At 27.2% G+C, this 57,671-nt stretch carries 57 protein-coding genes and 1 other annotated feature (1 of these 58 running past the window's edge); of the genes, 49 read left to right on the top strand and 8 right to left on the bottom strand.

Annotated elements, in window-relative coordinates; all coding sequences use genetic code 11:
- From ftsX to ACRCYC_RS13280, 4 genes are all read left to right on the top strand, one after another.
- Nucleotides 1–852, top strand: partial view of a permease-like cell division protein FtsX gene (ftsX, locus tag ACRCYC_RS13295; RefSeq protein WP_438619617.1) — the 3' portion only. It extends 48 nt beyond the left edge of the window; only the last 852 of its 900 coding nucleotides appear in the window; its start codon lies off the left edge, out of view; its stop codon occupies nucleotides 850–852.
- Between the two features lie 20 nt (nucleotides 853–872).
- Complete coding sequence (locus tag ACRCYC_RS13290; protein WP_438619616.1) at nucleotides 873–1,964, top strand: murein hydrolase activator EnvC family protein; 1,092 nt, start codon at nucleotides 873–875, stop codon at nucleotides 1,962–1,964.
- Nucleotides 1,965–2,063: 99 nt separating this feature from the next.
- The gene (locus tag ACRCYC_RS13285) at nucleotides 2,064–2,567 is read left to right on the top strand and encodes a 3'-5' exonuclease (protein ID WP_438619615.1); all 504 of its coding nucleotides are present in this window, start codon (nucleotides 2,064–2,066) and stop codon (nucleotides 2,565–2,567) included.
- 197 nt (nucleotides 2,568–2,764) lie between these two features.
- Nucleotides 2,765–3,826 carry a serine/threonine-protein kinase gene (locus tag ACRCYC_RS13280; protein WP_438619614.1) on the top strand — a complete coding sequence of 354 codons (1,062 nt, stop codon included), beginning with the start codon at nucleotides 2,765–2,767 and terminating at the stop codon, nucleotides 3,824–3,826.
- Between the two features lie 212 nt (nucleotides 3,827–4,038).
- Here the strand turns inward: ACRCYC_RS13280 and ACRCYC_RS13275 are convergent, their stop codons facing one another.
- Nucleotides 4,039–4,209, bottom strand: coding sequence for a 4Fe-4S binding protein (locus ACRCYC_RS13275; protein ID WP_021429849.1), 171 nt, complete (start codon nucleotides 4,207–4,209; stop codon nucleotides 4,039–4,041).
- Between the two features lie 218 nt (nucleotides 4,210–4,427).
- On the opposite strand from ACRCYC_RS13275, the gene ACRCYC_RS13270 reads away from it, so the two are divergent.
- Together ACRCYC_RS13270 and ACRCYC_RS13265 are read left to right on the top strand one after the other, a co-directional pair.
- A complete protein-coding gene (locus ACRCYC_RS13270) occupies nucleotides 4,428–5,336 on the top strand; it encodes a transglycosylase domain-containing protein (protein ID WP_438619613.1) in 909 nt (302 codons plus the stop codon).
- A 17-nt stretch (nucleotides 5,337–5,353) separates the two neighbouring features.
- Nucleotides 5,354–5,773, top strand: a complete 420-nt coding sequence (locus ACRCYC_RS13265) for a DUF3785 family protein (protein ID WP_438619612.1) — start codon at nucleotides 5,354–5,356, stop codon at nucleotides 5,771–5,773.
- A 49-nt stretch (nucleotides 5,774–5,822) separates the two neighbouring features.
- On the opposite strand, the gene ACRCYC_RS13260 is transcribed toward ACRCYC_RS13265, so the two are convergent.
- A complete protein-coding gene (locus ACRCYC_RS13260) occupies nucleotides 5,823–6,467 on the bottom strand; it encodes an SIMPL domain-containing protein (RefSeq protein WP_438619611.1) in 645 nt (214 codons plus the stop codon).
- A 112-nt stretch (nucleotides 6,468–6,579) separates the two neighbouring features.
- Here ACRCYC_RS13260 and ACRCYC_RS13255 point away from each other — a divergent pair, with 112 nt between their 5' ends.
- From ACRCYC_RS13255 to ACRCYC_RS13215, 9 genes are all read left to right on the top strand, one after another.
- Nucleotides 6,580–7,854 (top strand): replication-associated recombination protein A, encoded by a 1,275-nt coding sequence (locus tag ACRCYC_RS13255; protein ID WP_438619610.1) that lies wholly within the window; start codon nucleotides 6,580–6,582, stop codon nucleotides 7,852–7,854.
- 43 nt (nucleotides 7,855–7,897) lie between these two features.
- Nucleotides 7,898–8,593, top strand: coding sequence for a response regulator transcription factor (locus tag ACRCYC_RS13250; RefSeq protein WP_438619609.1), 696 nt, complete (start codon nucleotides 7,898–7,900; stop codon nucleotides 8,591–8,593).
- Nucleotides 8,594–8,780: 187 nt separating this feature from the next.
- The gene (locus tag ACRCYC_RS13245; protein WP_438619608.1) at nucleotides 8,781–9,647 is read left to right on the top strand and encodes a sensor histidine kinase; all 867 of its coding nucleotides are present in this window, start codon (nucleotides 8,781–8,783) and stop codon (nucleotides 9,645–9,647) included.
- Between the two features lie 187 nt (nucleotides 9,648–9,834).
- Entirely contained in the window at nucleotides 9,835–10,524 is a 690-nt protein-coding gene (locus ACRCYC_RS13240; RefSeq protein ID WP_438619607.1) for an ABC transporter ATP-binding protein, read from the top strand.
- Complete coding sequence (locus ACRCYC_RS13235; protein WP_438619606.1) at nucleotides 10,511–13,078, top strand: ABC transporter permease; 2,568 nt, start codon at nucleotides 10,511–10,513, stop codon at nucleotides 13,076–13,078. Before ACRCYC_RS13240 ends, ACRCYC_RS13235 begins: the two co-directional genes overlap by 14 nt.
- Before the next feature lie 151 nt (nucleotides 13,079–13,229).
- Nucleotides 13,230–13,922, top strand: coding sequence for a response regulator transcription factor (locus ACRCYC_RS13230; RefSeq protein ID WP_438619605.1), 693 nt, complete (start codon nucleotides 13,230–13,232; stop codon nucleotides 13,920–13,922).
- On the top strand, nucleotides 13,919–15,163 hold the full coding sequence (locus ACRCYC_RS13225) for a sensor histidine kinase (protein WP_438619604.1): 1,245 nt from the start codon (nucleotides 13,919–13,921) through the stop codon (nucleotides 15,161–15,163). Before ACRCYC_RS13230 ends, ACRCYC_RS13225 begins: the two co-directional genes overlap by 4 nt.
- Before the next feature lie 103 nt (nucleotides 15,164–15,266).
- Nucleotides 15,267–15,950, top strand: a complete 684-nt coding sequence (locus ACRCYC_RS13220; protein ID WP_438619603.1) for an ABC transporter ATP-binding protein — start codon at nucleotides 15,267–15,269, stop codon at nucleotides 15,948–15,950.
- Nucleotides 15,943–18,360, top strand: a complete 2,418-nt coding sequence (locus tag ACRCYC_RS13215) for an ABC transporter permease (RefSeq protein WP_438619602.1) — start codon at nucleotides 15,943–15,945, stop codon at nucleotides 18,358–18,360. Before ACRCYC_RS13220 ends, ACRCYC_RS13215 begins: the two co-directional genes overlap by 8 nt.
- Nucleotides 18,361–18,397: 37 nt before the next feature.
- Here the strand turns inward: ACRCYC_RS13215 and ACRCYC_RS13210 are convergent, their stop codons facing one another.
- Nucleotides 18,398–18,736, bottom strand: coding sequence for a LytTR family DNA-binding domain-containing protein (locus ACRCYC_RS13210; RefSeq protein ID WP_438619601.1), 339 nt, complete (start codon nucleotides 18,734–18,736; stop codon nucleotides 18,398–18,400).
- A gap of 23 nt (nucleotides 18,737–18,759) precedes the next feature.
- A complete protein-coding gene (locus ACRCYC_RS13205) occupies nucleotides 18,760–19,317 on the bottom strand; it encodes a hypothetical protein (RefSeq protein WP_438619600.1) in 558 nt (185 codons plus the stop codon).
- A gap of 206 nt (nucleotides 19,318–19,523) precedes the next feature.
- Here ACRCYC_RS13205 and ACRCYC_RS13200 point away from each other — a divergent pair, with 206 nt between their 5' ends.
- From ACRCYC_RS13200 to ACRCYC_RS13165, 8 genes are all read left to right on the top strand, one after another.
- Complete coding sequence (locus ACRCYC_RS13200; RefSeq protein ID WP_438619599.1) at nucleotides 19,524–20,294, top strand: GNAT family N-acetyltransferase; 771 nt, start codon at nucleotides 19,524–19,526, stop codon at nucleotides 20,292–20,294.
- Between the two features lie 165 nt (nucleotides 20,295–20,459).
- The gene (locus ACRCYC_RS13195; protein WP_438619598.1) at nucleotides 20,460–20,909 is read left to right on the top strand and encodes an RrF2 family transcriptional regulator; all 450 of its coding nucleotides are present in this window, start codon (nucleotides 20,460–20,462) and stop codon (nucleotides 20,907–20,909) included.
- 18 nt (nucleotides 20,910–20,927) lie between these two features.
- Nucleotides 20,928–22,115, top strand: a complete 1,188-nt coding sequence (gene nifS, locus ACRCYC_RS13190) for a cysteine desulfurase NifS (RefSeq protein ID WP_438619597.1) — start codon at nucleotides 20,928–20,930, stop codon at nucleotides 22,113–22,115.
- 1 nt (nucleotide 22,116) lies between these two features.
- Nucleotides 22,117–22,569: a Fe-S cluster assembly scaffold protein NifU gene (nifU, locus tag ACRCYC_RS13185; RefSeq protein ID WP_438619596.1), complete on the top strand. Its 453-nt coding sequence runs from the start codon at nucleotides 22,117–22,119 to the stop codon at nucleotides 22,567–22,569.
- Nucleotides 22,570–22,818: 249 nt separating this feature from the next.
- Complete coding sequence (locus ACRCYC_RS13180) at nucleotides 22,819–23,052, top strand: hypothetical protein (protein WP_438619595.1); 234 nt, start codon at nucleotides 22,819–22,821, stop codon at nucleotides 23,050–23,052.
- Nucleotides 23,053–23,323: 271 nt separating this feature from the next.
- Nucleotides 23,324–24,019, top strand: coding sequence for a response regulator transcription factor (locus ACRCYC_RS13175; protein ID WP_438619594.1), 696 nt, complete (start codon nucleotides 23,324–23,326; stop codon nucleotides 24,017–24,019).
- On the top strand, nucleotides 23,994–24,218 hold the full coding sequence (locus ACRCYC_RS13170) for a hypothetical protein (protein WP_438619593.1): 225 nt from the start codon (nucleotides 23,994–23,996) through the stop codon (nucleotides 24,216–24,218). Before ACRCYC_RS13175 ends, ACRCYC_RS13170 begins: the two co-directional genes overlap by 26 nt.
- Before the next feature lie 25 nt (nucleotides 24,219–24,243).
- Nucleotides 24,244–26,238, top strand: coding sequence for a sensor histidine kinase (locus ACRCYC_RS13165; protein WP_438619592.1), 1,995 nt, complete (start codon nucleotides 24,244–24,246; stop codon nucleotides 26,236–26,238).
- Between the two features lie 42 nt (nucleotides 26,239–26,280).
- Here ACRCYC_RS13165 and ACRCYC_RS13160 read toward each other — a convergent pair whose 3' ends face one another.
- Nucleotides 26,281–29,712, bottom strand: a complete 3,432-nt coding sequence (locus ACRCYC_RS13160) for a pyruvate carboxylase (protein ID WP_438619591.1) — start codon at nucleotides 29,710–29,712, stop codon at nucleotides 26,281–26,283.
- Between the two features lie 345 nt (nucleotides 29,713–30,057).
- On the opposite strand from ACRCYC_RS13160, the gene ACRCYC_RS13155 reads away from it, so the two are divergent.
- The 3 genes from ACRCYC_RS13155 to ACRCYC_RS13145 all read left to right on the top strand — a co-directional run bounded on the left by ACRCYC_RS13155 (nucleotide 30,058) and on the right by ACRCYC_RS13145 (nucleotide 33,924).
- The gene (locus ACRCYC_RS13155; RefSeq protein ID WP_438619590.1) at nucleotides 30,058–30,753 is read left to right on the top strand and encodes a hypothetical protein; all 696 of its coding nucleotides are present in this window, start codon (nucleotides 30,058–30,060) and stop codon (nucleotides 30,751–30,753) included.
- A 312-nt stretch (nucleotides 30,754–31,065) separates the two neighbouring features.
- Entirely contained in the window at nucleotides 31,066–32,730 is a 1,665-nt protein-coding gene (locus ACRCYC_RS13150) for an MFS transporter (RefSeq protein ID WP_438619589.1), read from the top strand.
- Between the two features lie 273 nt (nucleotides 32,731–33,003).
- The gene (locus ACRCYC_RS13145) at nucleotides 33,004–33,924 is read left to right on the top strand and encodes a DUF2232 domain-containing protein (RefSeq protein ID WP_438619588.1); all 921 of its coding nucleotides are present in this window, start codon (nucleotides 33,004–33,006) and stop codon (nucleotides 33,922–33,924) included.
- Nucleotides 33,925–33,959: 35 nt separating this feature from the next.
- Here the strand turns inward: ACRCYC_RS13145 and ACRCYC_RS13140 are convergent, their stop codons facing one another.
- The gene (locus tag ACRCYC_RS13140) at nucleotides 33,960–34,376 is read right to left on the bottom strand and encodes a DUF3783 domain-containing protein (RefSeq protein WP_438619587.1); all 417 of its coding nucleotides are present in this window, start codon (nucleotides 34,374–34,376) and stop codon (nucleotides 33,960–33,962) included.
- Nucleotides 34,377–34,436: 60 nt separating this feature from the next.
- Nucleotides 34,437–35,504: a M24 family metallopeptidase gene (locus ACRCYC_RS13135; protein WP_438619586.1), complete on the bottom strand. Its 1,068-nt coding sequence runs from the start codon at nucleotides 35,502–35,504 to the stop codon at nucleotides 34,437–34,439.
- A gap of 161 nt (nucleotides 35,505–35,665) precedes the next feature.
- Between ACRCYC_RS13135 and ACRCYC_RS13130 the strand changes: the two genes are divergently transcribed.
- The 10 genes from ACRCYC_RS13130 to ACRCYC_RS13085 all read left to right on the top strand — a co-directional run bounded on the left by ACRCYC_RS13130 (nucleotide 35,666) and on the right by ACRCYC_RS13085 (nucleotide 46,292).
- On the top strand, nucleotides 35,666–36,085 hold the full coding sequence (locus ACRCYC_RS13130) for a hypothetical protein (RefSeq protein WP_438619585.1): 420 nt from the start codon (nucleotides 35,666–35,668) through the stop codon (nucleotides 36,083–36,085).
- A gap of 57 nt (nucleotides 36,086–36,142) precedes the next feature.
- The gene (mnmA, locus tag ACRCYC_RS13125) at nucleotides 36,143–37,228 is read left to right on the top strand and encodes a tRNA 2-thiouridine(34) synthase MnmA (protein ID WP_438619584.1); all 1,086 of its coding nucleotides are present in this window, start codon (nucleotides 36,143–36,145) and stop codon (nucleotides 37,226–37,228) included.
- A gap of 110 nt (nucleotides 37,229–37,338) precedes the next feature.
- Nucleotides 37,339–37,560 (top strand) — a binding site (T-box leader).
- 78 nt (nucleotides 37,561–37,638) lie between these two features.
- Nucleotides 37,639–40,284 carry an alanine--tRNA ligase gene (gene alaS, locus ACRCYC_RS13120; protein ID WP_438619583.1) on the top strand — a complete coding sequence of 882 codons (2,646 nt, stop codon included), beginning with the start codon at nucleotides 37,639–37,641 and terminating at the stop codon, nucleotides 40,282–40,284.
- A 47-nt stretch (nucleotides 40,285–40,331) separates the two neighbouring features.
- On the top strand, nucleotides 40,332–40,592 hold the full coding sequence (locus tag ACRCYC_RS13115) for an IreB family regulatory phosphoprotein (RefSeq protein WP_438619582.1): 261 nt from the start codon (nucleotides 40,332–40,334) through the stop codon (nucleotides 40,590–40,592).
- Between the two features lie 9 nt (nucleotides 40,593–40,601).
- The gene (locus tag ACRCYC_RS13110) at nucleotides 40,602–42,770 is read left to right on the top strand and encodes a hypothetical protein (RefSeq protein WP_438619581.1); all 2,169 of its coding nucleotides are present in this window, start codon (nucleotides 40,602–40,604) and stop codon (nucleotides 42,768–42,770) included.
- 200 nt (nucleotides 42,771–42,970) lie between these two features.
- Entirely contained in the window at nucleotides 42,971–43,396 is a 426-nt protein-coding gene (ruvX, locus tag ACRCYC_RS13105; protein ID WP_438619646.1) for a Holliday junction resolvase RuvX, read from the top strand.
- Between the two features lie 68 nt (nucleotides 43,397–43,464).
- On the top strand, nucleotides 43,465–43,734 hold the full coding sequence (locus tag ACRCYC_RS13100; RefSeq protein ID WP_438619580.1) for a DUF1292 domain-containing protein: 270 nt from the start codon (nucleotides 43,465–43,467) through the stop codon (nucleotides 43,732–43,734).
- Nucleotides 43,735–43,877: 143 nt separating this feature from the next.
- Nucleotides 43,878–44,639 carry a YdcF family protein gene (locus ACRCYC_RS13095; RefSeq protein WP_438619579.1) on the top strand — a complete coding sequence of 254 codons (762 nt, stop codon included), beginning with the start codon at nucleotides 43,878–43,880 and terminating at the stop codon, nucleotides 44,637–44,639.
- Between the two features lie 87 nt (nucleotides 44,640–44,726).
- Entirely contained in the window at nucleotides 44,727–45,683 is a 957-nt protein-coding gene (locus tag ACRCYC_RS13090; RefSeq protein WP_438619578.1) for an LCP family protein, read from the top strand.
- A gap of 174 nt (nucleotides 45,684–45,857) precedes the next feature.
- On the top strand, nucleotides 45,858–46,292 hold the full coding sequence (locus ACRCYC_RS13085) for a Fur family transcriptional regulator (RefSeq protein WP_438619577.1): 435 nt from the start codon (nucleotides 45,858–45,860) through the stop codon (nucleotides 46,290–46,292).
- Between the two features lie 54 nt (nucleotides 46,293–46,346).
- On the opposite strand, the gene ACRCYC_RS13080 is transcribed toward ACRCYC_RS13085, so the two are convergent.
- Nucleotides 46,347–47,084, bottom strand: coding sequence for a metal-dependent hydrolase (locus ACRCYC_RS13080; RefSeq protein ID WP_332587090.1), 738 nt, complete (start codon nucleotides 47,082–47,084; stop codon nucleotides 46,347–46,349).
- A gap of 226 nt (nucleotides 47,085–47,310) precedes the next feature.
- Here ACRCYC_RS13080 and ACRCYC_RS13075 point away from each other — a divergent pair, with 226 nt between their 5' ends.
- From ACRCYC_RS13075 to ACRCYC_RS13015, 13 genes are all read left to right on the top strand, one after another.
- On the top strand, nucleotides 47,311–48,987 hold the full coding sequence (locus tag ACRCYC_RS13075) for a ribonuclease J (protein WP_438619645.1): 1,677 nt from the start codon (nucleotides 47,311–47,313) through the stop codon (nucleotides 48,985–48,987).
- A 57-nt stretch (nucleotides 48,988–49,044) separates the two neighbouring features.
- A complete protein-coding gene (locus ACRCYC_RS13070; RefSeq protein WP_438619576.1) occupies nucleotides 49,045–49,380 on the top strand; it encodes a YlbF family regulator in 336 nt (111 codons plus the stop codon).
- Nucleotides 49,381–49,489: 109 nt separating this feature from the next.
- Nucleotides 49,490–50,599 (top strand): ABC transporter ATP-binding protein, encoded by a 1,110-nt coding sequence (locus ACRCYC_RS13065; RefSeq protein WP_438619575.1) that lies wholly within the window; start codon nucleotides 49,490–49,492, stop codon nucleotides 50,597–50,599.
- A gap of 114 nt (nucleotides 50,600–50,713) precedes the next feature.
- Entirely contained in the window at nucleotides 50,714–51,484 is a 771-nt protein-coding gene (locus ACRCYC_RS13060; RefSeq protein ID WP_438619574.1) for a PucR family transcriptional regulator, read from the top strand.
- A gap of 15 nt (nucleotides 51,485–51,499) precedes the next feature.
- Nucleotides 51,500–51,787 carry a DUF503 domain-containing protein gene (locus ACRCYC_RS13055; RefSeq protein WP_438619573.1) on the top strand — a complete coding sequence of 96 codons (288 nt, stop codon included), beginning with the start codon at nucleotides 51,500–51,502 and terminating at the stop codon, nucleotides 51,785–51,787.
- 68 nt (nucleotides 51,788–51,855) lie between these two features.
- The gene (locus ACRCYC_RS13050) at nucleotides 51,856–53,016 is read left to right on the top strand and encodes a D-alanyl-D-alanine carboxypeptidase family protein (RefSeq protein WP_438619572.1); all 1,161 of its coding nucleotides are present in this window, start codon (nucleotides 51,856–51,858) and stop codon (nucleotides 53,014–53,016) included.
- 108 nt (nucleotides 53,017–53,124) lie between these two features.
- Nucleotides 53,125–53,718 (top strand): site-2 protease family protein, encoded by a 594-nt coding sequence (locus ACRCYC_RS13045; protein WP_438619571.1) that lies wholly within the window; start codon nucleotides 53,125–53,127, stop codon nucleotides 53,716–53,718.
- 31 nt (nucleotides 53,719–53,749) lie between these two features.
- The gene (locus ACRCYC_RS13040) at nucleotides 53,750–54,475 is read left to right on the top strand and encodes a segregation and condensation protein A (protein ID WP_438619570.1); all 726 of its coding nucleotides are present in this window, start codon (nucleotides 53,750–53,752) and stop codon (nucleotides 54,473–54,475) included.
- A 1-nt stretch (nucleotide 54,476) separates the two neighbouring features.
- Nucleotides 54,477–55,004, top strand: coding sequence for an SMC-Scp complex subunit ScpB (gene scpB, locus ACRCYC_RS13035; RefSeq protein ID WP_438619569.1), 528 nt, complete (start codon nucleotides 54,477–54,479; stop codon nucleotides 55,002–55,004).
- A gap of 108 nt (nucleotides 55,005–55,112) precedes the next feature.
- Nucleotides 55,113–55,817, top strand: coding sequence for a DUF2953 domain-containing protein (locus ACRCYC_RS13030; protein WP_438619568.1), 705 nt, complete (start codon nucleotides 55,113–55,115; stop codon nucleotides 55,815–55,817).
- Complete coding sequence (ytfJ, locus tag ACRCYC_RS13025) at nucleotides 55,771–56,193, top strand: GerW family sporulation protein (RefSeq protein WP_438619567.1); 423 nt, start codon at nucleotides 55,771–55,773, stop codon at nucleotides 56,191–56,193. The genes ACRCYC_RS13030 and ytfJ overlap by 47 nt, the downstream gene beginning before the upstream one ends.
- Before the next feature lie 290 nt (nucleotides 56,194–56,483).
- A complete protein-coding gene (locus ACRCYC_RS13020) occupies nucleotides 56,484–56,924 on the top strand; it encodes a MarR family winged helix-turn-helix transcriptional regulator (RefSeq protein ID WP_438619566.1) in 441 nt (146 codons plus the stop codon).
- 229 nt (nucleotides 56,925–57,153) lie between these two features.
- Nucleotides 57,154–57,671: hypothetical protein (locus ACRCYC_RS13015; RefSeq protein ID WP_438619565.1), on the top strand; the 518-nt coding region annotated here is incomplete at its 3' end.

Here is a 57,671-nt window from a genome sequence, read left to right as displayed (position 1 = left end):
GGAATTTTAAGTAATAAAACAATGAGTTTTATATCTATAGGTTCTGTTAGTGCATCTTTAATAATACTTGGGATAGTAATTTCTATAGTTTTAAATGCCAATCAATTTATAGAAAATACAAAAGATGAAGTAAACGAAATAAGAGTTACTATACCTAATAATTTAGTTTCATCTGATAAAGACTCAATACAAAATAAAATAAAATCAATTGATGGAATTAAATCAGTAAAATTTGAAACTAAAGAAGAAGCTTTTAATGAAATGAAGTCTAGTTGGGGAAAAGATGCTCATCTTTTAGATGGTATGAAAAATCCATTAGATGATTATTTTAGAGTAACGATAGATAACTCAAAAGATATTGTAAAAATATCTAATCAAATATCTAGCATAAACGGTGTGACAGAAGTTAACTATTATCAAGATATAATGAAAAACTTCTTAAGTTTATCAAGTACTATCAAAAAAGTTGGAAGTGTAGTTATAATTTGCTTATTTGTAGTTTGTTTATTTATGATATCAAATACTATAAGAGCTAGAGTGTATAGTAAAAAAGAAGAAGTTAAAATTATGAGATATGTAGGTGCGAGCAAAGGATTTATAAGAGCACCGTTTTTAATAGAAGGATTTGCAATAGGTATAATTGGAGCGTTAATATCAACTGTAGTATCAGTTTTTATGTATGGATATGTATATGATAATATGGGAGAAAATTTAACTTTTATAGCATCAGGTAATGTTTTAATACCTACTCAAAATATAGGAATAACATTAGCTATAGTATTTTTATTAGCAGGCACTTTAATAGGAATTATAGGAAGTGCAGTATCACTTAGAAAACACTTAAAAGTATAATATAACGGGGGAATTTGAGTATGAAAAAAGTAGCTTTAACCTTAGCTGCTCTTTTGTTTCTAAGCACAGGACTTAGTTACGCAGAGCCTAAAAAAGAAGAGTTAGATGAAAAACTTAAACAAAATAGACAACAGCAGACTGAATTAGGAGATAAAATCAAATATCTAGATTCGGAAGTTGAAAAGTTAAGTTTAGAGATGGATAAAATTAACTCACAAGTAGGAGAAGCTAATCAAAAGCTAGAAGCTTTAAAAAGTGATATAAGCTTAACTGAAAATGAAATTAATGAGATAACTAAAAAGATATCAAGTAATGAGGAAAAATTAGGAGAAAGATTAAAAGCAATAAATAACAATTACTCAATGAGTTACATAAAAGTCCTTTTAGATAGTGATTCTATATCTGATTTTTTAAATAATGTATATTTAGTAAAGCAAGTTGTAGAATATGATAAAGAAATTATCAAAGAGTTGGATACAGATAAAACTGAATTAGATAAGAAAAAAGAAGAACTAAATAAAAAGAAAGAAGAAAGTCAATTATTAGCAGAAACTCTTAAAAAAGATCAAGAAAGTGTTATAACAAAAACGAATGAAGTTCAAGCTAAAAAAGATGAAGTTCAAGGATTGAAAAACAAATTAGAAGAAGAAGAAAATAGTATGGAAGGGCAAATATCTCAGTTAGCTATGGATGCAGGAACTACAGCTCCAGGGGCAATAATAAGTAGTGGATCTTGGCCAGTTCCTGGACATACGAGAATAAGTTCTCCGTATGGATATAGAACACATCCTATATTAGGAACTCAAAAAATGCATACAGGAATTGATATACCTGCACCAAGTGGAACACCAATAGTTGCTATTGATAATGGGGTTGTTATATTCTCAGGGGTTCAAAATGGATATGGAAATGTTGTTATGATAAAACATCCTGATGGAAAAGTATCATTAATGGGTCATAACTCAGCAAACTTAGTTAGCGAAGGACAACAAGTTCAAAAAGGACAAGTTGTAGCAAAAATAGGATCAACTGGAATGTCAACAGGACCACATACTCATTTTGAAATAAGAATAAATGGTAACCACACAAATCCTATGGCATATTTAAACTAGTATTTTAAGGCAATGGTAAATTTCATATTACCATTGCTTTTTTATTTGCTATAATTATATATATTGTATTTATAATTGGATAAGAGAAAGGAGCAAATTATGCAGGAAGAATATATAGTAGTAGACTTAGAAACAACAGGCCTTGATCCATATAAAGGTTGTGAAATTATAGAAATAGGAGTAACTGAAATAAAAAATAATGAAATAGGAAGAAATTATTCAAGATTAATTAAACCAGAAGGAATAATTCCTAAATTTATAACGGATATAACTAATATTAGTAATGATATGGTACAAAATGAAAAAAGCTTGGATGAAGTTTTACCTAAATTTAGAGAATATGTAGGAAATAAAACAGTAATTGCTCACAATGCTAAATTTGATTTAAAGTTTTTAAATTACTACTTAGATGAAATGGGATTAGAACCTATAAATAATCATATATGTACACTAGAATTGTTAAAGCAAAATAAAGAATATAAAGGTAAAAATAAAAAATTAGAAACTGCATGTGAATATTATAATATAGAAAATAAAAATGCACATAGAGCAGATAGTGACACATTAGCTACGGCTAAACTGTTTTTAAAATTGAATAAATAACATATGATAATAATTAAAATAACCATAGCATGATAAATACTTTTATCATGCTATGGTTATTTTGAGCTATTCTTTTTTAATTTGTGTGTTTATTTATAATTAAAAATCATAGTATATATAAGTCATAAAAAAGCAGAGTTAGGAGTGACAGTTATGGGGGATATTAGAGCAGTACTTTTAGGTGGTGATACTATACTATGGATCTAAGTACTAATATAGATTTAAAAATAATAAAACCTTTAAAATCAGAAGGGGTCAACTCTAAATTATATTTAGTTGAAGATGTACAAATGGGAAGAAAATTTATATTAAAAAAGATTAAAAAAACGTCTTTTAAAAATCCTGATAAATGTTTTGAAGAACCTAAAAAAATTTGCAAATCAAATCATTCAAATATAATAAAAATAAATCATGTATCTTATGATGATGAAAATATATATATAACTATGCCTTATTACAAAAATGGATCATTATATCATTTATTAGAAACTAAAAACTTAACAATAGAAGAAATAAAAAATTATGCATTAGATTTTTTATCAGCTGTTGAACACATACACAATATCGGGATAGCACATTGTGATATTAAGCCTAATAATATTTTAATAAACAATGAAAATAAAGCTGTATTAACAGACTTTGGATCTGCTGTATATTTAAATAAAGATGGGGTTGGAAAATTAAGAAATGTATATTATAAGCATATAGCACCAGAACAATGCAAAAGCACTACAATAACCAATAAAGTTGATATATATCAAATAGGTACAACTTTATATAGAATGTGCAATGGAAACTTAGAATATAATACTCAATTAAAAAAATATAAAGATATAAACATGGTAAAAGTAGCATCTGCTTGTGGAAAGTTTCCAATAAGAAATAAATATTTGCCACATATACCAAAAGATATGGCAATGATAATAGAAAAATGTATAAGTGTTAATCCAGAAGAAAGGTATCAAAGTGTTTCTGAAATAATTGAAGATATAAAGTCGATTAATGAAAATTTAGATTGGAAATGTGAATTAGGAGATAACCTATATTATTTTATAAGGAAAAATAATGATAATACTATGACTCAAATTATAGTTAGTAAGGATGAAGAATATTGGAATATAAAAACTGCTAGAATTAATAAAGAAACTAGGAAATATAGTGTATATAAAGGATATTCTTATGATTATGTTGAGAAAAAATCAGATGCATTTAAGGAAGTGAAAAAAATAATAGCCTTACTTTCATACCGATCAAAGTAAGGCTGTTAAAGGGGTAAAATATATTATAAAAAGGGGTTTATTAGGGAATATATTTTATTTGGGGAGTAAAAATTTTAAGGTTATCAGGGGAATAACCTTCTGAAATAATAATAACAAAATTCGACAAAAGTGTCAACAATATTCGACAAAAAATAATAAAAAATTTAGAAAATAAAAAAAGAAAAGCAATTTGCTTTTCTTTTTTTTATGTACTACTCTGGTTGAGGAGCATCAACAGGACATACGCTGTTGCAAGTTCCACACTCTATACATACATCAGGATCTATAACATATTTGTCATCTCCTGCAGATATACAACTAACTGGACACTCAGGTTCACATGCTCCACAACTTATGCAAGCATCATTTATTTTGTAAGCCATAATAATTACCTCCTTAAAACTTATTTATTCAAATGTATTATACCCAAAAAAATGAAACTTAACCAATAGAATTAAAATTATTTAAAAAAATTTTAAATAATTAATATGAAAATATAAAACAATACAAATAAGTAGAAATTATTAAAGGAATTTTTAGCTTTGATTTATTTGGCATAAAAAGGTATAATTACTCATATATTCAAAAAGGAGCGTAAAAAATGAGTTATTATGATGATGAAAAAAATAAAATAAGACGAACGAAAGTTAGCTCTAATAATACGAAATCAAAGACTCAATCTATTCCTAAAAAAGTAGTAAATAATAATGAAAATAAACAAATAAATAATAATAATAAAAATAACTACAAGAGCAAAGGAAGTAGAGTTAAAAATGGTAGAGCTAAAAAGAAGAGGAAAAATAAAAAATTTATAGGATTCATAAAAAAATCTCTAATATTTTTACTTATAATATCATTTGTAGGATCTATAGCAGGAAATGCTTTTATGAACATAATATTTAAAGACAGTCCAGACCCTACGTATGCTTATTTAAAAGAAAAATCAATAAGTAGCGAGTATGTAAGTATAGGTAAAATACCTACAGATTTACAACATGCAGTAGTTTCTATTGAAGATGAAAGGTTCTTTGATCATAAAGGTGTAGATTATTTCTCGCTTACAAGATCAGTAGTTCATAATATTTTCAAAGAAAGTACACAAGGTGGAAGTACATTAGAAATGCAAGTTTCTAAAAATCTTTTAACTAGTATGGATCAAACTATAAAAAGAAAACTTAGAGATATGTATAACGCCAAGCGAATGGATAAAAATATGAATAAAAGAGAGATATTAGAACTTTATTTAAATAATATATATCTAGGTAGAGGAATATACGGAGTTGCTAAAGGAGCTAAAGTTTACTTTGATAAAGATGTTAGTGAATTAAATTTAGGTGAGTGTGCATTACTTGCTGGAATAACTAACAATCCTGGATTATATTCTAAAGATTATAATGCGGCTAAGAAAAGAAGAGATATAATTTTATATAAAATGGAAGAATTAGGATATATAACAAAGGATGAGTATGAAAAAGCTAAGCGAGAAGAAAGTCCAATGAATATACAATAAAAGATAAGAGGTGTATGATGAGTAGTTACAAATTTGAATTTAATGAAAAAGAGTATGAATTAAGTGAAGCTAATTGTAGCGCAGTGATTAATGATGAAGAAAAACCTGTAGCAGATATTGGGTTAGATGAAATTTTAAATCTTTTAAATCAATGTGAAGATGTAGATTTTGATTTAGAATATTATCAAGAAGCTTGCCCTGAATGTTTAAATGGAGTTAAGGAAAAACAAAAGTTTTTCGGATTTTTAGAATATCATTTTTATGTATTTACTAAGGATGGTAAATATGTAATAAGTGATATATGCAAAGATTATGAAGGGTTATCATTTAATAAGTTAAGTAGAGCAGGAAAAGTAGATGATAGTTATATAGTTAGTATAATTATTTGTGAACATTGCTTAGATTATATCGTTCAGATAGAAAATTGTATAGTATAAAGTAAAAGTATGGCACCAGTTAATTGGTGCCATTTTTTTAAAAATATATTTACAGGTAAGTATTGAAAATTACAGTAACTTGAGCTGAAACTTCTAAGTCTCCAGATGATAAAAATGGAGAACTTGAGTAAGCTACATTTTTTTGTGTTAAGGCATATTGAGATGTACTATTTTCATAGATGCTCTCAGGTAGTGGTTTTAGCTTTATACCAAGGTTTTTTCCTAACAAAGTAGCTTTGTTTAATGCATCTTGAGTTGCTTTAAGCAGAGCTTTTTTATAATGGGGACTTATATTAGATAATGTAAATGAAATGTTTACTTCACTATTAGCTCCATTTTCTATTGCTAGTGAATATATATCTCCTAAATTTTCAATATCAGATACTTCAATTCTTATTGTAGTAGTTATTTCATAGCCTACAATTTCATTTCCAGAACTATCATATAATCTTTTTATAAATACGTCATCTGCATTTATATTTTCTTTAGGTATTTTATAATCATTTAAGCTTGTTATTATGTTGTTTACTATATTTGTATTTTCAACTTGAGCTACTTGAATATCTTCGTTAGAAGTAGTTACCCCAACCTTTAATATTGCTAAATCAGATTTTACTTTAACAGTACCAACCCCATTTACAGATAACTGGCCTTTTTCAAGCATATTGTTCATGTTCATATTCATATACTGCATAAGTTTTTCCTCCTTGATAATTGCGTTTAGTATAAATATACTAAGATGGAAGATAATTTATGATTATAGTATAATATTATTCTAGAAAATAAATTTTAGATAGGAGGAACATATGCAACCATTAGCAGATAAATTACGACCACAACAAATAGATGATATGGTCGGGCAGTCACATATAATTGGTAAGGGTAAAATCATAAATAAGCTTATTGAAAATAAAACTATTCCAAATATGATACTATACGGTCCTCCTGGAACAGGAAAAACTACATTAGCTAATATAATTGCCAATGTTACTGGAAAAAAATATATAAAATTAAATGCTGTAAATTGTGGAGTTAAAGAAATTAAAGATGCCATAGATAGTAGTAAAAGGGATTTATTCTCGTACAATGGTGTAATTTTAATGCTTGATGAGATACAGGCTTTAAATAGAAAGCAACAACAGTCACTGCTAGAAGTTATTGAAGATGGATCTGTAACTTTAATAGCAAGTACAGCAGATAATCCTTATTTTGTAGTATACAAAGCCATTTTAAGCCGAAGTTCTATATTTGAATTTAAACCCATAGTTAAAAATGATATATTAATTGGATTAAGAAAGTCTGTAGATAAACTTAGAAATATTTATAGATATGAAAGTATTAATGTGGAAGATAAGGCATTAGAATACATAGCACAAACTTGTAATGGAGATATGAGAAGTGCTTTAAATAAGTTAGAATTAGTTTTTAATGTGGGAATAGATATAGCATCTAACTGTGTAAATATAACCTTAGACAATGTAGTAGATTGTTCTAGTGTGAAGATGTTAAATTTTGATAAAGGTGGAGATGATGGATATTCTATATTATCTGCATTTCATAAATCACTTAGAGGGTCTGACGCAGATGGAGCTATACATTATCTAGCAAGACTTGTAAAAGCTGGCGATATCCAAGGAATAACTAGAAGGTTACTTTGTGTAGCTAGTGAAGATGTGGGATTAGCAGTACCTCAGGCAGTAACTATAACGGAAGCTTGTGTTCAATCGGCACTCCAACTAGGGTTTCCGGAAGCTAGAATACCCCTTGCACAAGCTACAATTTACTTAGCACAATGTCCTAAATCAAATTCTGTTATAAATGCAATAGATTTAGCTTTAGCAGACTTAGATACAATAGAAACAGGGGATATACCACTTCATTTAAAAGATGCACATTACTCAGGGGCTGAAAAATTAGGACGAGGAGTAGATTATAAATATCCTCATGATTTTCCTAACAATTATACAGATCAACAATATTTACCTGACCCTATAAAAAATAGGAAGTATTACAATCCAGGATTAAATAAGAATGAAAAATCTTTTGAAAAGTATTGGGATAGCATAAAATCAGGGGAATAATATGCGTCAACATTTAAAGCTTTATTAGGGGGATAAAATATAGATGAATACTATAATGGTAGTAGAAGACGATATAATGCTTAATAATGGTATTTGCTTTAATTTGCAGGCCGATGGTATTAGTACTATACCTGTATATAACTTAGCAGATGCAAGAATTAATTTTGAAAAAAATAATATTGATTTAATAATATTAGATGTTAATTTGCCAGATGGAAATGGATTTGATTTTTGCAAAGAGTTAAGAAAAAGATCAAATATAGGTATATTATTTTTAACTGCTTGTGATATGGAATTAGACATAGTTAATGGATTTAAAATAGGAGCTGATGACTACATAACAAAACCTTTTAGCATAAATATATTAATGCAGAGGGTTATAGCTTTACTTAGGCGTTGTAGTAATACAGAACTTAAAAAAGATAGTTTAGTAGAAGGAGAATTTGAGTTTGACTTTGAAAAAATGTTAGTAACTAGAAATAAAATAAGTGTCGTGTTATCACCCATAGAATATAAAATACTAAAAAAATTAGTTCAATGTAAAAATGAAATAGTAACAAGACAAGCTTTAATAGATGCTATATGGGATAATGAGAGCGAATATATAGAAGAACATGCATTAACAGTAAATATAAATAGATTAAGAAGTAAAATAGATAAAAAATCAGCTAATCATAAATACATTAAAACTATTTACGGAATGGGATATATGTGGGTTGGTGAAAATGATGAAAACTAATAAGATTACTGTACATAATTATTATATTAGTTTTTCAATTGTATATTTTATTTTAGCTTGTATATCTTTAATAATTATAAAATATCAAACTGAAAATATCTTGTATATTTATCCTAACTCAATTAATATAGTCAAAAATATTAATATTACAATTACTATTTTTGTAATTTTAGTATTTATTATAGCAATGCTTTTTATATATGTAATTAGAAAAGAAATAGTTAAATTTAGTGATAATATTATATATAACATAGATGAATTTATAGCTGGAAAAAAAGCTATGGATTTTGATTTAAACAAAGACAATCTAATTTCTAAAGTACAAAATAAATTTAAATATATGATAGAGATAATGGAAAATAAAAATAGGAAGTACATAGATGAAAAAGAAAGCATAAAAACTTTAATATCAGATATTTCACATCAAATAAAAACACCTATAGCAAATATATCTATGTATAATGAAACTTTGATAAATAGAGAATTAGATAGAGAAAAACAAATACAATTTTTGCAAAATATGCAGTCTCAAGTTAACAAATTAGAATGGTTAGTAAAATCACTTATAAAAATGTCTAGGCTAGAAAATGGAATTATATCTTTAAATATTAAAAAGTCTAGGATAAGCGATACAATAGCAAATGCAATTAGTGGAGTGTATTTAAAAACTCAAAGAAAAAATATAGATATAATTATTGATTTAGATGAAAAAATTGAAATTTATCATGATAAAAGATGGACTTCGGAAGCTTTTTTCAATATTATTGAAAATGCAATTAAGTATACAAATGACTTTGGGCATATAAAAATAAAAGTAGAAAAAATGGAGATATTTACTAAAATAAGTGTAGAGGATAGTGGAATTGGAATAGAGGAACATGAAATAAACAATATATTCAAACGTTTTTATAGAAGTGCAGAAGTTGGGGAAATAGAAGGTGTTGGAGTGGGATTATACTTAGTGAGAGAAATCATAACCAAACAAAATGGATATTTAAAAGTAGAATCTCAAAAAGGAAAAGGTAGCATTTTTTCAGTATATATGAAAAATTAAATAAAAGTAAAAGTTAAGGAGCTATTCAAGGATTTTGATTAGCTTTTTTTGTGCAAATATCTCTATATTGTTATAATTGAAAAACTAAATATCACAACACTGTGAGGATTGAAGTAAGGTCTATATGATACCATTTAATTAATGAATGAGTGAAAATACTATATATAATTTAAGGGGTATAATATAAATGAAAATATTAGAAAGTAAAAATTTAAAGAAATACTATGGAAGTGGAGAAAGCTTGGTCAAAGCATTAGATGGAGTAGATATAGCAGTAGATAAAGGGGAATTTGTTGCTATAGTAGGTACATCTGGAAGTGGTAAAAGTACATTACTACATATGCTTGGCGGTCTTGATAGAGCTAGTGAAGGAAAAGTTATTATTGATAATAATGAAATATTTAATATGAGTGATGAAGAATTAACCATATTTAGAAGACGTAATGTTGGGTTTGTATTTCAAAATTATAACTTAGTACCAATATTAAATGTTTATGAAAATATAGTTTTGCCAATAGAACTTGATGGATGCAAAGTTGACACTAAATATGTTGATGAAATAATTAATACCCTAGGACTTAGTAAAAAAGTAGATGACTTGCCAAATAATTTATCTGGAGGACAACAACAAAGAGTTGCAATAGCAAGAGCACTATCAACAAAACCATCTATAATATTAGCAGATGAACCTACTGGTAACTTAGATAGCAAAACGGAACAAGATGTACTTGGACTTTTGAAGATAACTAGCAATAAATTTAGTCAAACTATAATAATCATAACTCACAATGAGCATATAGCTCAAATGGCTGATAGAATTATTAGAATTGAAGATGGCAAAGTTGTAAATAGAGGTGATAGCTATGCTTCAAAATAACAATCAAGCTATTATAAAAAAATTAAGTAATAGAAGTTTTAAGATAAATAAAATTAGAAATTTTGTTTCAATACTTGCCATAGTATTAACTACAGTACTATTCACATCATTATTTACAGTAGGGTATAGCATGATGGAGGCATTTAATAGTTATAAATTTATGGAATATGGAATGATTAATCATGTTCAAATGCAAGCTGTAAATGATAAACAAATTGAAAAAATAAAAAATGATAAATCGATAGATAAAAATAGTATAGGAATAGTAAAAAATATAGCCAGTGTAGTTAACCCTGAATTTTCAACCCAATCTATAAACCTAGCAGTTTATGATGAAAAAAGTGTAGAAAACTCAACTCATACAGATATGGTTGAGGGGGAATTACCTAAAAGTAAAGATGAAATAGTAATGCCTATAGCCTTGTTAGACATGTTAAAATTGCCTCATAAAATAGGAACAGAAATAAATTTAGTTATACCAGAAAGTAAAGATGGAAAACTCACTGGAAAACGTGAAAATTATAAATTCAAATTAAGCGGATATTTTAAATATAAAGTAACAACAAGTATGCCTCTTCATGATATTTATGCAAGTGAAGAATTTTATAATGAATTCATAAAAGCTAACACTGTTGAAGCTACATGTGTAAACTTTGACTTTATAAGTGATAAAAATCTACAAACTCAATTTGATAAAGTTTTAAAAGAAATTCAACCATATTCAGAAAAAGCAAGTATAAATCCAGTTTATTTAGATACTCAAGTAACAAATATTAGTGAAGTAATAAAAAATGTTTTACCAATAGTTCTTATAATAGGGCTGATACTTATAAGTGGATATTTACTGATTTATAATATTTTCTATATTTCAGTAGTTAAGGATATAAAGTACTATGGGCTATTAAAAACGATAGGTACATCTCCAAAACAAATAAATAAACTATTAATAAATCAAGCAAACAGATTGTGCTTGATAGGAATACCTATAGGATTAATTTTAGGATTTGGATTAGGAGTTATTTTTGTACCGCTGGTTGGAAGTACACTTGAAGGATTAAACAGAACTTCATTTGAATACTTTAATCCAATTATTTTTATAGGGGCGACTATATTTTCATATATTACAGTAAGATTATCTTGTATGAAACCTGCTAAGGTAGCAAGTAGTGTTTCACCAATAGATGCAGTTAGATATAGTGATAAAACAACTAATAATAAACGAAAATCTAAAAAAGGAAAAAGCGGTTCTAAAATTCATAAAATGGCACTTTCAAATATGTTTAGAAATAAACGTAAAGCATTTTTAGTTTTAATATCTATGTCTTTAAGTTGTATAATATTTTTAGCAGTATCAACTATTATAAGCAGTTCAAGCCCGGAACGAGCAGCAGAGGGACAGCTGTTAGATGATATTGAAATTGAACATGGGTTAGTTGATATGGCTAAATATCAAGAAGAAGTTATTACACCAATAAATGAGGAGTTTATAAGAGATATAAAAAAGTTAGATGGAGTTAATTCTATAAGTGAAATTTATCGAGATAATGGATATATAGTTTATGATGGCCTTTTAAAGGAAGAACTACTAACTCAAAGTATAAGTCAAGAATATGTAGATAGATTTAGGCAAGGTATAGATCCGAGAGAGGATGCAAAGAAGAATAAACAAGTAAGAGTAGATTTAAATGGATTGTCATCGGGGGAATTAATGAATAATATTATAAAAATTAATGAAACTAGTCAATTTGGAGAATTTAATTTGCTAGAAGGGTCTATAGATTTAAATAAATTCAACAAAGGTGGATATATAATAATTTTGGGTCACCAAGGTAGTAAAATAAAAGTAGGCGATAAGGTTAATTTGAAATATCTTAATACAACTGATATAAAAGATGGATATACAGAAAATGAATTTGAAGTTATGGCAATACTTGGAGGGGCTGAAAACTTTTATATGGACTTATTTGTGAATGAAAATGACTTTAAAAATATAGTTGAAAAGCCATATATTAAAAAACTTATTATTGATGTAGATGATAAAAACTTAGAGGAAGTAGAAAAAAATATAGATAAGTTAACTGAAGAATATAATAATCCATATGTAAAAACTTTTTCAAAACAAAAATATATAGATGAGGCTAAAAGTTTTCAAATGACTATAACTATTATAGGGATGAGTGCAGTATTTATAATTGGATTTATAGGGGTTTTAAACTTTATAAATACTATGATAACAAGTATAATATCTCGTAGACAAGAGTTTGCTATGATAGAAGCCGTTGGAATGACTAAAAAGCAACTTAAAAAAATGTTAATACTAGAAGGTTTATATTATGGGATTATAATAACTTGTATAAATCTTACACTTGGAAGCTTAGGAACCTTTATAGGATTTAACATTATGAAATTAAGATACTCTGTATATACTTATCCAGTAGGAGCATTGATTTTATGTATAGTAGCTGTATTTTTAATAAGCTTAATAGTTCCATTAATAGTATATAAACAAGTAAGCAAAGATAGTATTGTAGAAAGAATTAGAGTAACTGAGTAAATTAAAAATTCAAGTGAAAAGTAATGGTGGCATAGAAATTATGCTACCATTTTTTCATTTGAATTTTAATTAAATAAATGCTGGCATATTGATATTGTAAACGATTACATTTATTATTTAGAGAGAAATACTAAATAATAAGGGGATTGTTATGAATAAAACGATATTAATATTAGAAGATGATGAAAGCTTAAATAATGGGATTACATTTAAATTAAAAAAAGAGGGATACAATGTTTTATCTGCTATGGATATAAGTACTGCAAAAGAATTATTTAAAAATAATGAAGTAGATTTAATTGTATCTGACATAAACTTGCCTGATGGTAGTGGGCTTAAGTTTTGTGAAGAAATAAGACAAGTTAGTGATGTATTAATAGTATTTTTAACAGTGCTTGAAAGAGAAATTGATATTGTAACAGGATATGAAATAGGTGCTGATGATTATATAACTAAGCCTTTTAGTTTAATGGTTTTTATATCTAAAATAAATGCACTAATGAAAAGATTAGATAATAATAGTTCTTCGGAATTACTAATATGTCACGATATCGTGATTGATAGAAATGAAATGAAACTAATTAAAAACAATGAAGAAATAGCTGTAAGCAAAATTGAATATAAGCTACTTAAATATATGATGGAAAATAGTAAACAAATATTAACCAAAGACCAAATATTAACGCATCTATGGGATACTGATAAATATGTAGAAGAAAATGCAGTAGCTGTAAATATTAAAAGATTAAGAGCAAAGGTAGAAGATGAGCCATCAATGCCAGAATATATAAAAAATATCAGAGGGGTAGGTTATGTATGGGCTAAAGGATGTGTGAAAAAATGATAAATAATTTAATTAAAGAACCTTGTACGAAGAAATCTATAAGTATAATTCTAATAAGTGTATTTATATCATTAGGAGTACTCAATATATTTCAAATTTATCAACTAAATAATGTGTACAAACAACATTTGTATACGGAGCAAAATATTGTAGGCAGTTTAGTTTTAAAATATCCAGATGAAGAAGATAAAATACTTAGTTCTATAAAAAATAGCAATGAACATGCTCAAAATACAGGAAAAGAAATTCTTGAAAGTTATGGTTATAATGAGCATAATAACATATTAAATGATGATAAATACGATAGTATAATAAAAAATTCCATATTTATATCTATGAGTATAACTATTTTTTTAGCTATCTTAAATTTAGCAATAGTGGGTAAAGTAATGAATTATATGCTAGGCATTTTTATTAACATATCTAGCAATATAGATAAAATGACAAAAGGTGATTACTTAATAGATGCTAGTTTTGAAAAAGAAGGTATTGAACACACCATATATTCACAACTAAGTATATTAGGAAAAAATTTAGAATTAGGCTTTGAAAAATTAAATAAGGAAAAAGAAAACATAAAAGCTTTAGTAACAGATATATCACATCAATTAAAAACACCTTTATCATCTTTAAAACTTAATAATTCATTGATTATGGAAGAAAACGATGATGAAGATATGCGAATGCTATTTTTAATCAAGAATGAAGAAATAATTCAAAAGCTAAACAACTTAATTGATGCATTAGTAAATATATCAAGACTAGAAGCAAGTATGATAAGCATAAAAATAGGAAATAAAAATATTAAAGATACAATAATAAAATCAATAAGTTCATCCTATACAAAAGCTTTAGAAAAAGATATTGAACTGGAGTTAAACGAATTTGAAGATATATATGTAGAACATGATGCTAGATGGAGTGAAGAAGCTATATTTAATGTAATTGAAAATGCTATAAAATATAGTGATCCAAAAAGTAAGATATATATAGATGTTTCTAAAACTATAAACTATGTAAGGATAGATATAAAAGATAGCGGGATAGGTATAAAAAAAGAAGACTACAATGAAATATTTAAAAGATTTTATAGAGGTACTAGCAAAGAAGTTAAGTATACAGAAGGTTCAGGGGTAGGGCTTTACTTAAGTCGTAAAATACTAGAAAAGCAAGGTGGAAATATAATTGTAAAATCAGAGATAGGAAATGGTAGCAAGTTTTCTTTATTCTTTCAATTATAAAATTTTAAGTATGTCAAAACTGTCATAGTAATTAAGCTGTTTTGACATAAAAATGAAAGACTAACAAAGTATTATATAAATATAAATTGAAGGGAGGAAGCTTATGAAAGTACTAGAAACTAAAAACTTGAAAAAATATTATGGTAAAGGTGAAAATACAGTAAGAGCGATAGATAATACTAGCATATCAATAAATCAAGGGGAATTTGCTGTTATTGTAGGAAAGAGTGGTTCAGGGAAAAGTACACTTCTACACATGTTAGGAGGATTAGATAATCCAACAGAAGGAAAGGTATACATAGATAATAAAGATATATTTTCATTAAAAGAAGAAGAGTTGGCTATTTTTAGAAGAAGAAATATAGGATTTATATTCCAGTATTACAATCTAATACCGAGTTTAAATGTTTGGGAAAATATAGTTTTGCCAATAGGGCTTGATAATAAAAGTGTAGATAAAGAGTTTATTGAAGATATAATAACTTCTCTAGGATTACAAAAAAAGAAAGAAAGTCTGCCAAATACATTATCAGGAGGACAGCAACAAAGAGTTGCTATAGCAAGGGCATTAGCATCAAACCCAGCTATAATACTAGCAGATGAGCCAACAGGAAATTTAGATTCTAAAACTAGTGAAGAGGTTATGACATTACTTAAAATGATGGTTAAAAAATATAAACAAACTTTGGTTATGATAACTCATGATGAAGCCATAGCTCAAATGGCAGATAAAGTTATATTTATAGAAGATGGTAAAGTCATAAAAGGTGGTGCTATCGTTGATTAATATAAATAAGATTGCTGTAAATAACCTAAAATCATCTAGGTTAAGAAGTATATTAACAATAATAACTATAGCACTTACAACTTGCTTACTTGCATCAATTGGAATAATAACTTTAAATATGATAGATGAGTTTAAGGCAAGTGTAGTAAAGAATGTAGGAAATTCCCATGTTTTTTATAGAAAATTAGATGAAGGACAAGTAGAAAAAGTTAGAAACCACAAAGATGTAGAAATTGTTGGTGAAAATAGTGCTCAAATTGGAAAAACTCAAATTGGGAAAACGGACTTGTTAATAGCTTATACAGATGAAAATGGAGCCAAGTTATCTAATGTTAATATTTTAGAAGGTAAATTACCAAAATTATCTAATGAAATAGCCTTAGATAAAGAAATAATAAAAGAATTAGGAGCTAGACCAGTAATAGGTAGTCAAGTTAAAATAAAATTTAATGATACAAATGGAGAGCTTACTGAAAAAGAATTTATAATAAGTGGCGTAATTGAAAGAAGTGAAGGTAATATCGTAAGCAATAGTTCAGTGGGGTTAGTATCAAAAGAATTTATAAAACAAAATAGCTACAATACTGTATATAAAGCAAGTGTAAGAGTTAAAGATGAAGATAAGTTAAGTGGAGATGAAATAGAAGCTAAGGCAAATCAGATAGCTAAAGACTTAAAATTATCAAAAAATCCAGATGATATTAAAATGAATAAAGCATATTTAATGAGTATGAAACCAGACCCAGCAATAATAATGGGAGCTTTAGTTATCGCTTTGATAGTTATAGCATCTGCACTTATAGTAATATACAATATTTTCTATATATCTGTAGTAAGCAAAACTCAGGAACTAGGAAAATTGAAAGCTATAGGAGCAACTAAAAAGCAAATTAAAAAAATAATATTAAAAGAAGGGTTAATATTATCAACTATAGCAATACCTATAGGGATTTTATTGGGATATATAATTTCAACATTTATATTAAAGTCATTCTTAAATAAAAGTCAACTTAGTGGAATAAGTATAGCTATAATAATAGGTTCATCACTGATTACTATATTAACTGTATACATCGCATTACTTAAGCCAATGAAAATAGCAGCTAAAATATCTCCTGTAGAAGCTATGAAATACAATGGAAATGATAAATCTAAAAAGAAAACTAGAAAAGGCTATGACGAAATTAATATAAAGAAGCTTACTTATTCTAATCTTTTTAGAAATAAAAAACGTACTTACTTAACACTATTATCATTAAGCTTAAGTGGAATATTGATTATAAGTATATCTACAATACTTCAAAGTATTAATACTGAAAAGATGGTAGGTCAGTTTATGACTAATGATTTTGAGTTTAAAATTAAATATGCTACTTATGATTATGAAAAAGAAAGAGCTGGGGTTATTGTAGATAATCCACTTAGTGAAGAATTTATAAAAAGTATAGAAAGTATAAATGGAGTAGAAGTTGTAAATAGAGTTACAAAAATAGATGCTAAAATAAAAAATTCAGGAGATGTAAAAGTAGCAGAATTTCTTGAAGAAGACTATAAAGGTAAAGAGTTTATAGAAGAAGATTTATGTGGTTATGATGATGACATGATAAATAGATTAGATAAAAATGTTAAGGAAGGTAAAATAGACTTAGCAAAAATTAAATCTGGAAAAGAGATAATTATAGCGACTGCTGTAGCATATTGGAATGGACTAGAAGTAGGGGATACTGTAAATATAACTTATAATGATGGAAGTAAAGAAATAAATAGAGATTTTAAAGTTGGAGCTATAGTTACATCTTATATTGGTGGGCATATGTTTACAAGTAACGATTTAATAAAATCCACACCAGGTAAAAATTATAATGATGTTATACAAGTAGAAGCTAAAGATAAAAACTATGATGATGTAAATGCAATGCTAACGAGTATTTCTGAAGGATATAAAAACTTAGAATATACTGATTACAAAAGTGAACTAGAAGCTAATAATAAAGCATTCTTTGGAGTTAATTCAATGGGATATGGATTAGTAACTGTAATTGGGATGATAAGTTTGGTTAACCTTATAAATACTATGGTTACTAGCATAATATCTAGAAAAAAAGAGTTAGGAATGTTACAAGCTATTGGAATGAGTGACAAACAACTTAAAAAGATGCTACAAATAGAAGGAATGTTTTATACAAGTATAACTATAGTTTCATCTTTAGTTATAGGTAGTGTTGTAGGATATTTTGCATATCTAGCGTTTTATAACAGTGGAGCTGACTATGCTTCATATAGATACCCATTTGTACCAGCTATACTTTTAGTTTTAGTATCGATAGCTGTTCAAATAGGGATAACTCATTTTATAAATAACTACTTTAAGAAAGAATCTTTAGTAGATAGAGTTAGATATAGTGAATAAAAAGGTCTGTCTATTTTTAGACAGACTTTTTATTGTGTTAAAATCGTTTAGTACGGTAAAATCTATAAAGAAAATCTTTTTCTAAGGACTTACTAAGAGTAGCAGTTTCTTGAAAATTAATGAAACTAACTTCTAAAGAAGTTTTATTTATAGGTATAACCTTGTGTATACATTTTAAATTAACTATGTAACTTTTATGAGAAAGGAAAAAATTAGGAGGAAGTCTTTTTGCTAGGTTATCAAATGGTTCATAAAATTTTATAATATCTATAGTTGACGGTAAAATATTAAATTTACCAAAATAGTATTTAAAGCTTAAAAAGGGGGATATCTCAAAATAGAGAGCAAAGGATATATGTTTATCCAAAGTTAACACTATTTAGAGGCATCCCCTTTTATTTAAACTCTTTTATATATAATTGGATCAACAAACCCAAAAGTAATTTTATCGTTTTTATAGAAAACTTCACTTACATATAAAGTAGAATCTTCTATTCTTTCTTTAAGTTCAAACTTAGTTACAGGTGTAAAGAAACTAATACTTTCTCCAGTAAACACGCCATCACATTCATTATACACCATAGGTGTAAATTTTTCTGATATCATCAACTTATTAAAATCCATAACTAAACTATCATTATCATTTCTAAAATCTTCTTTAGATACACCCGTAGGCAGCTCATAAGATGTTAACACAACTTTATTATATTCATTTAATGTAAATAAAAATAGATGAGGTAAAATATTATTGAAATTACCTTGCTTATAATAACTTTCTTCTATTACAAAGTACCCATCGAAATCACTAGGTAAATTTTTAATCTTGTCATTACAAATCCCATTAATATGTTTTGCACAAGGATGTTTAATTTCTCCAGATTTGATTTCTGCTTCTATTTGTTCATCATTATTAAATGTTCCACATAAGTTTTTTACAAAAGTATCTAATACAGTCATAGTAACCCTTCTTTCTGAAATTTAATATTTAAAAGCCAAATGTTATTAAAATCAATATAGCACTCTGAAAAAATATTTACAAGTAAAATAATTGTGAAATTATAAGTATATTAGAAACTATGAAGGAATGAAGCTGCACAACAAAGAATAAATAGTTTATTACAAACATATTATTTAACATGAAAATTGATATAGCGGAGGGTGTAATGATTTTAAAGTTAAATGAAGAATATAACAATCAAGTTATAAACTATTTAAAACAAGAAGAAAACTTCAATCTCTTATTAATTGGAGATGTGAAACGATACGGATATAATAATTGCTTTTTTAATATATGGGGAAATTTTGATGATAAAGGAAATATAAGAGGTTTATTAATTCAAGCATTTGATTTATTAACACTATATTCTATTGATAATTACAATTTAATAAGCTTTGTTGAATATATAAATAAACTTATATATAGAAATATAAATGGAAAAATAGATACTTTGAAGTTTATAGAACCTTATATATATCATAATAGAGAAAGGATAGTAACGTTTTGTGCACTAAAAAATATAAATTATTTGAAAGAACAAAATATAGATGTGAATGTTAAAAAGATAAAGTTTGGAAAGATAAAAAAAATATTAAAACTTTATGAGGATATAGATGAATTTGAAAAACCTAATATACAAAGCATAAAAAGCAATTTGAAAAGCGGTAGAGGATATTATATAGAAGAAAACAAAACTATTGTATCTATGGCAAAATCAACTTCAGAAAATAAAACGCATGCAATGGTAATAGGAGTAGGGACTCACCCTATGTATAGAAATAAAGGATATGCGACTAAGTGTATGGTCAAGTTATGTTATAGCTTAATAAGAGAAAATAAACTTCCTTGCCTTTTTTATGATAATGAAGAAGCAGGGAAAATTTATAAAAAAATAGGGTTTAAAGAGTTAGGTCAGTGGGTAATTTATTATAAGTAAAAGTTTTAAGGAGTTGAAAATACTAAATTTCCACTCCTTTTTTAATTCCTACAAAAATACTATGAATTTAATGTTGACAAGATCACTAGGATATAATAAAATAATCTTGAAGATAAAACCTAGTAAGTTAGTCGGAAATACCTATTTGAAAAGAAGGTGTATAAAATGAAACTATCAACTAAAGGTAGATACGGACTAAAAGCAATATTTGAACTTTCACTTACACAAAAGAATGGACCAGTTCCATTGAGACAGATAGCTAAAAAACAAAATATATCAGAACAGTACTTAGAACAAATCTTTTCAGCACTTAAAAAAGCAGGAATTATAAAAAGTGTAAGAGGCGCTCAAGGAGGATACTTATTAGTAAAAGAACCAAAGGATATAACAGTAGGAGATATACTAGTAGTTCTTGAAGGTCCTGTTTCAATTTCAGATTGTGTAATGGATGAAGATATATGTGAAAACTCTGGAATATGTGTTACCAAAATTGTTTGGGAAAGACTTAAACAGGGAATAGAAGATGTTATAAATTCAATAACACTTCAAAACATGATAGATGACTATAATAAAAATAAAAATATAAATGATATAACAGATTTAATTATAAAATAGATTTAGGAGATGAATGAAATGGAAAAAAGAAAAATATATATGGATTATTCAGCTACAACTCCTGTTAAACAAGAAGTGGTAGAAGCTATGATGCCTTATTTCACAGAAACTTTCGGAAATGCATCAAGTTTCCATTCTTTCGGGAGAGATGCTAAAAATATATTAGACAAATCAAGAGAAACTGTGGCTAGTCTTGTAAATGCAAAGCCAAATGAAATATACTTTACAGCTGGGGGAACAGAAAGTGATAACTGGGCAGTAGAAGGTGTTGCTTTTGCAAACAAAGCAAAAGGAAATCATATAATAACTTCTAAGGTAGAACATCATGGTATACTTCATGTTTGTGAATACTTAGAAAAGCATCACGGATTTGAAGTAACTTACTTAGATGTAGATGCTGATGGTAGAGTAAATGCTAATGACGTTGAAAAAGCAATAACAGATAAGACTATATTAATAAGTATAATGTTTGCTAACAACGAAGTTGGAACAGTACAACCTATAAAAGAAATAGGTGAAATAGCTAAAAAGCATAAGATTATATTCCATACAGATGCTGTTCAAGCTGCAGGAAATATTCCAATAGATGTTAATGAATTAAACATAGATTTAATGAGTATGTCATCTCATAAAATATATGGACCTAAGGGTATAGGTGCGCTATATATAAGAACTGGAGTTAAATTACATACTTTCGTTCATGGTGGAGCACAAGAAAGAAGAAGAAGAGCAGGAACTGAAAATATACCAGGTGTAGTTGGATATGCTAAAGCATGTGAACTTGCAAAAGCTAATATGGGCGAGCATATAGAAAGATTAACAGCTTTAAGAACTAAACTTATAGATGGTATATTAGAAAGAATACCTTATACAAAAGTTAACGGAAGCTTAGATTATAGACTTCCTGGAAATGTAAACTTCTCATTTGAGTTTATAGAAGGAGAAGGAATATTATTAATGTTAGATATGTTAGGTATAGCTGCATCAAGTGGATCAGCTTGTACTTCAGGATCATTAGATCCATCGCATGTTCTTATGGCTATGGGATTACCTCATGAGATAGCTCATGGTTCATTAAGATTAAGTATCGGAGATTTTACAACAGAGGAAGATATCGACTTTATAATAGATAATTTACCAAAGATAATAGAAAGATTAAGAAGTATGTCACCATTATTCAATAAGTTAGATAAGGGAGGAAAGTAAAATGCAATATAGTGAAAAAGTTATGGACCATTTCATGAATCCAAGAAATGTTGGAGAGATAGAAAATCCAAGTGGAGTAGGAGAAGTTGGAAACGTTAAATGTGGAGATATAATGAGAATATATCTTGATATAGATAAAGATACTAAGGTTATAAATGATGTTAAGTTTATGACTTTTGGATGTGGATCAGCAATAGCTAGTTCTTCTATGGCTACTGAATTAATAAAAGGGAAAACAATAGAGGAAGCTTTAGAGATAACTAATAAAGCTGTTGCGGAAGCTCTAGATGGTTTACCTCCAGTTAAAATGCACTGTTCAGTTTTAGCTGAGCAAGCTATAAAAGCTGCTTTAATAGATTATTCTGAGAAGAATAATATACACATAGCTGCTTTAGATGGTGTTGTTATAGAAGATGATCATGATCATCACCATGATATACCAGAAGAAGAGTAATAGATAGCTTAAATTGAGGGGCGCTAGGGTTAGTGATATGTGTTTCCTTCACACGACGTACTGCGTACGTAAAGTGTTGCGTCAACACACATCACTAACCCTAGCTAAGCTCAGATTTAAAGCTTTGGATAGAGAAAAAATAAAGAAGAACTCATTTGCTTGCAAATGAGTTCTTTTTTATTTTAGTTAGAAATAGTAAAATATATATAATGCATTTTAGCTGAAATTATTATTAGGGAGATGAGTTATATGGAAATCATTACTTTGATTTTAATATTTATATTTATATTAAGTATTAAAAATAGTACTAAAGAACAGGGAAAAAATGGGAATATAAACAACTCAGATTATAATATAGGCACTAATGATTTTATGAATAATAATTATGAGTCTCATAGTCAAGATTGTGAATGTACTGATTTTGGCCATGATTGCTGTAGCGATAGTGGTATTGATTCTAGCTGTGATTGTGGATGTAACTGAGATTAATAAAAAAAGGAGCATATGCTCCTTTTTTTATTTGATATATTAGACAAAATAAAGTTACAAATTATGAAACTATTTATAAGGTTATTTCGTCTAATATATGTAGGGGATTTTTATATTTGTATTAAATCGTAAGAAAATCTTAAGAATTATCTTAATTATTTCTTAAGATTTATGGTTTATTATATAAATATAAGAGAAAATAAAGTTTATGAGGTCACGATATTGTATAATCGAATCTGACGATTAAGTTAAGTGAGGTAAGTATATGAGTAATATTTTAGTAGTTGATGATGATAGAGATATTGTGGATTCAATTGAGATTTATTTAAAAAATGAGGGATTTAATATATTTAAAGCTTATGATGGGGTTGAAGCTTTAGAAATACTTGTTAGTAATGATATACATTTGATTCTTATGGATATTATGATGCCTAAGTTAGATGGGATAAAGGCTACTATAAAGATTAGGGAAGAAAAGAATATTCCTATAATATTAATTTCTGCAAAGAGTGAGGATAGTGATAAGATTATTGGACTTAATATAGGGGCTGATGATTATATAACTAAACCATTTAATCCTTTAGAGCTTATAGCTAGGACTAAGTCTCAACTTAGAAGGTATATAAACTTAGGTAATTACAAAGTAGAGGAAAATAAAGATATTATTCAAAGTGGAGATTTAAAATTAAATGTTAATAGTAAAGAAGTTTTTGTGGAGGATGAGTTTGTTAGACTTACTCCTATAGAGTTTAAGATACTTAATCTTTTATTAGCTAATAAAGGAAGAGTATTTTCCATAGATGAGATTTATGAAAGAGTGTGGAATGAAGATAGTTTTAATTCAGAAAATACAGTGAGTGTTCATGTTAGGAGAATTAGAGAAAAAATTGAGATAAATCCTAAAGAACCAAAATATTTAAAGGTGGTGTGGGGAGTTGGATACAAAGTCGAGAAGTTATAATATACTTAAGTTTAAAAGATGGAATATACAGTTAGTTATGCATTTTGCTATGCTACTTATATTTTTCTTTATGACTCAATTAGGGGCTGTATTAATAGGTTTTACATATTTAGAGGGAAAAATATTTTGGCAATTTTTAAGTTTAATAGTTGCTAATTTTATATTTTATAAGCTAATGACAGGAATGAATTTATTATAAAGGTTAAAGAGGAAAAGGTGGATTGATGAAAATAAATAATAAAGGTTTTAAGTATGTATGTTTAATACTACTATTAATTTCAACTTCAATATTTGGAGCAACATTAGAAGAAAGTATATATGGAAATACTTATGAGAGAATAAAACAGAGTACTATATCAAATAATGATAAAAAAATATATGCAGATAATTTTTATGAAAGTGATAAATTTGATAATGAATTGCTTCAAAATATATTAGATAGAATGTATGTAGCGACATCAAGTAAAGAAATGTATGGAGAACAATCAAAAATAGATGCTAGAAGAGAACTAGATGATTTTAAGGATATGAAGTTTTTTATTAAAAATGATTTAAATAATAACATCTATACTAATACTAAATATAAAACCAATGATGAGTTTAGAAAAAATCAAAAAGATTATTGTAATTTGGAAGTTGATTTTAATGACAGCGGTGATACATACACTAAAATTATAGATAACAAAAGAATATCAGTTAAAACAAATAGACATTTATTTTGGGGAATACCAAAAGATAATTTAACAATAAGTATATCGCTACCTGAAAAACCTAATGAATCATATGATACTTTTGGGTTTAGTTCTTACTACTATGAATTTGAACATTACAAAGAATTATCAATTAGTTTATTTAAAGGTTTAATGGTATCAGGGATTAGCGCAATTATATCATTCATAGCATATTTGATAAATAAAAAAGAGCTTATAAATAAGGAAAGTTTAATTTTAAGAGTATATAAAAAAATGCCTTTAGAAATATATATATTAATGTTTTGTATAAGCGGATTTTTAGCAATTATTAATGTGCAGTATATAATATCAATAATTTTAAAACTTATATTTTTAACAGGGGTATTCCTATGGGCTGAGTGCTTTAAAAAATTGGATAAAAAAACGAGTTTATTAAAAAGTAGCATTATATATATTATATTAAAGTTTTTTGTAAATGTAATATCAAATATTATTAAGTATCAAAAGAAATTACCATTAATGAGAAAATTGATTTTAATTAATATAATTACGATTACGATTAGTGGGATGGTATTACTATTTTTATATACTACTTGGTATTGGCAAGAACCTTTAATTATACTTATGGCAATTATGATTATATTAGCAACAAACTTATTTGTGGCAACGGGATATATTATAAATAAATTAGGATATATAGATGCTATAATGGATGGAACTAAAAAAATAAAAAATGGAGATATACATCACAAGATAGAAATTAAAGGTGATGATGCTTTATCTATATTTGCTCAAAATATAAATAATTTAAGTGATGGACTTGATAATGCAATAGAGGAAAAATTCAAAAGTGAAAGAATGAAAACCGAGCTTATAACTAATGTAAGTCATGACCTAAAAACTCCATTAACATCAATTATAAATTATGTTGATTTAATAAAAAAAGAAGAGAATATACAACCAGAGTATTTAAAAGATTATGTAAATGTATTAGATAATAAGTCTAGACGTTTAAAATCACTTATAGAAGACTTATTTGAAGCAAGTAAAGCTAGTAGTGGTAATATAGAACTTAATATTGAAAAACTAGATTTAAATCAGTTGTTAAGACAAAGTATAGGTGAAACGGAAGAAAAATTAGCGAGTTCACATTTGGATTTAAAAGTTAATATTCCAAAAGAAGCTGTATATATAAATTGTGATGGAAGAAGAATGTATAGAGTATTTGAAAATCTATTAACAAATATAGCTAAGTATTCACTTAACAATACGAGAGTTTATATAGATATGAAATTAGCTAATGATAAAGTGTATTTATCTATGAAAAATATATCAGCATATGAGCTTAACTTTGAAGCTTGTGAAATAATTGAAAGATTTAAAAGAGGAGACTTAGCAAGAAATACAGAAGGTAGCGGGTTAGGACTAGCCATTGCTCGTGATTTAGTTGAACTTCAAGATGGGAAGTTTGATATACAAATAGATGGGGATTTATTTAAAGTAGAACTTATATTTAATCAAATATAGGGGAGTAACAAAAAAGAACCTGGATTCCAGGTTCTTTTATATTTACTTCATTTCTATTAATAACTGTTTATCTTTTACAACTTCATCTTGACTAACATTGATGGATTTAATAGTACCGTCAGTTTTTGCAACTACAACAGTTTCCATTTTCATAGCCTCAATTATTATAAGGGGCTGATTTTTAATAACTTCTTGATTTTTTTCTACTAACACTTTTACGACTTTACCAGGGATACTAGCACCTATCTGTAGAGGGTCATTCATATCTGCTCTTATTATATCTTTTATATTTCCTTCATAGTTACTATCGTTTATTTCTATATCTCTCATCATTCCATTTAATTCAAATGAAAGAGTTCTCGTTCCATCTTGTTTCGTATCGCCAAGTTCTATTAGTTTAATAGTTAAAACTTTACCTTCTTCTATTTCAACTTCACATTCTTCTCCTATAGCTAAACCGTAAAAATATACATGGCTTTCTAATTTGGATATATCATTGTATAACTGTAAATGTTTTAAATAATCTTCATATACCTTAGGATATAGTGTATAACTTAATACATTTCTGATATTTGAATTTATATTGAATTTACTATCTAAATGATTTTTAATACTTTTAAAATTTTCATTTGGAATCAATGTTCCTGGTCTAACTGTTATAGGGGTTTCACCTTTTAAAACTATATCTTGAATATTTTTAGGAATGCCACCTTCTGGTTGACCTATCATTCCTTTGCAGTAATCAACTACTGAGTCTGGGAAAGATAGATTTTTACCTTCTACAAGTATATTTTCTTTATTAAGTTGGTTTTTAACCATAAATATTGCTAAATCACCAACAACTTTAGAAGATGGAGTAACCTTTATAATATCGCCTAAAATATCATTAGACTCTTTATATTTTTCTTTTACTTGATCAAACTTATCAGATAAGCCTAAGCTATCAGCTTGTGGTTTTAAGTTTGTATATTGACCACCTGGAATTTCATATTTATATATTTCAGCAGATGGATTTTTTAAATCACTTTCAAATTTAGAATATACTTTTCTTAAATCTTTGTAGTAACTTCCCAGTTCTTCATATCCGTATAAATTGATTTTAGTATCTCTTTCTGTATTTCTCAAAGCTTCTACAATTGAATTTAAAGAAGGTTGACTAGTAAGTCCTGACATTGTTTCAAGTGCAGTATCAACAATATCTACACCTGCTTCAGATGCCATTAAACATGTAGCAACTCCATTTCCACTAGTATCGTGAGTATGAAGATGAATAGGTGTATTTACATTTTCTTTTAATTCTTTTACTAACTTGTAAGCTGCATATGGTTTTAAAAGTCCTGCCATATCTTTTATACATATGATATCTGAGCCTAAATCTTCTAACTGTTTAGCCATATTTATATAATATTCTAAATTATATTTGCTCTTTGATGTATCTAAAATATCTCCAGTGTAGCAAATTGTAGATTCTACTATTTTACCAGTTTCAAGGGCTGTATATATAGACGGTTTCATATTTTCAACCCAGTTAAGTGAATCAAATATCCTAAATATATCAATGCCTTTATTAGCTGATTCTTTTAAAAACTCCTTAATAACATTGTCAGGATAGTTTTTGTACCCTACACCATTTGAAGCTCTAAATAGCATCTGAAACATTATATTAGGAATTTCTTCTCTTAATTTTTCAAGCCTTACCCAAGGAGATTCTTTTAAAAATCTATAAGCAACATCATAAGTAGCTCCTCCCCACATTTCTAGTGAAAATAAGTCTTTCATATACTCATTTGTAGGTTTAGCTACTTTTAACAAGTCGTAACTTCTAAGTCTTGTTGCAAGAAGAGATTGATGAGCATCTCTCATAGTAGTGTCTGTTAATAAAAGTTTTTTTTCATTTTTTACACTTTCTATATATTTTTCCTTTCCTAGTTTTTTTAATAAATCTCGGCTTCCTTCATTTAGGGTTATAGACTCATTTAATTTAGGTGTATATATAGATTGTAATTGTGGTTTTTCAATACATTTATTTTCATTAACTATAGTATTTCCAATGAATTGAAGCAATTTTGTTCCTCTGTCTTTGCTTTCTGTTATATCAAATAAGTTTGGATTTTCATCAATAAACTTTGTACTACATTTACCTTGGGTAAATATTGGGTTATTTAAAACATTTATTAAAAATCCTACGTTTGTTTTAACACCTCTTATTCTAAGTTCTTTTATAGATCTGATAGTTTTATTTATAGCTCCTTTAAAAGTTCTATCCCAAGAAATTGTTTTAACTAATAAACTATCGTAATAAGGACTTATAGTAGATCCTGTAAATCCATTTCCGCCATCAAGTCTTATACCAAAGCCGGAACCTGTTCTATAAACTTGTATTTTGCCTGTATCTGGCATGAAATTATTTTTAGGGTCTTCAGTTGTTATTCTACACTGAATAGAGTAACCTCTTACTTGGATATCATCTTGAGACTTTATATTTATTTGTTCATCTTCTAATTTATATCCTTGAGCTATTAATATTTGGCTTTGAACTATATCTATGCCTGTTATCATTTCCGTTACAGTGTGTTCAACTTGAACTCTAGGGTTCATTTCTATAAAGTAGAAATTTTCATTACTATCTACTAAAAATTCAAGCGTTCCAGCATTTACATATCCAACATGTTTAGCTATTTTAACAGCATCATTGCATATTTTTTCTCGTAGATTATCAGACAATGAAAAAGCAGGTGCATATTCAATTATTTTTTGATGTCTTCTTTGTACAGAACAATCTCTTTCATATAAATGGACAATATTTCCGTGCATATCTCCAAGTATTTGAACTTCTATATGCTTTGGGTCAGAGATATATTTTTCTATGAATATAATGTCTTCACCAAATGCTTTTTTAGATTCGCTACAAGCAGTTTCATATTCAAGTTCTAGATTATTTTCATCATAAACAACCCTCATACCTCTACCACCGCCACCGTTAGATGCTTTAAGCATTATAGGATAACCTATTTTATTTGCTATGTCTTTTGCATCTTCAATCCTTTTAATAGGTTTATCTATTCCTGGAATAGTAGGGACTTGAGCTTCTTTTGCTATTTGTTTAGAATTTATTTTATCACCCATCATATTCATTATCTTTGCTGATGGACCTATAAATATTATTCCGTTTTCTTCGCATTTACGAACAAACTCAGGATTTTCAGATAAAAAACCATATCCAGGATGTATTGCATCTACTTTTTTATTTTTAGCTAATTCTATAATGCTATCCATATCTAAATAAGCATCTATTGGGCCTTTGTCTTCTCCTATTAAATAAGATTCATCAGCTTTTGTTCTAAACAATGAATACTTATCTTCTTTGCTGTATATACCGACACTTTTTATACCAAGTTCAGAACATGCTCTAAATATTCTTATGGCAATTTCGCCTCTATTAGCAACTAAAACTTTATTAATTTTATTAAGCATAACTGAAAAAATCCCCCTTTGTTCTTATGATATTAAAGATTATAAAGCATTTTACTTTAATTTAAAAGACTATACAACAACTTCTTTAATAAATAAGATAAATGTTTAATATGAAGTAATTTATATAGTTTCAAAGTATATAATCATCTTATTAAATAGGGGTGAAAAAGTTAAAAATCCTTAGAATATATATTTACTATTATTTAATAAGGTATAGAAGAGTAAAAACTTAAAATTAGTAAGTGCTAAGCATTTAATAAGGAATACAATTAAAGAAAAATATGAAATGAAATCTATGATATAATATTAAAATATTAATTAATGTTTATTATAAGGAGTACATAAATGAAAAAAGTAAGATATTATTTCGTTATATCGTTTATATTAATTGCTTTATCGGGGTTAATGTTTTTTATCCATTATTTAGTTTTTGGCCAAGCAACTAACACTGCATATTATTCTCTTATGAATTTATGTTTTATACCAATAAATAGTTTGGTTGTGACTATAATTCTTGAAAAATTAATCGATTACCGAGCTAAAAAAGAACGAATGGAAAAAATAAATATGCTAGTTGGGATATTTTTTACTGAAGTTGGAGGTAAATTAATGCGTCTTATAATAGATGCAGATAATGGAGCTAAAAATTACATAATAGATTTCGATGATTTAAATAAAATAAAAAGAAATTTAGACAATTATAACTATCAAGTAAACATGGAATGTATAGATTTAAAGTCTATAAAAAATGTACTAGTAGAGAATAATAATTTATTTGTAACTTTGATAAGCAATGAAAGTATACTTAATCATCAAATTTTTACAGATTTGCTTATGTCAGTAATACACTTAAGAGATGAAATTATATTTATGGAAAAAGACAACGGGATAGAAATGAATATAAATCATTTAGAAAATGATGTTATAAGAGTATACAAAAATATAACTATTCAGTGGGTTTATTACCTTGAATATTTAAATAAATCTTATCCATTTTTATACAATAATGCTATAAGGGTAAATCCATTTAAGTTTAAATAATATGAAACTATATAAAGATATTTTTACTAATAAAGTATCTTTATATAGTTTTTTTCATTTTTAATGTATAAATTTTGAATAATTATTTTTCCTATGGGTATATGAAAGAATGTTGAATAAATTAAAACTTTAACAACGGTTGATTTATTAATGTAAGTGATTTTATGTAAATGTATTATTAAATTGTAGTTATTTTAGTATAGAATATTTTCTTTTTAAAGATATTATATTTTAAAATAGTTATAATAAGGGATTAAAAAATTATATAATTTTGCTTATAACAAACAACTGCTGTGAATAGGAGTGTATTTTATGAGTGAATCAATTAAGAAAAAGAGTACGGGTATAGCTATGGTCGTATTTTTACTTGGAATTTTTATGGGAGCTATGGACTCAGGGGTAGTATCTCCTGCAAGAAATGTAATTGCTAATGGACTTGGAATTTCAGAATCTGCTAGTGTATGGATGATTACAATATATACATTAGCTTATGCGGTTTCTATGCCAATAACTGGCAAACTAGCAGATACATATGGTAGAAAAAAGGTATATATGATTTGTGTTATATTATTTGCAACAGGTTCTCTACTTTGTGGAATATCTGATATAGTTGGGAGTTACGAATTTTTATTAACTTCAAGAGTAATTCAAGCAATAGGTGGTGGAGGCATAATGCCAATAGCTACAGCTTATATAGGTGCATCTTTCCCTGAGGAAAAAAGAGGATCAGCACTTGGTATGGTAGGAGGAGTATATGGTATAGCAACAGTACTTGGACCTACATTAGGAAGTTTTGTACTTTCTATTGCTGGAGATAGCAGATGGGGATATTTATTTTTAATAAATGTACCTATAAGTATAATTATAATAATTGCAGCTTTAAAATTAGAAGAAAATAAAAAAGAATCTAAAGTTAAAAAAATGGATATCTGGGGATCACTTATATTAAGTGTTATAGTAGCATCACTAATGTATGGCTTAACAAACTTGAAATTCTATGACTTTGCAAGTTCAATTCAGTCAATGGATGTTTGGCCTTATTTAGTAATTTTCTTAGCTCTTATACCTTTATTTATATCTGTAGAAAAAAGAGCAGAAGATCCTGTTTTAAATTTAAATTTCTTTACAAATAAACAAACTGCACTAACTTTATTTTTAAGTTTCATAGTTGGATGTGGGCTTATGAGTACAGTATTTTTACCACAGTTTTCTGAAAATGTACTTAGATTAAAAAGAGGTAGTGGAGGTTATATAGTAACATTATTTGCAGTGTTTACGGGGATAGCGGCTCCACTTGGAGGTAAATTTATAGATAAATTTGGAGTTAAAAAGTTACTATTACTAGGATTTGCATCAAATATATTTGGAGTATTATATCAAGCTTTAGTTACAGCTAATAATCCAAACTTTACAAATTTAACAATAGGATTAGCATTTATGGGAATAGGTATGGGATTTACTATGGGAACACCTATAAATTATTTAATGATGAGTTTAGTTAAACCAGAAGAAATATCTATGGGGCAATCAACCGTGTCATTACTTCGTTCTATTGGGGTTGCAGTATCACCTAATTTACTTATAAACTTTGTGTCAGATGCAGGTAGAAATGTTCCTGGTGCTATTGAAAAAGTAATGCCACATATACAAGGTGGGTCACTAGGTGGAGGACATATGTCAGCTGAAATGATGAATAAGTTCCAAAATGCAGATGTTACAAATATATTTGAAACAGTTAAATCATTTGTACTTTCTATGTTTAATGGACTTCAACATACGATGGGTGCAAATATGCACTTTGATGCATTAAAAAATAATTATTTAGTTAGCTTAGATAAAGCTAAACCTGCCATTGAACATGCATATCAATACACTATGAACCAAGGATATGCTCATTTATTTATAGGTACAGCTGTTATTGCGATACTTGGATTAGTAGCATCTTTATTTATAAAAAATAATCATAAAAAAGCTTAATTACAATTATAAATAAAAATGGTTATCTCAATTTAGAGATAGCCATTTTTATACTTAAGGAACTTATATTGATTTAGTGATTGTGGATAACTTATGAAACAATAGATATATGTTTTGAGTATAAAAAATTTTGAGAAAGGGACAAAGTTGTTGGTGACATGAAGTAGTTCGCTCATACATGGATCAATCGAATCAAATTTATATGCAAGGTATTAAAATTTATGTGTATGCTATAATATAGTAGTATTATCATTTTTAGAAAGAGGGAGTTTAATGGAAATAAGAAAAATGACTGAGGCGGCTATAATGTCGGCTTTATTTATAGTTTGTAGTATATTTGCAATATCTACAGGCTTTTTATATGCATTATATATAGATATGATAGTACCTATATTTATCGCAATCATATACTTAAGATGTGACTTTAAATTTACAATACTTGCAATGATAATTTGTTTATTGATAATTGGACTAGTCATAGGTGATATAGGGTCAGCTATTTGTATGAGCCAGAGTATGATAATAGGAATTATGTGCGGATATATTATAAATAGAAAAACGAAAATACTAGATGATATGTTTTATTTAAGTGTAGTTGCTTGTTTTATAATGGTTATGGTAGATATTATATTTTCTAAGTTTATAGGATTTAGTTTTATAAAAGATTATAAAGAAATGATGGGTCCATTACCGCTTAGTGATAGTGCCAAATCAATAATGTTATATATATTGGTAGCAACATTGCCTCTTGGAACTATAATTATGACTTATTTTGGAAGTTTATTTATTGCTGATAGAACAAAGTGCTTAAAAGAAGAAGGAAAACAAAAGTTTTATATATTAAAGAATATAAGAAAATATGCAAATTATGTATTTTGCTCTAAAAGTACTATATATATAGGATTAGTATATTTACTAATTATCCAAATAAAGGATTTAATAGGATTTCAAATAAATCAAGTTTACCTACTTACAGTTAGTGAAACTATAAAGTATATAGTCTACTATTTTTTGATAAGAGATGCGTATGCTTATCTTAGAATTTATACTTATCAAAAAACTAAGTCTATAAAAGCTTTAAATTTAATGGGAATGGCTTTTTTAGGATCTTTAGTATTAAAATTTAACATAAGCTTTTGGATAATATCTATAATAGCTTTTTTCTATGCACCAATGAAATTAAAAACAATATAAAATATACCCCGTACCGTTTTGGTACGGGGTATATTTTAATGATTAATTTTTTTGCCTGATTTTAAAGCATCTCTTTCTTCCGCTAAATTACTTACTAGTGTATTTAAGTCCCAATCAATAGAAGTTTCAGTAACAACAGCTATCAAAGGTAATCCGAATCTAAACTTTTTTAAAGCATCCATAAATGAATGGATTTTAGATGAATCAATGTTGTTAAATATAACAGCTTTGTGATTTAAAGTTACATCACAATCATTGTTTAATTCATTATTTAAAATGTTTTTAATTAAAGTATTACCATTTTGAGGATTAAGAATTATTTTTTCTTTTACTCCAATTAAACCGCAAATATTTTTCAACATTGCTAACTCTTTAGAACTAAAGTTATAAAGCATAGCACAACTTTTTTCATTAGAAGATGAATCTATTTTATTTATGTTTTGAAAACTCATATTAACCTCCACGAATATAATGATACTAATATTAATACCTATTTTTACAGAATTTAAACTTTATAAAACAATAAGGTCTTTAGGGAATTTAGTAAGTATTTCTATACCGTCTTCTTTTACAATAACAGTATCCTCTATTCTAACTCCACCAAACCCTTGTATATATAGACCTGGCTCCATTGTTATTATACAATTTTTTTCTATAATTTTAGTTCCGTAGTTACCTAAAAATGGTTCTTCGTGGAGATCCATTCCAACTCCATGACCTATACCGGGATAATAAAAATCTTCATATTTTTTAATAACTTTTCTTATTTCTTCATCTGGTTTATAAGCTAATACACCAGCTTTTATATTGTCAAGGCCTACTTGCTGAGCTTCTTTAACAAGGTTATAAACTTCTATATGTTTTTCACTTGGCTTTCCAACCACAAATGTTCTAGTCATATCTGATATATAACCATTATATTTAGCTCCAAAATCTATAGTTACAAAATCACCATCTTCTATTAATTTCTTATCTGGTTTACCATGAGGTAGAGAAGTTTTAGATCCTGATATTAAAATAGTTTCAAAGCCTATTTCATCAGCACCATTCATTTTTAAATAATATTCAAGTTTAGCGCATAATTCTTTTTCACTAACACCTATTTTTATATGAGGAACAAGTTCTTCAAGAGCTTTATCACTTATTTCACAAGCTTTTTTTATATAACTTTCTTCTAATTCATCTTTTATGTATCTTAAAGATTCTACAATACCGTCAGTACCTATAAGCTCTATATCTTCAAGTGTATTTTTTAGAGACTCATATCTGTCAAAGGTTATATTGCTTCTTTCAAAACCTAATTTTTTCACGTTATTTTCTCTACAAATATGATTAACTGCATTTACAAGATTCCTATCAAATAAATGCCAGTTGACTATTTCAAAGCCTACACATTCCTTTTGAGCTAACTCTGTGAATCTACCATCGGTTATAAGATAAAAATTATCCTTACAAGCTAAAACGAAGGCAGCTTCATCGGTGAACTTACTAATGTAGTTTACATTAGATTGTTTAGTTAAAAATATTGCGTCTAAATTATTTTTACTAATTAATGATGAAAGTCTTTCTATTCTTTTCATAGTTGTCCCCCTTAGATTTTAAGAAAATGTTTTCTTGGTTTTATTATAGCAATACTTAAATGAAAATTAAATATTTTGAAGAGAAACACTTGTTATGAGTAGTTAAAAAAAGATATTATATATATTATAGTTTTATTGAAGATAGTTTAAAGGAGTAGATTATGAACAGAGCTGAATTTTTAAAATACACAACTCGCAAAATGTCAAAGGGAGTAAATAAAGGTAGAAATTTTATTCTAAAGAGAATTTTAGAAAAAGTATTAGAAACTATATCTAAAATTCTAATAGTTCCACCTATTGTGTTTTCTGGTGTGATGATTGTGGGTATGTTAATATTAGTAGGTATGAGTATGTTTACTATAAATTTTTTACCTGATTTTGTTTACATGATAGATACGAGGTTAATATTAGGAACAATAGGTACTTTAGTAACATTAGGATTTATGTGTTTAAGTATAGTTGGATGGCCTATATATATAGTAGTATTAATAAGTGGAGTTTATTTCATAAGAGCATATAGAAAATTCATAAAAAATAATTACTTATATATAAAGGCAAATGATTTTGTAGATAGAGTATAACTTAATACTTTAAAAAATAAGTTAAAATATATATAATATAAAGAACGAGGTGATAATATGAAAAAAAGAGTAATGATCGGTATGAGTGGTGGGGTAGACAGTTCTGTTGCCGCATATCTTTTAAAAGAACAAGGCTATGATGTAATAGGTGTTACTATGAAGTTATGGCAAGATGATGATGATGAACTTGTAGAAAATGAAGGTGGTTGTTGTTCGTTAGCAGCCGTTGAAGATGCAAGAAGAGTTGCTGATAAAATAGGTATACCTTTTTATGTTTTAAACTTTAGTGATGTATTTAAGGAAAAAGTAATTGAGCCATTTATAGATGAATATTTAAATGGAAGAACTCCAAATCCTTGTATAGCTTGTAATAAACACATAAAATTTGATGATTTCTTTAATAAAGCACGTCAAATAGGATGTGATTATGTTGCTACAGGTCACTATGCTAAAATAGAAAAAGATGAAGAGACAGGCAGATATTCACTTAAAAAGTCTGTTACGGACAAAAAAGACCAGACTTATGCACTATATAACTTAACTCAAGAGCAATTAGAACATACTCTACTTCCAATAGGTGATTATGAAAAAGATAGAGTTAGAGAAATCGCAAAAGAAATTGGTATAGATGTTCATAATAAGCCAGATAGTCAAGAAATTTGTTTTGTAAAAGATAATGACTATGCAGGATATGTAAAAAAACATACGGATAAAAGAATTGATCCAGGATTTTTTGTAGATACTAAAGGAAATGTATTAGGAAAACATACAGGTATAATCAACTATACTATAGGACAAAGAAAAGGCCTTGGAATAGCTTTTGGAAAACCTACATTTGTTGTTGATATAGATCCTGTTAAAAATGTGGTTGTATTAGGAGATAATGAAGATATATTCTCAAATGCTTTAATTGCTAAAGATGTAAACTTAATATCTGTAGATGATATAAAAGAACCTATGAGAGTACAAGCTAAGATTAGATACTCAGCAAAACCATCAGATGCTACGGTAACTAAAGTAGGCGAAAATACTGTTAAAATAGTATTTGATCAACCTCAAAGGGCTATAACTAAAGGTCAATCAGTTGTTATGTATGATGGAGATAAGGTTGTAGGTGGCGGAATAATAGTAAAAAGCTTATAATAAAAATTCATTTTGATTATACACACAACGGCTATGTCTGTTGCTAAAAAAACTATTGATTATTTTAAGAAAATTTAGTAATATAACTATAATCAATAGAATATATAATTTTAAATACAATGAAAAGAAGTAGTAAATTAATTGATGCGTTACAGAGAGAGGGATATGGTGAGAGCCCTTATGATAAATTAGTTGAAGCAGTCTTGGAGTATCAGTTCTGAAACTAAGTAGGAATTGACGGTAGTTCCGTTATAACTTAAGGTTTTCCGAAGATACTGTAGATTTTTTACAGTAATTAGGGTGGTACCGCGAGATATATCCTCGCCCCTATAGTTATTATAGAGGCGAGGATTTTTTTATATATTAGGATTTTTAAATTGAAGAATCACATAAAACAGGAGGAAATTATAATGCAAAAAATGGGATTAAACGAAATAAGAAGTAAATTTTTAAACTTCTTTGAATCAAAGGGACATTTAGTTCAACCAAGTTATTCATTAGTGCCACACAATGACAAGAGTTTATTATTAATAAATGCAGGTATGGCTCCACTTAAAAACTATTTCTCAGGAACGGAGATTCCACCAAGTAAAAGAATGACTACATGCCAAAAGTGTGTAAGAACTGGTGATATAGAGAATGTAGGAGTTACGGCTAGACATGCAACATTATTTGAAATGCTTGGAAACTTCTCTTTTGGAGATTACTTCAAAGAGGAAACTTTAAAATGGGGATGGGAATTTGTTACACAACATTTAAACATACCTCAAGATAAAATATGGGTGAGTGTATATTTAGAAGATGATGAAGCTTTTGAAATATGGGAAAAAGAAATAGGTATACCAAAAGAAAGAATAGTAAGACTAGGTAAAGAAGATAACTTCTGGGAAATAGGTACTGGTGCTTGTGGACCATGTTCAGAGATACACTTTGACAGAGGTGAAGAATACGGATGTGATAACCCAGATTGTAAGCCAGGATGTGATTGTGATAGATATTTAGAGTTTTGGAACCATGTCTTCTCACAATTTAATAAAGATGAAGAAGGAAACTATAATTTATTAGAACATAAAAATATAGATACAGGTATGGGACTTGAGAGAATTGCTTGTATAATGCAAGAAGTTAACACTATATTTGATATAGATACTATAAAGCATATACTACATGCTGTTGAAAAAATGACTAATTCAACTTATGGAAAAGAATATAAAGTGGATAAATCTATAAGAATAATAACTGACCATATAAGAAGTGTAAGTTTCTTAGTTGCAGATGGAGTACTACCATCAAATGAAGGTAGAGGATATGTTCTTAGAAGATTACTTAGAAGAGCTGCACGTAATGGTAAGTTACTTGGTATGAAAGAGCCTTTCTTATATAAATTAGTTGATGAAGTTATAGCTGTAAGTGGAGAAGCTTATCCAGAATTAGTAGAAAAAGCAGAATATATCAAAAAAGTTATAAGAATAGAAGAAGAAAAATTCAATGAGACTATAGATAAAGGAAACGAAATATTAGTTTCATATATAGAAGAATTAAAAGCTAAGAATGAAAAAACTTTAAGTGGGGAAAATGCATTTAGATTATATGATACATATGGATTCCCTGTAGATTTAACTAAAGAAATATTAGAAGAAGAACATTTAGATATAGATGAAGCTGGCTTCCAATCTGAAATGGAAAAGCAAAGACAAACAGCTAGAGATGCTAGAGGAAATATGGACTCAGAAGCATGGAAAGAAGATGCTATAGCTAAGTTAGACAAAGATATCGTTACAAAATTTGAAGGATATGACACTTTATCTATAGAATCAACAATTAAGGGTATATCTAAGAATAACGAGCTAGTAACATCAGCTTGTGATGGTGATGAAATAATAGTAGTTCTTGATAAAACTGCATTTTATGCAGAAGGTGGAGGACAAGTTGGAGATAAAGGTCTTTTAGTTAACAAAAATGAAGACACTGTTATAGAAGTAATAGACACTAAAAAAGGACCAAATAACACTACAAAACATATATGTGTTGTTAAATCAGGAATGATAAATTTAGGAGATGTAGTATATACTAAGGTAGATAAAGAAGTAAGATTAGCTTCAGCTAGAAACCATAGTGCTACTCACATACTTCACAAGGTATTAAAAGAAGTATTAGGAGATCATGTTAACCAAGCAGGATCATTAGTTACGCCTGAAAGATTAAGATTTGACATAACTCACTTTGAAGCTATATCAAAAGATGAATTAAAACTTATAGAACAAAAAGTAAATGATGCAATATTTGAAGCTTTAGATGTAACTTGTGAAACTATGAGTATGATAGAAGCTGGTAAAAAAGGTGCTACTGCATTATTTGGAGAAAAATATGGAGATGAAGTAAGAGTTGTATCTATGGGTGATTTCTCTATGGAATTATGTGGAGGAACACATTTAACAAACACTGCACAAATAGGAATGTTTAAAATACTTTCTGAAGGTGGAGTTGCAGCTGGAGTAAGAAGAATAGAAGCTATAACTGGTAAAGAAGTATACAACTTCTTAAACAACAAGCAACATTTAATAAATGAAGTTTGTGGGGCTATAAAAGCTAAGGAAGATAACTTAACAGCTAGAGTTTCAAATTTATTAGATGAAACTAAAACTTTAACTAAAGAATTAAATGAAGTCAAAGCTAAAATGAGTTTACAATCTGCAGACTCTATATTAGACTCTAAAGTAGATATAAATGGAGTAAATATAGTTACTGCTAAGTTTGAAGATATGGATATGGATACACTTAGAAATACAGCTGATACACTAAGAGATAAATTATCTTCAGGTGTGGTAGTATTAGCAAATGTAGCAGGAGGAAAAATAAACTTTGTTGCTACAGCTACTAAGGATGTACTTGAAAAAGGAGTTCATGCTGGAAACATAGTTAGAGAAGTTGCTCAAACTGCTGGTGGAAAAGGTGGAGGAAGACCTAATATGGCACAAGCTGGTGCTCCAGATGTGACTAAGGTTGATGAAGCTTTAAATCATGCAAAAGATGTGTTAAAATCACAAGTAAAGTAATAAAACAAAAAACAAATAAAAATAAAATAAGATAGGGGTGTTGTAATATGAATGAAAATATGGATTATACAATGAAATTCGAAGGTATAACATCTGAACAAATGAGTGTTAGTGAGGCTATAGATTTAGTTTATGCTTCTCTTAAAGAAAAAGGCTACAACCCTATAAATCAAATTATAGGATATATTCTTTCAGGAGACTCTAGTTATATAACAAGTCATAACAATGCTAGAGGAATAATGAAAAAGTTTGAAAGAGATGAAATCTTAGAAGAGGTTATCACTTATTACTTGAATAATAGAAAGTAGGTCAATCTTATGACAAAAAAGATTGTATCCTTATTAACTATGTTGATAGTATTTATAAGTTCTATGTCTACGATTAGCTTTGCAGCTGAAAAAGGTAAAGTCATAGTTATTAATATGAACAGAACAAATTTAGAAGACATGCAAAGTGTAGATGCTTTAGGTAAAAAACTTGAAAAAGAAGGTTACATAGGTCTTATGAATATCAGAGGTGACCGAGGAAATGATGATAGAAGATCATATGCTGCTGTAGGAGCTGGAGGTAAAGTTACTTTGCCAAGTCAAAGCCTTATAAACTTTGAAGAAGCTAATAAAGCAAATAAAGTAGCATATAAAGCTGAAACAGGACATAAAGCTAAAAAAATAAATGATATGACTATAAACTATTCTCTAAGTGAAAACTTAGAGAATGGTTCTTATGGATCAAAATTAGGATCATTAGGACAAACTTTAGCTGATGAAAAATTAAAAACTTCTGTTATAGGTAACGCTGATAAAGTTAATAATGGAGAATTATTAAAGAATAGAAATATAGCTTTAATGGCCATGGACAACATAGGTAGAGTTGAAGATGGTAATGTAGACAATATAAATATGAAAGACAACACTATGCCTTATGGAATCAGCACTGATTATAATAAGTTAAAAAGTGAAACGAAAAAGTTTTATGAAAATAGTGATGTTTTATTTGTAGAGCTTGGAGATACATATAGATTAGATGAATATAAAAATTACCTAAATGATAAAACTTACAAAAATATGAAAGAAAATATATATAAAAATATAGATTCTTATTTAAACGAAGTTTTTAAAATGGTTAATGAAAATGATACAATTTATATAACATCAATGTTTCCAAGTAAAGAAGATTACACAAATCAAAAGAGATTATCACCTATAATTAAGTTTGATGGCTCTGGAAAAGGTGTTTTAAACTCAGCTACTACAAGAAGAGATGGAGTGGTTGGAAATATAGACATAGGAGTAGACATACTTTCTAAATTTGGGTTAAGAGATGAAGAAATGGTAGGTAAGAAATTTATAGAAATTGATAAAACGAACAATATAGATTTTATAAATCATGAGTTTGAAAAAATGGTTTCTATGTTAGGAATAAGAAGTACTATAGTTAATACATCTGTTGGGGTAGTTGCTGCAGCATGGATTGTATGCACTATACTATTATTATTTTTAAAAAATAAACTACCTAAAAAAGAAGTTGTTTTTAAAGTGTTAAAAGAAGTTATAAAGGTTGGAATTTTAATACCATTGGCATTTATAATATCGCCTATATTCAACTTCTCAACTCAAGCTAGTATAACGATGGGTATAGTTGGAACTCTGTTAACACTGTATATTATAGGTAAATTACTATTCAAAAATGATATAAGTTACATGGCAGCTTTTTCTGCAATCACGATAGTAGTAATAGTTATAGATTCCATATTTGGAACCCATTTAATGCAAAACAATATAATGAGTTATGATGCCATAATAGGTGCTAGGTATTATGGGGTAGGTAACGAATATGAAGGGATAACTATAGGATGTGCTATTTTTGCTCTTTCAGTATTAGTTAATTATAAAAAAATACCTAAGTGGATGGTAATTGTTTCTTTATTAATAGTATTAATAACTAGTGCTTATCCATCTATGGGTGCTAATGTTGGGGGTGCAATATCGGAATCGGTAGCATATGCTTTATTTGTACTACTTGTATTTGATATTAAAATGGATTTAAAAAAATCTGTTTTACTGGGACTAGTTCCCGTTATAATAGTATCTATATTTGCATTACTAGATATAGTTTCTAAAAGTCAATCGCATTTATCTGGATTTGTAAATCAAATTATTGTTAATGGTCCAGGTGCTATAATACAGACATTTGGTAGAAAAATACAAATGAATATAGATATAGCAACGAGTAATACATTTATTGTAATAGCATTAGTAATTGCAGGATTTATGACTAAGTTTATATTTAAGCCATCTAAGCACTTTAAAAAATTATCGGATAAGTATCCGTATATATTTAAAGGGTTTGTTGCATCTACTGTGGGATGTATAGTAACTTTGATAGTTAATGATTCAGGAATAGTGGCTGCATCTACAGCATCGATTTATATACTTATACCATTGTTGGTTATGAGTGTAAATATGATGATTTTTGATAAAGAATAAATCAGTGATAAAATTATGGGGGAGTAACTAATGGTTACTCCCCTAATTTTAAATATATGTATTTAGTAAAATATTATATGTTATATTGAGGTTGTTGTACTTTTTTATACATAATGTGTTGAAATTAGAGTAGAATAAGAATATAGTATATACATATAGTGAAAACTTAAGAAATTTGATTAATCAAGGAGAACTTAATGATATTAGACGGAAGAATAATGGGTCTTGATGTTGGAGATAAAACTATAGGAGTTGCAGTTAGCGATCTTATGGGAATTACTGCTCAAGGTGTTAAGACTGTTAGAAGAGTGGGTAAGAAGAAAGATATAGAAGAATTAAAAGCTATCATAAAAGAAAGACAAGTAAATAAAATAGTATCAGGGATGCCTAAAAATATGAATGGAACTATAGGTCCTCAGGGAGAAAAAGTTATAAAGTTTTGTGAACTTTTAGAGCAAGAAACTGGTATAAAGATAGAGTACTGGGATGAGAGATTATCTACAGTTGCTGCTGAGAGATCTTTAATAGAAGCAGATGTTAGAAGAGAAAAAAGAAAGAAAGTAATAGATATGCTAGCTGCTGTAATAATTTTACAAGGATACTTAGATAGCAAAAGAATTTTCTAAAACATATATAAAATAACGTAGATATACGTTATAATATATTTAAATAATTAAACTTTGAGGTGAATAACATGCAAGAAAACATAGTAAACTTAATAGACCAAGATGGAAACGAAATACAATTTGAAATAATATTAACTTTAGAAGCAGAAGGAAAAGAATATGCTATACTTATGCCTTTAGATGATAATGAAGCAGAAGAAGCTTTAATATTCAGAATTGATACAGATGAAGAAGGAGATATATTAACTCCTCTTGAAAATGACGAAGAGTATGAAACTGTTGTAGCAGTTTATAATACTTTAATGGAAGAAGAAGGACTAGACTACGACGAAGAATAATTAAAATTCAAAATTGTATAGTTTATAAATAGGAGTATCTAGATGATACTCCTTTTTTACATACTAAGAATATATAAATTATATGATTTATAATTTATATATTGATGCTTGAGCAAAATGAGTTTTTAAATAGGAGGGTTTTAATGATTAGTTATTTAGATTTGATAGTTGGGCTTATATTTTCTATATATTATTTCTATTTAGAAATAGTTTATAATGGAATGGCTTTTGATAAATTTTTTATAATTATAGGAATAGCATTGATAATTTATTATTTTATTAAAAATAAAATACACTTAGAAAAAAAATATATAAAAATATTTAATTTTATAATGGTTATATCAATATCGGTATTTTTACTTGTAGAATCAATCTTGATATTTTTCCCAAAATCAAATATTAAAGATGAATGTGATTACTTGGTAATACTAGGTGCTTCAGTTAAAAATACTACACCTAGCCTGACTTTAAGAGGACGATTAGATAAGGCTATAGAATACATTAAAAAAAGTAAAGATGATTGTTATATAGTTGTATCAGGAGGTCAAGGTAGCGATGAAAATATATCTGAAGCTGAAGCTATGAAGAAATATTTAGTAGAACATAAAGTACCTAAAGATAAAATAATAATAGAGGATAAATCGACTAGTACATATGAAAACTTTAAATACAGTAAGGAAAAAATAGAACAACATAGCAATAAAAGTGTAAAAGATTTGAAAGTAAAAGTTGTAACTACAGATTTTCATAGTTTCAGGAGTTACATTTTAGCTAAAAAAAATGGATATAACAATGTCAATTTTTATTCAAGCAATTCTATAAGTCAGTTTATACCTGTTTATTATGCGAGAGAATTTTTTGCAACTATTAAAACTATAATATTTGATTTGGCATTAAATATATAGAAAATAATTCTAAATATTTACAAAAAAAGATTTAAATTTATTTATATGGTTAAAATAAAGTTAATGAATATGTAAGGGGAAATGAATATGAATAAATTTAAAAAATATTGTATAACTTTAAGTGCGGTAGTTTTAATTAGTTCTACTATAACCAATATATATGCTTTAAGCAATTATAATAAATTTACAAATCAAATAAGTGAAAAAAAGGTTGAAAATAGTGTAAATCAAGAGAAAATACAAAAAAGCAAAGATATATATAATATATTATTAATAGGTAGTGATTCTGAAAACTTCGATAAAATTGGAAGATCAGATTCTATGATGATATTAACTATAGACAACAAAAATAAAAATATTAAATTAACATCTCTAGCAAGAGATACATTAGTTAACATACCGGGACATGGATATGAAAAATTAACGCATGCATATGCTTATGGACAAGCGGAGTTACTCTTAGAGACACTTGAAAAAAATTTAAAAATAGAAATAAATGACTATATTGCTGTAAATTTTAATTCATTTATAGATTTAGTAGATATATTAGGCGGAGTAGAAATAGACATACATGAAAATGAAATAAGTCATTTAAATGATGTTATAGTTAATTCTTTTAATTTATCAAATAAAGAAGCTGAGGAACCTCAATTTATAAGAAATGATGGAAAACAGTTATTAAATGGATATCAAGCATTAGCATATGCAAGAATAAGGCAAATTGACAGTATATATGAAAGGGACCAAAGACAAAGAGATGTATTAAAAAGCATAGCTAATGAATTAATTGAATTACCTATTAATGATTATCCTAAGGTTATAAAACAAATGTTACCTTATTTAGATATTAATATATCAATACCTAAGTTAATTAAATTAGCAACAGCATCTAAGGAAATATATAATTATGATATAAAACAAATGGAATTTCCACTAGAAGAATATAGAGAATCAGGAAGATTAGCTAAAGATAATAGCTTTGTAGTAAAATGGAATAAAACAGAAAATTTGAAAATTTTGAAAAAATTTATATACAGCAAATAAAAACATTATTAAACAAACCTGATTTTGGGTATATTCATAAAAGTAGAGGTGATATCATCTTTACTTTTATTTAATTTAAAGTATTATAACTATGTACAATATTGACAAAATCAACGGTATGAATTAAAATAATTAATAAAGATTATCAGTTGAAAATAAAGGTGGTAAAGGTTTATGAGTCAAATGGATGTTTTAAAGGAAAAATTAAAAGAAACGGGATTTAAAATAACGCCGCAGAGAAGAGCGATCATAGAGACCTTATTAAAACATAAGGATAAACATTTAAGCAGTGAAGAAATATATGATTTAGTCAGAATTGATTGTCCAGAAATAGGACTAGCTACAGTTTATAGAACTATGCAATTATTAGATGAAGTAGGGGCAATTTCTAAATTGAATTTAGATGATGGCTGCATAAGATATGAAATTGACTTAGATGATTCAGATGCACATAATCATCATCATTTAATATGTAAAAACTGTGGAAAAATAATAGAAGTAAAAGAAGATTTATTAGATTCTATCGAATTAGAAATACAAAATTTATATAATTTTAGTATATTAGATCACGATCTTAAATTTTACGGATTATGCGAAGATTGTAAATAAAAAAGAGCTGTCTCAAATAAAGTAGTAAAAAATCTACTATAACGAGGCAGCTTCTTAAAATTTTATTAAAGTTAACAAAATTAAAAAGACTAAAAAAATAACGAAAATAATTTCTAAAATATTACTAAAATACCCTCCAACTCTTAAAAATCCAAGTGAAAATTTCTTTTCACTAATAGGATAAAAAAGTGGTATACCTGATTTTGTGAATATATCGCCTAAAAATAAATGAGATGCATATCCAATAGTTCCAAAAAAACATAAATTCGATATATTAGTTATTAATTCTATTTGTTTAAGTAAAAAACTAATTATTAAAATTGCTAATAAACTATGAGAAAGTTTTCTGTGTTTTAACCATGGAAATGATGCTAGTATAAGGCTAAATAATATAAAATAAAATTTACCATTAATTAGATATATAGAAATTGCTAATAATATAAATATTAGTGATAAAAATAATTTTCTTAAAAAACCATGTGTTATTTTAGCTTCTAGAATAATTATTGCTATGAAAGTTACTACAGAACTTACTAAAAAATTATTATTTATTTTGATAGATATTAAAAAAATTAGTATATTTATAGTATATATAACGATTTTATAAATTTTTTTCGAAACATTATGATTTAAAATTGTATTAGAGATAATAGAATTGGATGTGTCCAAATCAGGTAATATTGAGAATAAAGAACAAACTACAATATCCATAAGAGAAAGAGGTCTGTTAAATAGCATAGATGCTTGCAAAGAAGTTAGCACACCAATAGTGAAGTGAGTTTTACCACGCATTAGAACCTCCTGTAAATATTATAGTTTGAGAATACCAAAATAATTATAGTTTGTCAAAACAATACGGTAAATGTATTTTAAATATATCTTAAAATATAGTTCAAGTTGTGTTACAATTATAGTAACTGGTAAAGAGTGCGTGATTTGATATTATTTGTATAGTTAGTAAAAAACGTTTTAAAGTGCGAAAATTTAAAGTGCGAAAAGATATAGACAAAAGGAGATGATGCAATTGTTCAAAAAGAGTTTGAATAAAATAAAAGTTATGGCTCTGGGAGGGCTAAACGAAATCGGGAAGAACATGACTGTTATTGAATATAAAGATGAAATTATCGTTATAGATTCAGGGTTAAGTTTCCCAGAAGAAGAGATGCTAGGGGTAGATATAGTTATACCAGATATAACTTACTTAGTTAAAAACAAAGACAGAGTAAAGGGAATATTTATAACACATGGTCACGAGGATCATATAGGAGCGTTACCTTATGTATTAAAAAAGATAAATGTTCCGGTTTATGCTTCTAAACTTACTGTAGGTCTTATACAAGTTAAATTAAAAGAACATAAATTAAACCATGTTAATTTAAATGTTATAACTCCTCAACAAATTATAAACCTTAAGAACTTTGATATTGAGTTTTTAAAGGTAAATCATAGTATACCAGATGCTTGTGCTATAGCGGTTCATACAGATCAAGGAATAATATTCCATACAGGAGATTTCAAAATAGATTTAACTCCTATAGATGGAGAAGTTATGGACTTCCAAAGAATATGTGAACTAAGTAAAAAAGGTGTATTATTAATGCTTGCAGATAGTACAAACGTTGAAAAACCAGGGTATAATCCGTCAGAGAGAACTGTAGGTACAGGATTAGATGGATTATTTGCAAAAGCTAGCAATAGTAGAATAATAGTTGCTACATTTGCTTCTAATATACACAGACTACAACAAATTGTTAATGCAGCTCAAAAGTTTAATAGAAAAGTTGCAGTTTCAGGTAGATCTATGGTAAATGTTATGGGGGTAGCAAGAGAGTTAGGTTATATAGATATCGAAGATGAGATGATAATAGATTTAAATGATATCCATAAATATGAAGACAATGAACTAGTTATAATAACGACAGGATCTCAAGGAGAGCCTATGTCAGCACTTGCAAGAATGGCAGTTGCTGAACATAAAAAAGTAGAAATAAGACAAGGCGATTTAATAATAATATCTGCTCATCCAATACCAGGGAATGAAAAGCTTATATCTAAAGTTGTAAATAGTTTATTTGAAAAAGGTGCAGAAGTTGTATATGACGATGCAGCTGATATACATGTTTCAGGACATGCAAGACAAGAAGAATTAAAATTAATGCATAGATTAGTTGCTCCAAAATTCTTTATGCCAGCACATGGTGAATTTAGAATGTTGAAGAAACATGCAGAAATTGCAGAAGAATTAGGAATGCCAAGTCAAAACATATTTGTTATGAAAACTGGAGAAGTTTTAGAAATAGATAAAACTTCAGCAAAAGTTACATCTCATGTTCCAACTGGAAATGTGTTAGTTGATGGGCTTGGAGTTGGAGATGTTGGAAATATAGTATTAAGAGATAGAAAGCATTTATCAGAAGATGGTCTTATGATAGTTGTAGTTACTATATCTAAAGAAGATGGAAAAGTTTTAGCAGGACCAGATATAATATCTAGAGGATTCGTTTATGTAAGAGAATCTGAAGATTTAATGGATGGAGCTAAAACTGTAATTAAGAATGTATTAATAGCTTGCGAACAAAGTCATATAAAAGAGTGGGCTTATTTAAAAAATAACATAAAGGATAATCTAAAAGAGTACTTATATCAAAGAACTAAGAGAAATCCTATGATACTTCCTATTATAATGGAGGTATAAATAAAAAAGATTGAATATAATATATTATATTCAATCTTTTTTTATGGGAGGAAACATATGGGGGTTTATGATAGTACTACAAAGCTTGCAAGTGATATAAAAAGTAGCAAAGAATATAAAGATTTTAGAAAGTATATGAAAATTGTGAAAAACAATCCAAATTATGAAGTTATTTTGAGTAATCATAGAAGCGTACAGATGGAAATAAAATCTAAGAGTTTAAATGGAATAGGTATAGATAAAAAAACTTTAAGAATAGCTGAAGATTTAAAAAACACTATATCAAATAATAAAGATTTAAGTAAATATATAGAATGTGAATATAAATTTACATCTATGATGGAAAAAGTAAATAAAATTTTAGCATCTGCAGTATACGAAGATTACAATTAATCATTACTTGTACAATTTATATGAATTTATTTAGTCAATATGACCATAGCTGTGAAAACGTTTTTGAATTATACTTTAACTATATTAAATATAGTTGGGGGAGATTTAAATGGCAGAGGTAACTTTAAAGAGTATAGGAAAATCATATGATAATGGATATGAAGCTGTAAAGGATGTAAACATTGATATACAAGATAAAGAGTTTGTTGTTTTAGTAGGTCCATCAGGATGTGGAAAATCAACTACTTTAAGAATGATAGCAGGACTTGAAGAGATAAGCTCAGGGGAATTATATATAGGAGATAAAATAGTAAATGACGTAGCACCAAAAGACAGAGATATAGCTATGGTTTTCCAAAACTATGCTTTATATCCGCATTTAAGTGTTTATGAAAATATGGCATTTGCGCTTAAATTAAGAAAGATACCAAAAGCTGAAATAGATGCAAAAGTAAAAGAAGCAGCAAGAGTATTAGATTTAGAGCCAGTTTTAGATAGAAAGCCAAAAGCATTATCTGGAGGACAAAGACAGAGGGTTGCACTAGGTAGAGCTATAGTTAGAAATCCCAAAGTATTTTTAATGGATGAGCCTTTATCAAACTTAGATGCGAAGCTTAGGACAGCTATGAGAACGGAGATAACTAAACTTCATAAAAAACTTGGAACAACTTTTATATATGTAACACATGATCAGGTTGAAGCTATGACTATGGCAGATAGAATAGTTATAATGAAAGATGGTGTAATACAACAAATAGATACACCACAACAAGTATATGATAATCCAGCTAATATGTTTGTTGCAGGATTTATAGGCGCACCTCAAATGAATTTAATAGAGTGTGGTGTAGAAGAAGAAAATGGAATAGTATATGCTATGACTAAAGATTTTAAGATAGCATTAGATAAAAATAAATCTGAAGTATTAAAGAAAAATGGATATATAGGAAAAGAAATAGTTTTAGGTATAAGACCGGAAGATATCCATATAGAAGATGTATTTATAGACAATAGCCAAGATACTGTATTTGATGCTTTAGTAGACATAAGTGAGCTTATGGGTGCGGAAGTATACGCATATCTAAAGGTTGGAGGAAGAAGTGTTACAGCTAGGTTTGATTCAAGATATAATGTTAAGTACGGACAAAATTTAAAATTAGCATTAGATAAAAATAAAGTTCATGTATTTGACAAAGAAACTACTAAAACTATAAAATAATAAACTTAAAAAACTGTGAAACTAAGAATATACTTTAGTTTCGCAGTTTTTTAAATTATAATATATATAATAAAATTTAAATTGGCATGCTTATAGGGGATATGAGGTGAAACATTGAAGGGGCTAACAGATTTTTTTGAAGAACAGATAGGAAAAAAAGTTAACTTGTATAAATACAAGGGTGATGAAGTACTAAAAAAAGCACAACAGTTAGTAGTTTGGAATAATGAAAAATATATTATAGAGATTTTAGAAAACAATATAAATCACAATTTAAAGGGGAACTTTTATTTAATTTATCAAAATAACAAAAATGAAGATATTTTAAATCAGGTATTTAAAAGTTTGTATGAAGAGATAAACATAATAAATTATAAAAATAATTATATTTTAAATACTAATGAGCAAGATTTAATAAATCAATTTACACCACAAATTGTAGAGACAGAAACATATGAAAAAACATATATAATGAACTTGGGCAAGATAGAGAGTAGGGAAGAGTTTGACTTAAAAATTGATTTAAGTAATAAATTAAAAAAATATATATTTAGAGAACAAAGTGATAGAAAATATTTTGATATATATGATTTAGCTTTATACAATTTGATAGATTTAGTTAGCAAAGATAAGGTTTATCCTATTTTATTTGATTATACATTAATAGATAAAATAGATAACTTAGTTCTAGAAACAGGAATAGCATTTATAGAAAATGGGTTTAATATATCTAAGACATCTAATAATATATATCTTCATAGAAATACCCTTATATATAGATTAGATAAGATAAAAGATGTATTAGGGATGGATATAAAAAACTTTAATGAAGCATGTGTTTATTATGTAATAGTAAAAGCTTATTTAATGAATAAAAATTTATAAAATGTTGGTGAGTACATGAAAGTTATAGTTATGAAAGTTAAGTTAAGAGCAAATTGGGTTCACTCTCTTAAAGAAAAAAGAATGGTAATAAAGAGCCTTATTAAAAAAGTTCAAAATACATTTAATGTTTCTGTTAGTGAAATTGAAAATCAAGATATTCATCAAAGTTTAGTAATTGGTATAAGTGGAGTGTGTATAGATAATAAGCAAGCAGATTCTACAATTGATAATATAACTAACTTTATTTATGAAAATACAGATGCGGAAATAGTCACTATAGATACTACTACTGATGTTTATTAAATACTTCGAATAAAATTAGGTAAAATGTGAAAAAATAGTATCAAATAAAACATCAAGAGGTGAAAGTAATGAGACGATTTACCAGTATAGTTTTAGCTATGGTGATGGTTGTTATGGCTTTTGGAAGCAAAACATTTGCAAATGATAAAAAAACTCAAGCGCCTATAAACTTATCATCTAAGTCTGCTATATTAATGGATGTAGGCAGTGGACAGATACTATTTGAAAAAAACCCACATGAAAAACTTCCTCCAGCAAGTGTTACAAAAGTAATGACTATGTTACTTGCAGTTGAAGCTTTAGACAACGGAAAGATTAAATTAGATGATGAAGTTCAAATAAGTGAGAGAGCATCAGAAATGGGAGGAAGTCAAATATTTTTAGAACCAGGAGAAACACAAAAGGTAGATGATCTTTTAAAAGGTATAGCTGTTGCATCTGCAAATGATGCTTGTGTAGCTATGGCAGAGTTTGTAGCTGGAAGTGAAGAAGAGTTCGTGGCTATGATGAATGCAAAAGCTAAAGAATTAGGAATGAAAGATACCAATTTTGCAAACACAAATGGATTACCAGTAGACAATCATTATACATCAGCAAATGATATTGCAATAATGTCTAAAGAATTGTTAAAACATGAAAAAATAACTAAATATCTAACAACTTGGATGGATCAAATAGTAGTAGGTAAAAAGAGAGTAGCTATAGGACTTGCGAATACAAACAAGATGATAAAACATTACCAAGGTGCTACGGGAGTTAAAACAGGATTTACACAAGAAGCAAAATATTGTTTATCAGCATCAGCTAAAAGAGGTGAAACTCATTTAGTTGCAGCTACTTTAGGATCACCAACTACACAAGAAAGATTTAAAGATGCATCCTCTCTTTTAAGTTATGGTTTTGCAAATTATGAAAGTGTAAAATTATGTTCTAAAGGAGATACAATAGCAACTTTAACACTTGATAAAGCACAGGATAATAAAGTTAATTTAATTGCAAAAGAAGATTTAAGTGCTCTTATTAAAAAAGGTGAAAGTAAGGACTTTACTAAGAAAATAGATGTAGACAAAAATTTAAAATTACCTGTACAAGCAGGTACTAAATTAGGAAGTATAAGTATTTATAAAGGTGATAAACAAGTAGGAAAAGTTGACCTTATAAATGAAAAAGATATAAATAAAGCAAGTTACTTTAAAATGTTTGAAAGAGTTATTGATAGTATATTTTAAATAAAAGACCTAGTTTATCTAGGTCTTTTGTTATTTTAATCTTAATTTGATTATAAGTATATATATTGTTATAATAATATTAAAACTTAAAAAATAGGAGAGAAATGAATGAATATGTTAAGCCAGTTTTTAGTAACTGCAGTAGGTATAGCAGTAGCTATATCTGTTCATGAATTTGGGCATGCATATGTAGCACATCTTTTAGGTGATGATACAGCGAAAATGAGTGGAAGAATGACCCTAGACCCTATGAAGCATGTAGACCCATTAGGGCTTATAATGCTTATAGTAGCTCACTTTGGTTGGGCTAAGCCAGTTCCAGTAAACCCAAATAACTTTAAAAATTATAAGCTTGGGAACTTAATTGTTTCATTAGCAGGTCCTTTATTTAATGTTATAACAGCTATAATAGTTGTAAATCTTATTGGAATTGTTAAATTAGAAGCGCTACAGCTTATATTAAATAGTATATTCGTGTATAGTATGGGATTTGCAGCATTTAATCTTTTACCACTACCACCACTTGATGGATGGGGTATAGTATCGAGTTTTATACCGCCTAAATATTATGAGGCTGTTTACAAGTATGAGAGTATGAGTACTATTATATTTATATTTTTAATTCTAACAAACTTCCATGTAATAATATTAAATCCTATAATGCATGTATTATATAGTATAGTTAATATATTTGTAATATAGCGGACAATTTTATATAAAATAGAGGTAATTTATGAAGTATAGTGTACAACTTAAGGTATATGAAGGGCCACTAGATCTTCTATATGATCTTATAGCCAAACATAAAATAGATATAAAGGATATATCTATTATAGAAATAACAAAGCAATATTTAGCTTATTTAGATATGCTTGAAGAGTTTGATTTAGAAATAGCAAGTGAATTTATAACAATGGCATCTAAACTTTTACAAATAAAATCTAAGTATTTATTATATAAACAAAGAGATGATGAAGAAGAAGAAGATCCAAGACTTGAACTTATGGAAAAACTTGTAGAGTATAAGAAATTTAAAAATGCCACAGAAGATTTGAAAAATAATGTAACTTATATTGAAGATGTATTTTATAGAACAAAAGAAGAAGTAGTAATAGATGAAAATTTAGATTTAGATACTATATCTTTAGATGCAATAGTAAAAATACTTCCACATATATTAAAAGTTAAAAAAGAAGAGTTAGAAGAAATAAAAGATGATAAGTTAAACAAAATTGTTAGAACTCGTATTATATCTGTTGAGGAAAAGATGCACTATGTAAGAGATATTATAAAAGAAAAAGAAGATATTAGATTTACAAGTTTAATATGCAACTATGAAAAAAATGAAATAATAGCAACATTTTTATCTGTATTAGAACTTATAAAAACGAATGAAATATTTGTTGTTCAGGACTTATTCTTTGAAGATATCTTAATAAAGAGAAATATGGAGAGTTAACATGAGACGTGATGAGATAAGAAATATTATAGAAGCTATAATGTTTGCATATAGTGAACCTATAAGTATAAAAGAATTAAATGAAGCAATAAATGAAGAGCTTTCTTCAAAAGAAATAGAAATAATGTTAAACAGCTTAATTGAAGAGTATAAAGAAAATAACAGAGGCATCCAAATTATAAAATTACAGGATAGATACCAAATGTGTACAAATAAAGAGTATTCAATTTTTGTAAAAAATATGTTAGAGCCCAAAAGAAAAAAAACTTTAAGCCAAGCTACTTTAGAAACATTAACTATAATAGCTTATAAACAACCTGTAACAAAAGTAGAATTAGAAGAAATAAGAGGAGTTAAAAGTGATAAAGTAATACAAACTCTTCTTGAAAATGAACTTATTTATGAAGCAGGAAGATTAGATAAGATAGGTAAACCTATAATTTATAAAACTACTAATGAGTTTTTAAAATTACTAAATATAGAAAAATTAGAGGATTTACCACCCATTGAAAATTATGAAAAAGAATAAATATAAAAGAGTAGATGAAGATTAAATTGTTTATTTAATTAGCATCTACTTTTTTTATTTGAATTTTAAGTATGAATAAATAAAATCAGTCAAGTTAAACTAATTTTAATGAATAGTTTTGAAAAAATGGAAAATAATATAAATATGAATTATAAAGATTTAATAATTATTTTACTTTCTTTGATTATGTTTTTTTTACCTATTGTATTAATAATAAGTTTCATTTTAAGTAGAAGTATTCATTTAATAGTAAGTGCAAATGTAAAAAATTCAAATGCAGAGATAAAAGTATCTTTTAGATGCTTTTTTGATTTGATAAACATAACAAAAACGATTTACCCTATAAGTAAAGATGATAATAAACAAACAAATAATCAAAATAAGGAGGAGAAAGGCGATTCAAAGAAAATTGACTTAAAGAAAATAGAATTAGAAAATTTATTAGTTATATATAGAATTAGTAAAAAAATTAAAATAAGCGAAATACATTCAAATTTAAGTTATGGTAGTGAAAACATATATTTTACTTCATTTATATATGTATTAATTAATATGTTTTATGGCAATATAATCAATTATTTCAATCCAGAGAAAATGTACTTAAAAGTAACTCCCTCGTATACAAAAAACTACTTAGAGTATACGGGATTATTACATATAAGCCCAACTATAAGCGATTTAATTAGCTTAATTAGAGGAATATTAAAAATTTATATTAAAATTAGAAAATATAAAAAAGTGAAATATGACAAGGAGGATAATAGCAATGAGATCAGCAAGTTCAATAAAAAATCTAATGGATACAACACTTGATTCTATAAGAACTACAATTGACGCAAATACTATTATTGGAGATCCGATAAAAGCTGAGAATACAGTTGTAGTACCTATATCAAAGGTTACCATAGGGTTTGGGATAGGTGGAGGAGAATATTCAAGAGGTCAAGATAATAGGAAAAAAGATGAAAATAATAATGATGATTCAAATTTTGCTGGAGGTAGTGCTGGAGCTATTACAATACAGCCAGTGGCATTTGTTGTTGTTGAAAATGGAGAAACAAGACTTATGAGCTTAGATCATAATATAAACATGGTAGACAATATTTTAAGTGTAACCCCTAGAGTATTAGAAAAAATTCAAAAGTTAAAAATTAATGGTGAAGAAAATAAAAATAATAAAGATTGCTAGAAAATATAAATAAAAGCTATAGAAATTAATGGATATATTTCTATGGCTTTTATTTATGTTATAAAAAATGATATAGTTTATATATAGTTATAACTTATTTATATGTATAATTAAGGTCAAAATGTTTTGATTATAAGAGGTTAGATCTAATTAGAAACTAATATATAAATATTTCATATAGAAAATATTTTATAACTAAATAATTTGTAACTTAAAAAATTAGAAAAATAATAGTATAATATAGATAGGGTTAATAAAAAATGCGTTGTATAATCAAGAGAGGTGAGCAAATGGATAATAAAGATATATCAAAACTGATGCTACAAAGTATGAATAGTTATCAAAATTTAATTAAAACTACGAATACAGATAGATATAAAATAGGTAAAGTATTAACTAAAAAACAATTTTTTACATTAGTAGAAATACAAAAATTAGGTAAGATTGAACTGAAAAATTTAAGCAAAGAGCTATATGTTTCGACTTCAAGTTTATGCATACTTTTAAATAAGTTAGTAGAACTAGGTTATGTGTATAGAGAAGAAGATGTAAAGGACAGAAGAAATACTTTTTACGGGATAACAGAAGAAGGAGAGCTTATAGCTAATCAGGAAGTTGAAAAATTTATGCAAATAATAAATGATAAAATAGATACATTAGATTTAGAAAAAAAGAAAGAATTAAAAGAAAGCTTGCAAAATACTATAAATATAATGAAAGATATAATATAGTAAATATAATTAAAAGATTATTTTATTTATCCAATTCGCTACAAGGTTAGGTAAATTGTGGTATAATTAAGATACCTAAGATTTTAAATTTTCTTCTTACATAAAAAGTGTATACTTTAACTCGCTAGTAAGCGAGTTTTTTTTTGCATAATCTGAAAATTTCGAAAAAACATATAATATATATGATATAATTAATATATAAATATTTAAAATTCAATGGGGTGAATTTATGGGGGATAGTAATATAAATTATACGGAGAAAAATTTCCAAATATATACGGATATGGTTAAATACATAAGAAACTTAAGAATGTTAGAAGCACACAAGAGGAGAATTAGCCAAAAACTTTATAATATGTATGTGAATTTAAGTTCTAAGGATATTGATTTAGAAAATTATGTAGTTAATCCAAAAGAATTTTGTGATAAATTATGTGAAGACTATGTAAATAATACATCAATACATATAGTATATTTAGAAACTATTAAAAAATTTTGCATAGTTGTTGCTGTACTTGCTTTAGGTTGTGATATATTTTTAGACAAGCCATTAGTAAGCAAATATTTTGTTTATATATTGTTAGGTGCATTTATAATTTCTTTATTACTTACATATTTGAAAATGTATAGATCAAAAAAGTATGGATTAAATGAAGAACCTTTAAAATATAAAATTATATATAATATAACAGCTTTGATTTTGATTGTACCTATGTTTATATTAAAGGGAGATATAAAATCAAATGG

Origin of the sequence: Paraclostridium sp., from assembly GCF_051657365.1 — a bacterium.
Classification (GTDB): domain Bacteria; phylum Bacillota; class Clostridia; order Peptostreptococcales; family Peptostreptococcaceae; genus Paraclostridium.
Note: the sequence above shows the minus strand (reverse complement) of the source record. Positions and strands in the feature narration are given on the sequence as shown.

Bases quoted from the DNA above. Each gene is read 5' to 3' on its own strand.
- ACRCYC_RS13290 (WP_438619616.1), top strand. From the start codon at position 873: ATGAAAAAAGTAGCTTTAACCTTAGCTGCTCTTTTGTTTCTAAGCACA.
- ACRCYC_RS13285 (WP_438619615.1), top strand. From the start codon at position 2,064: ATGCAGGAAGAATATATAGTAGTAGACTTAGAAACAACAGGCCTTGAT.
- ACRCYC_RS13280 (WP_438619614.1), top strand. From the start codon at position 2,765: ATGGATCTAAGTACTAATATAGATTTAAAAATAATAAAACCTTTAAAA.
- ACRCYC_RS13275 (WP_021429849.1), bottom strand. From the start codon at position 4,209: ATGGCTTACAAAATAAATGATGCTTGCATAAGTTGTGGAGCATGTGAA.
- ACRCYC_RS13270 (WP_438619613.1), top strand. From the start codon at position 4,428: ATGAGTTATTATGATGATGAAAAAAATAAAATAAGACGAACGAAAGTT.
- ACRCYC_RS13265 (WP_438619612.1), top strand. From the start codon at position 5,354: ATGAGTAGTTACAAATTTGAATTTAATGAAAAAGAGTATGAATTAAGT.
- ACRCYC_RS13260 (WP_438619611.1), bottom strand. From the start codon at position 6,467: ATGCAGTATATGAATATGAACATGAACAATATGCTTGAAAAAGGCCAG.
- ACRCYC_RS13255 (WP_438619610.1), top strand. From the start codon at position 6,580: ATGCAACCATTAGCAGATAAATTACGACCACAACAAATAGATGATATG.
- ACRCYC_RS13250 (WP_438619609.1), top strand. From the start codon at position 7,898: ATGAATACTATAATGGTAGTAGAAGACGATATAATGCTTAATAATGGT.
- ACRCYC_RS13245 (WP_438619608.1), top strand. From the start codon at position 8,781: ATGCTTTTTATATATGTAATTAGAAAAGAAATAGTTAAATTTAGTGAT.
- ACRCYC_RS13240 (WP_438619607.1), top strand. From the start codon at position 9,835: ATGAAAATATTAGAAAGTAAAAATTTAAAGAAATACTATGGAAGTGGA.
- ACRCYC_RS13235 (WP_438619606.1), top strand. From the start codon at position 10,511: ATGCTTCAAAATAACAATCAAGCTATTATAAAAAAATTAAGTAATAGA.
- ACRCYC_RS13230 (WP_438619605.1), top strand. From the start codon at position 13,230: ATGAATAAAACGATATTAATATTAGAAGATGATGAAAGCTTAAATAAT.
- ACRCYC_RS13225 (WP_438619604.1), top strand. From the start codon at position 13,919: ATGATAAATAATTTAATTAAAGAACCTTGTACGAAGAAATCTATAAGT.
- ACRCYC_RS13220 (WP_438619603.1), top strand. From the start codon at position 15,267: ATGAAAGTACTAGAAACTAAAAACTTGAAAAAATATTATGGTAAAGGT.
- ACRCYC_RS13205 (WP_438619600.1), bottom strand. From the start codon at position 19,317: ATGACTGTATTAGATACTTTTGTAAAAAACTTATGTGGAACATTTAAT.
- ACRCYC_RS13200 (WP_438619599.1), top strand. From the start codon at position 19,524: ATGATTTTAAAGTTAAATGAAGAATATAACAATCAAGTTATAAACTAT.
- ACRCYC_RS13195 (WP_438619598.1), top strand. From the start codon at position 20,460: ATGAAACTATCAACTAAAGGTAGATACGGACTAAAAGCAATATTTGAA.
- nifS (WP_438619597.1), top strand. From the start codon at position 20,928: ATGGAAAAAAGAAAAATATATATGGATTATTCAGCTACAACTCCTGTT.
- nifU (WP_438619596.1), top strand. From the start codon at position 22,117: ATGCAATATAGTGAAAAAGTTATGGACCATTTCATGAATCCAAGAAAT.
- ACRCYC_RS13180 (WP_438619595.1), top strand. From the start codon at position 22,819: ATGGAAATCATTACTTTGATTTTAATATTTATATTTATATTAAGTATT.
- ACRCYC_RS13175 (WP_438619594.1), top strand. From the start codon at position 23,324: ATGAGTAATATTTTAGTAGTTGATGATGATAGAGATATTGTGGATTCA.
- ACRCYC_RS13165 (WP_438619592.1), top strand. From the start codon at position 24,244: ATGAAAATAAATAATAAAGGTTTTAAGTATGTATGTTTAATACTACTA.
- ACRCYC_RS13160 (WP_438619591.1), bottom strand. From the start codon at position 29,712: ATGCTTAATAAAATTAATAAAGTTTTAGTTGCTAATAGAGGCGAAATT.
- ACRCYC_RS13155 (WP_438619590.1), top strand. From the start codon at position 30,058: ATGAAAAAAGTAAGATATTATTTCGTTATATCGTTTATATTAATTGCT.
- ACRCYC_RS13150 (WP_438619589.1), top strand. From the start codon at position 31,066: ATGAGTGAATCAATTAAGAAAAAGAGTACGGGTATAGCTATGGTCGTA.
- ACRCYC_RS13145 (WP_438619588.1), top strand. From the start codon at position 33,004: ATGGAAATAAGAAAAATGACTGAGGCGGCTATAATGTCGGCTTTATTT.
- ACRCYC_RS13140 (WP_438619587.1), bottom strand. From the start codon at position 34,376: ATGAGTTTTCAAAACATAAATAAAATAGATTCATCTTCTAATGAAAAA.
- ACRCYC_RS13135 (WP_438619586.1), bottom strand. From the start codon at position 35,504: ATGAAAAGAATAGAAAGACTTTCATCATTAATTAGTAAAAATAATTTA.
- ACRCYC_RS13130 (WP_438619585.1), top strand. From the start codon at position 35,666: ATGAACAGAGCTGAATTTTTAAAATACACAACTCGCAAAATGTCAAAG.
- mnmA (WP_438619584.1), top strand. From the start codon at position 36,143: ATGAAAAAAAGAGTAATGATCGGTATGAGTGGTGGGGTAGACAGTTCT.
- alaS (WP_438619583.1), top strand. From the start codon at position 37,639: ATGCAAAAAATGGGATTAAACGAAATAAGAAGTAAATTTTTAAACTTC.
- ACRCYC_RS13115 (WP_438619582.1), top strand. From the start codon at position 40,332: ATGAATGAAAATATGGATTATACAATGAAATTCGAAGGTATAACATCT.
- ACRCYC_RS13110 (WP_438619581.1), top strand. From the start codon at position 40,602: ATGACAAAAAAGATTGTATCCTTATTAACTATGTTGATAGTATTTATA.
- ACRCYC_RS13100 (WP_438619580.1), top strand. From the start codon at position 43,465: ATGCAAGAAAACATAGTAAACTTAATAGACCAAGATGGAAACGAAATA.
- ACRCYC_RS13095 (WP_438619579.1), top strand. From the start codon at position 43,878: ATGATTAGTTATTTAGATTTGATAGTTGGGCTTATATTTTCTATATAT.
- ACRCYC_RS13090 (WP_438619578.1), top strand. From the start codon at position 44,727: ATGAATAAATTTAAAAAATATTGTATAACTTTAAGTGCGGTAGTTTTA.
- ACRCYC_RS13085 (WP_438619577.1), top strand. From the start codon at position 45,858: ATGAGTCAAATGGATGTTTTAAAGGAAAAATTAAAAGAAACGGGATTT.
- ACRCYC_RS13080 (WP_332587090.1), bottom strand. From the start codon at position 47,084: ATGCGTGGTAAAACTCACTTCACTATTGGTGTGCTAACTTCTTTGCAA.
- ACRCYC_RS13075 (WP_438619645.1), top strand. From the start codon at position 47,311: ATGCAATTGTTCAAAAAGAGTTTGAATAAAATAAAAGTTATGGCTCTG.
- ACRCYC_RS13070 (WP_438619576.1), top strand. From the start codon at position 49,045: ATGGGGGTTTATGATAGTACTACAAAGCTTGCAAGTGATATAAAAAGT.
- ACRCYC_RS13065 (WP_438619575.1), top strand. From the start codon at position 49,490: ATGGCAGAGGTAACTTTAAAGAGTATAGGAAAATCATATGATAATGGA.
- ACRCYC_RS13055 (WP_438619573.1), top strand. From the start codon at position 51,500: ATGAAAGTTATAGTTATGAAAGTTAAGTTAAGAGCAAATTGGGTTCAC.
- ACRCYC_RS13050 (WP_438619572.1), top strand. From the start codon at position 51,856: ATGAGACGATTTACCAGTATAGTTTTAGCTATGGTGATGGTTGTTATG.
- ACRCYC_RS13045 (WP_438619571.1), top strand. From the start codon at position 53,125: ATGAATATGTTAAGCCAGTTTTTAGTAACTGCAGTAGGTATAGCAGTA.
- ACRCYC_RS13040 (WP_438619570.1), top strand. From the start codon at position 53,750: ATGAAGTATAGTGTACAACTTAAGGTATATGAAGGGCCACTAGATCTT.
- scpB (WP_438619569.1), top strand. From the start codon at position 54,477: ATGAGACGTGATGAGATAAGAAATATTATAGAAGCTATAATGTTTGCA.
- ACRCYC_RS13030 (WP_438619568.1), top strand. From the start codon at position 55,113: ATGAATAGTTTTGAAAAAATGGAAAATAATATAAATATGAATTATAAA.
- ytfJ (WP_438619567.1), top strand. From the start codon at position 55,771: ATGAGATCAGCAAGTTCAATAAAAAATCTAATGGATACAACACTTGAT.
- ACRCYC_RS13020 (WP_438619566.1), top strand. From the start codon at position 56,484: ATGGATAATAAAGATATATCAAAACTGATGCTACAAAGTATGAATAGT.